Here is a 57,671-nt window from a genome sequence, read left to right as displayed (position 1 = left end):
GTTTTTTCTTCTTTTTGCGCTTCATCGCCCGGATGAAAGCCTCTTCCTCGGCATCTACCGCCGGACCTTCGGGAGTGAGCAAGCCCATACCGCCCGATATATCTTCACTGTCGTAGGCGGTCTGCCCGTGTGCCTTGTCCGCAGCATCCACAGGGATGGATAGCGGTATCGGCGGTTGTCCGGCGTATGGCAGGGTGAAGTGTTCCTGCAAGGCATTCGCCGAAAGCTCCTTACCCATGCGCGAACCGTTCAGCACGCATCCCGTGCGGTGGTCGATGAAGGTAGCCCCATAGATGCGCCCTTCCTCTGTGTAGCGCAGTACGGTGTCGATGCCCTTCTCTTTGAGTTGGGATACAAATTTGTCCTTGTCATAAGTGCCTTGCAGCACGGAAAGGACGGTGCGTTTCGTCATGTCTGCCAGTTTCCTATCCTTGATTTCCGATTTGGAACGGACAAACTTCTTCTGTACGGCTTCATAGCCTGCGGACTTCCCGAAAAGCGAGGATTTGAACGGGTTGCCCACCTTGTTACCCTTGTCGTCCGTGACGGAATAGACCAGCCCGTGATACTCCCGTCCGCGCACGTTGCCCCTCGCTTCCTCCACCGTCATATTATATAAGGAAAGGAGCGCACGGTATTCGCCCATCGTCTGGAAACGGTACTGCCCATTCAGAGCCTTCACGGTGTTGCCTACCTGCTTCTTCACATCACCTGCCGATGCGGCCACCTTGCGCAACGGATTATCCAATCTCTGATTTTTACGTTCTGCCGGATGCAATCCGTACTTCTGTTCCAGTTCCCTGCGGATACGGTCGCTGCGGCGGTAGAGAAAATCCCGGTTGAGCCTTTTCCCGTTCTCGTCCACGTTGACCGTCACGATGTGCAGGTGGTGGCGGTCGATGTCCTCGTGCTTGAATACAAGATAAGGCTGGTTTCCGAAACCGAGTTTTTCCAGATACTCGCGGGCGATATTCTGCAACTCAATATCGGTCAGCACATCCTCCGGGTGCGGGTTGAGAGAGATATGCACCACCGGCTTCTCGATCTTCATCTGCGGTGGCAGGAAGGTGAGAAAACCCTCCATCGCCTTGCCTATGTCCACCGTTCCCGAACCGTCATTGTAGATGCGGTTGGTGGTGAGAAGCCGCCCCTGCGCCTCGTTAATCTTCTCCCCGTTGTAGGCAATCGCGCCGTACAACGAACTTCCTACACTGATTTTTGCGACCATTTTGCCTCCATTTCCCTTGAAAGTTCCACAATCCGGCGGCTCAGTTTCACGAGTTCGACGGTGTGTTGCTCTAATTTGTAGAGCAACGCCATCGCCTTTTTCTCTGAAAAATGCAGCCTCAGTTCCTTCACGACTTGGTTGTAATTCGTACCCACGGCACGGAATTGTGCATGAAAATCCGACAGTTTGGTGTAATAGTCCACCAACGTCTTGTCCACCTTCAGCACCTTGAACGGTTGCCCGAAGAAGTGCGCTTTGAGGAAAACAGACCGTGCATAGACACCCGATTTTCCGAACATGGCGAGGAAACGGTTGTGTTCCTCCTCGTTGAAACGGACGGTGTACCGGTACACCGCCGGATCAAGTTTGGGATTTCTCCCTGATTTGCTTTTCCTTTTCTCTTTCATATTACTTTGGATTTAGCGGATTGACGGCATAAGCCGCCGCTTCGGATTACAGCACCGCAGTTCTGAAAGGCTTCCCGACTTCGGAGGGAAAGCCCGCCCCCTGCAAGGGCAAGTGCTTTTCGTGGCTGCTCAAAATATTTTGAGCGGCTGAAAAGACATCTTGCTATGTTCAGGTGAACATAAAAATCCGTCAGGGGACGGATTGGGAAAATACCTTTCAGGACTCCGGGCCGCGCGTCATCGGCGAACCCTGCTGTCCGGGTGCAAAGTTACGCCCTTAAAGCGGTATCGGACAGATGCTTGACCCGGTCAATGACTGCCAACCGGCGCAACGTGCCGCCACTTGCCGGAGAAGTGATACAGGTTCCAAAATATACTTGTTTATTTGCAGCATGATTCAAGAAACGAACGATTTGAAGATATGATAAACGGAACATTCAAATACCCGGAAATCCGCTTCTTCGGATACTTGCCGAAACGGATACCCGAACCGTCGGAAACCCGGTTCTCCGACAATTCGGTGACGTATGGATTCAATGACTTCATGACGCAATGTCGTCAATCACCATTTGTCCGACGCACCGCTTCACCACAGAACCGGATACGCGACGACCCGCCTGCGTGTGTAGTCACGGAAGCGGATGGTGCGACAGCCAAATCCGTATGGAAACAGAAAAACAAATCATCAACAATTAAAATAAATGGAACTATGAGTAAGGAAATCTTCGTTGCATTCGCAACACAGAAAGGTGGCATCGGCAAATCCACTGTCACGGCACTTGCCGCCAGCTACCTGCACAACGTGAAAGGCTACAATGTCGCCGTCGTGGACTGCGACGACCCGCAGCACAGCATCCACGGGCTGCGCGAACACGAAATGGGGCTTATCGACAGCAGCACCTACTTCAAGGCTCTCGCTTGCGACCATTTCCGCCGGATCAAAAAGAACGCCTACACCATCGTCAAAAGCAATGCGGTGAACGCCCTCGACGATGCCGAGAGGATGATTGCCACTGAGGACGTGAAACCCGACGTGGTGTTCTTCGACATGCCCGGCACACTCCGAAGCAACGGCGTGATAAAGACGCTCTCGCAGATGGACTACATTTTCACTCCGCTGAGTGCCGACCGCTTTGTCGTGGAGAGTACCCTGAAATTCGTCACGATGTTCCGCGACAGGCTGATGACTACCGGACAGGCGAAAACAAAGGGGCTGCATCTGTTCTGGACGATGGTGGACGGCAGGGAGAGGAACGACTTGTACGGCATCTACGAGGAAGTGATAGCCGAAATGGGCTTTCCGGTACTTTCCACCCGCTTGCCCGACAGCAAGAAGTTCCGCCGTGACCTTTCGGAAGAGCGCAAGAGCGTTTTCCGCTCCACCATCTTCCCGATGGACACGGCACTGCTGAAAGGGAGTGGCATCCGGGAGTTTTCCGAAGAGATAAGCGACATCATCAGACCGCAGTGAGCATGGGCAGCAGGAAAGTGAACACGGAAGGCATCGACGAGGAACTGCTGTTAGCCTCCATCGGGCGGCGCACACAGGACGGGACACTGCGCCCCGCACAGGAAGTACCCGCAGCTGCACCGACCGAAGAGGACACCGCCGCACCGGAACCATCTCCTGTGCAACCCGTAACACGGGAAAAAGCGCAGAGGGAAAGTGGACGCCGGAAAAGGCAGGACGAGGACTACAACGAGCTATTCCTGCGCCGCAACGAGATAAAGACCCGCCAATGTGTCTATATCAGCCGTGACGTCCACGGCAGATCCTCAGAATCGTGAACGACATCGCCGGAGGGGAAATCTCAGTAGGCGGATATGTGGATACCGTGCTGCGCCAGCATCTGGAACAGCACAAGGAGAGAATCAACGAACTGTACAAGAAACAACGTGAAGATCTGATTTGAAAATGGAAAAAGAAATGACACCGAATGAAAAAAGACCACAGCAAGACTGCGGAGGTATGTTTACCCAAGTGCAGGCGAGTGTGGAAATACTGTCGCCTGTCCCGGTAAGCGGCAAATGCAGTGAGAAGGACTATGAACGCCTGTTCATCCGCGACCCGGAAGTAAAGGCACGTGAGGGGAAGATGGCGTATGTGCGCCCGGAGTACCACGAGCGTATCATGCGTATCACCCGTGTAATCGGGCATGACCGGCTTACGCTGTCCGCTTACATCGACCATGTGCTGACGCACCACTTCAACCAGTGCGAAGATGCGATAAAGAGCCTTTATGCCCGAAATTACAATTCAGTATTCTAACCAAAAACGGAAGGATATGAATTACACAATCAGCATGACAGACATTCTGCTGGCGGTATCGGTCGGCTGCAACCTCTGGTTCCTGTTCCTGCTCCTTTACGAGCGCATCATGGACACGCGGATTGTCCGCTTCTTCAAGGGCATTGTCGGATTATGGCGGTCACTGGACGGGAATGAGGCTAAACGCATAGCGGCACACGAGGAAGTCCCTGCGGAAAAGGCGGACATCATCGGCAAGAGCCGTTTCAGGATGGCATCCACCCGGACAACCGCTGCCATACCGACGCAAGAAGCCGCCACTATTGAAAAAGGCATTGAGCTGTCGGAGGAAGAGGCTACTTTTGACGACGGAAAAACGGGAAACGCATCCCGCCCGGCACAAGTCCCGGAGGAAAAACTCGATGAGACCTTCACGAGCATACCGCCGGAGGAACTGGGATACGGGGACGACGAACCGGAAGAGGACGCCTCGGACACGCCACGGGCTTCGGGCAGCAGCTTTGACGAGATTGACGACGCCTGCAAGACCGCCAAAAACCCGGACGCGACACAGGCGGAACGTGAAAAGGCGGCTAAGGTGTTCACCGACATGGAGGGCACGGAGTTGTACGAGAAAATGATGGAAGGCTCTTCGGAGATAGGCATCCGCATCAAGGGGCTTATCGAGATTCGGCTGAAGAAATCTGAAAAGGAGTTCGTCGTGCCGGACAACATCGAGGAGTTCGACATTCGCAACTATGTATGACAACAATAAAAGAAATGAACATGAAAGAATGACATCAACCCACGCGGCGAGGAAACGCAAGGCGCATCCCCATCCGCAACGGACACGCCCACGTCCGTGGAAACAAACGGGCATCCACTAAAACCAAAGTAAAGAAACAAAGTATCAACCGCCCGACAAAGGACCATCCACCCTTTTGACGGCAAAAAACAAGAACAGTTTATGAACAAGAACATCTTGAAAAACAGAAAAGCAATCCTCTCCGCGGCACTTGTCATCGCCGCAACCGCCTCCGCTTTCGCGCAGGGAAACGGCATCGCGGGCATCAACGAAGCCACCTCTATGGTGAGTTCTTATTTCGACCCCGGAACTAAACTGATATACGCCATCGGTGCAGTCGTCGGGCTTATCGGGGGCGTAAAAGTGTACGGCAAGTTTTCATCGGGCGACCCCGACACCAGCAAGACAGCCGCCTCGTGGTTCGGCGCGTGCATCTTCCTGATTGTTGCCGCCACCATCCTGCGCTCATTCTTCCTTTAATAAATAATGTATGGCTGAATACCCAATCAACAAGGGTATCGGCCGTCCGGTAGAGTTCAAGGGCTTGAAGGCACAGTACCTCTTCATCTTCTGCGGAGGTCTGCTGGCTCTCTTCGTCCTGTTCGTCATCCTCTACATGGTCGGTATCGACCAGTGGATATGTATCGGCTTCGGCGCGGCATCGTCCTCCCTCCTTGTATGGCAGACCTTCGCGCTGAACGCCCGGTACGGTGAACACGGGCTGATGAAATTAGGAGCGGCACGGAGCCATCCCCGATACCTTATCAACCGGCGGCGGATAACCCGTCTGTTCAAACGACAACGAAAGGAAGAAAGACAATGAGGAATACATCGAAAATGACAACACTGGAAAACAGGTTCCCACTTTTAGCGGTGGAGCATGGCTGCATCATCTCAAAGGACGCCGACATCACGGTGGCTTTCGAGGTGGAACTACCGGAACTTTACACCGTGACGGGTGCGGAGTACGAGGCGATACACAGTTGCTGGTGCAAGGCTATCAAGGTGCTGCCGGACTACTCCGTCGTCCACAAACAGGACTGGTTCATCAAGGAACGCTACAAACCGGAGCTTCAGAAGGACGACATGAGCTTTTTAAGCCGCTCTTTCGAGCGTCACTTCAACGAGCGTCCGTACCTGAAACACACCTGCTACCTCTACCTGACCAAGACAACAAAGGAGCGTAACCGGATGCAGAGCAATTTCAGCACGCTGTGCCGGGGACATATCATCCCGAAGGAGCTGGACAGGGAAACCACGACCAAGTTCTTGGAAGCCTGCGAACAGTTCGAGCGCATCATGAACGACAGCGGGCTTGTCAGGCTGCGCCGCCTCTCCACCGATGAGATTGTGGGTACTGAGGGAAAGACGGGACTTATTGAACGCTACTTCTCGCTCATGCCGGAAGGTGACACCACCTTGCAGGACATCGAGCTTTCGGCAAGGGAGATGCGCATCGGCGACAACCGCCTGTGTCTGCACACCCTCTCCGACGCGGAAGACCTGCCGGGCAAGGTGGCTACCGACACCCGTTACGAGAAGCTCTCCACCGACCGGAGTGACTGCCGACTGTCATTCGCCTCCCCGGTGGGGCTTCTGCTCTCCTGCAACCATATCTACAACCAGTATGTGCTGATAGACAACAGTGAGGAAACCTTGCAGAAGTTCGAGAAGTCCGCCCGTAACATGCAGTCGCTATCTCGCTATTCAAGGAGCAACAGCATCAACCGCGAGTGGATAGACCAATACCTGAACGAAGCCCATTCCTACGGACTGACCTCGGTACGGGCACACTTCAACGTCATGGCGTGGAGCGACGATGCGGAGGAACTGAAGCATATCAAGAACGACGTGGGCAGCCAGTTGGCAAGCATGGAATGCGTGCCGCGCCACAACACCATCGACTGCCCGACACTCTACTGGGCGGCGATACCCGGCAATGCGGCGGACTTCCCGGCGGAAGAGAGTTTCCACACCTTCATCGAACAGGCGGTGTGCCTGTTCACAGAGGAAACCAACTACCGCAGCTCGCTCTCGCCCTTCGGCATCAAGATGGTGGACAGGCTCACGGGAAAACCGCTGCACCTTGACATCTCCGACCTGCCCATGAAGCGAGGTATCACGACCAACCGCAACAAGTTCGTGCTGGGTCCTTCGGGCAGCGGCAAGTCTTTCTTCATGAACCACCTCGTGCGCCAATATTATGAGCAAGGCGCACATGTGGTATTGGTGGACACGGGAAACTCCTATCAGGGCTTGTGCGGCATGATCCGACGCAAGACAGGCGGAGCGGACGGTGTGTATTTCACCTACACGGAAGATAAGCCCATCAGCTTCAACCCGTTCTACACCGACGATTACATCTTCGACGTGGAGAAGAAGGACAGCATCAAGACCCTGTTGCTGACGCTCTGGAAGTCGGAGGACGACAAGGTGACAAAGACGGAGAGCGGCGAGCTGGGCAGTGCCGTGAGTGCCTATATTGAGCGCATCCAATCCGACCGTAGCATCGTGCCGTCGTTCAACACCTTCTACGAGTATATGCGTGACGACTACCGCAAGGAACTGGCACAGCGTGACATCAAGGTGGAGAAGTCCGACTTCAACATCGACAACATGCTCACCACCATGCGGCAGTATTACCGGGGCGGGCGTTACGATTTCCTGCTCAACTCCACGGAGAACATCGACCTGCTCGGCAAGCGGTTCATCGTCTTCGAGATAGATTCGATTAAAGAAAACCGCGAACTGTTCCCCGTCGTGACCATCATCATCATGGAAGCCTTCATCAACAAGATGCGGCGGCTGAAAGGCGTGCGGAAACAGCTTATCGTGGAAGAGGCTTGGAAGGCCCTCTCATCGGCGAACATGGCTGAATATCTGCGCTATATGTATAAGACGGTCAGAAAATATTACGGCGAGGCAATCGTGGTGACGCAGGAGGTGGACGACATTATCAGTTCTCCGGTGGTCAAAGAGAGCATTATCAACAACTCGGATTGTAAAATCCTGCTTGACCAAAGGAAATATATGAACAAGTTCGACCAGATACAGGCGTTGCTCGGACTGACGGAAAAGGAGAAGTCGCAGATACTCTCCATCAACATGGCGAACAACCCTTCACGGCTCTACAAGGAGGTGTGGATAGGCTTGGGCGGCACGCAGTCGGCGGTCTATGCCACGGAGGTCAGCGCGGAAGAGTATCTGGCGTACACCACCGAGGAAACGGAAAAAGTGGAGGTTTACCGTCTGGCGGAGAAGCTGGGCGACGACATCGAAGCCGCCATCCGGCAGCTTGCCGAAAGGCGGAGAAACAAGGAATAACTAAAAAACAGAATGTATCAACCAAAAAAGAAAAACGCGTATGAATTTACCAAAAGTGAAAATGCTGCAAGTCAGCAAGTGCCTTATCGGATTGGCGGTCATGATGCTGCAATCCTGCGACGTGGCCGACAACCGCCGCGACATGCTGTGCGGGAACTGGGAGAGCGTGGAGGGAAAACCTGACGTGCTTATCTACAAGGAGGGCGAAGCCTACAAAGTGACGGTGTTCCGTCGTAGCGGTCTGCGCCGCAAGCTCAAGCCGGAAACCTATCTCTTGCAGGAGGAGAACGGCAACCTGTTCATGAACACCGGCTTCCGCATCGACGTGTCCTACAACGAGGCCACGGATGTGCTGACTTTCTCGCCAAACGGGGACTATGTGCGGGTGAAGCCGCAGCCGGGACATCCGACCGAAGAATAACAACCACTAAAATCCAAAGTAACATGAGAACAAGAATAACAATGATTATCTGCCTGTGCCTGCTTTTCGCGGGCAGGGCAAGCGCACAGTGGGTCGTAAGCGATCCGGGCAATCTAGCGCAGGGCATCATCAATGCCTCCAAAAACATCATCCATACCTCCAAGACCGCCACGAACATGGTGAGCAACTTTCAGGAGACGGTGAAAATCTATCAGCAGGGCAAGAAGTATTACGATGCCCTCAAATCGGTGAACAATCTGGTCAAGGACGCCCGCAAGGTGCAGCAGACCATCCTGATGGTGGGCGACATCACAGACATCTATGTGAACAGTTTCCAACGGATGCTCCGTGACGGGAATTTCAGACCCGAAGAGCTTTCCGCAATCGCTTTCGGCTACACGAAACTGCTGGAGGAAAGCAACGAAGTGTTGACGGAACTCAGGAACGTGGTGAACATCACCACGCTCTCCATGACCGACAAGGAGCGCATGGACGTGGTGGAACGCTGCCACTCGAAGATGAAGCGTTACCGCAACCTCGTGAGCTACTACACGAACAAGAACATCTCCGTGAGTTACCTGCGTGCGAAAAAGAAGAACGACCTCGACCGCATCATGGGGCTGTACGGGAACATGAACGAAAGATACTGGTAGCCTATGAAGTTCGACAACCTTCATCAGATTTTACGTTCACTTTATGAGCAGATGATGCCGCTGTGTGGGGACATGGCTGGTGTGGCGAAAGGCATCGCCGGGCTGGGTGCGCTGTTCTACGTCGCCTACCGGGTATGGCAGTCGCTGGCGAGAGCTGAACCGATAGACGTATTCCCGATGCTCCGTCCTTTTGCCATCGGTCTGTGCATCATGTTCTTCCCGACTGTGGTGCTGGGCACGATAAACAGCATCCTCTCACCCGTCGTACAGGGCACGGCAAAGATGCTGGAGGCGGAAACGCTGGACATGAACCGATACCGGGAGCAGAAGGACAAACTGGAATACGAGGCGATGGTACGCAACCCCGAAACCGCCTACCTCGTGTCCAACGAGGAATTTGACAAGCAACTGGAGGAACTCGGCTGGTCGCCCTCCGACATGGTGACGATGGCGGGAATGTATATCGACCGGGGAATGTACAACATGAAGAAGAGCATCCGCGACTTCTTCCGCGAGATACTCGAACTGCTGTTCCAAGCCGCCGCCCTCGTGATAGACACCGTCCGCACCTTCTTTCTCGTGGTGCTGGCGATTCTCGGTCCGATAGCCTTCGCCCTGTCGGTATGGGACGGTTTCCAAAACACGCTCACGCAGTGGATATGCCGCTATATACAGGTCTATCTGTGGCTACCGGTATCGGACATGTTCAGCACCATACTGGCGAAGATACAGGTTCTGATGCTGCAAAACGACATCGAGCGGATGCAGGCAGACCCGAACTTCTCGCTGGATTCGAGCGACGGGGTGTATATCGTATTCCTCTGCATCGGCATCATCGGCTACTTTACCATTCCCACCGTTGCGGGCTGGATTATCCAAGCCGGAGGCATGGGCGGTTACGGTCGCAACGTGAACCAGATGGCGGGACGAGCCGGAAGCATGGCGGGCAGCGTGGCGGGTGCAGCCGCAGGAAACGCAGTCGGACGTGTCGGCAAATTGCTGAAATAATCAATGTGCAATCATAAATTGGAAAATATAAATGGAATTCAAATCACTTAGAAACATCGAATCGTCGTTCAGGCAGATACGCCTGTTCGGTATCGTCTTCCTCTCGCTGTGCGCCGTGGTGACGGTGTGGAGCGTGTGGAACTCCTACCGTTTCGCAGAGAAGCAACGGGAGAAAATCTATGTGCTGGACAACGGCAAGAGCCTGATGCTCGCCTTGTCTCAGGATTTGTCGCAGAACCGCCCGGCGGAGGCACGGGAACATGTGCGCCGTTTCCACGAGATGTTCTTCACGCTATCACCTGAAAAAAGCGCGATTGAACACAACGTGAAACGTGCCTTGCTGCTGGCGGACAAGAGCGTGTACCACTATTATTCGGACTTCGCGGAGAAGGGGTACTACAACCGCATCATCGCCGGGAACATCAACCAAGTGCTGAAGGTGGACAGCGTGGTGTGCGACTTCAACGCCTATCCCTACCGTGCCGTGACCTACGCCACACAGAAAATCATCCGGCAGAGCAACGTCACCGAGCGCAGCCTCGTGACCACCTGCCGCCTGCTGAACGCATCGCGGTCGGATGACAACCCGAACGGTTTTACCATCGAGGGTTTCACCATCATTGAGAACAAGGATTTACAGACTATCAAACGGTAACAGGACATGAAAAGTATCAGAAAATCAATGTGGGGCATGTATTGGAAACTCCACGACAAACGGAAACGCTTGGCGGCAAGTCTCAAAGGGTATCTGGACGGCTTGCCGCCGGAAACACGCCGCCGCATCGTGCTGGGGATGTTCGCCGCCTTCGCGGTGCTTGCCCTTTACACCTTCGGCAGAGCCGTCTATGACATCGGCAGGAACGACGGCTCACATATGGAAACGGGACACGCCGGACGGGTGGAACTGCCGACCCCGGCGGAAACAGGCAATCACTTAACACCTTATTTATATGGAACAGACAAAGAATGAACCGACGAAAGAGAACAAAGCTGCTCCCGAAACGGGGAAACCGAAAAAGGAGCGCGAACCGCTGACAGAGGCGCAACGGCTGAAACGGCAGAAGATGATCGTGCTGCCCGCTATGGTGTTGGTGTTCATCGGGGCGATGTGGCTGATATTCGCCCCGTCCTCCGGCAAGGAGCAACCGCCGGGAACGGACGGATACAACACCGAGATGCCCGACGCTGACAAGGCGAACCGGCAGATTATCGGCGACAAGCTGAAAGCCTACGAGCATGGGGAGATGGAAGAGCGTCAGGAGAGCCGCAACCGTGCCATCGGGCAGCTGGGCGACATGTTCGACCGCGAGATAGCGGGAACGGAGAACGGAGTGGACTTCGACCTCGCCAATCCGGGCGGCAAGGAAGAAAGGGCAAAGCCAGCCACGCCGCAGACCATCCAGTCCTCCGCAGCCGCCTACCGTGACCTGAACGCCACGCTCGGAAACTTCTACGACCAGCCGAAAAACGACAATGCGGAGATGGACGAATTGTTGGAGCGCATCGCATCGCTGGAGTCGGAACTGGAAAGCGAGAGGGGCAAGGCTTCCTCTATGGACGAGCAGGTGGCTCTTATGGAGAAGTCCTACGAGCTGGCGGCAAAGTACATGGGCGGTCAGAACGGAGGACAGCCATCGGCGGAACAGAGGGCAGAGCCAACTACCGTGCAGAAAGGGAAGAAGAACAAGGCAATGCCTATCAGACAGGTGGAGCATCAAGTAGTTTCTTCACTCTCACAGCCTATGAGTAACGCGGAGTTTGTCGCCGCCTTATCGCAGGAACGCAACCGGGGTTTCAACACGGCTGTCGGCACGGCGGAGGTATTGGACAGGAACACCATACCGGCGTGCGTGCATGGGGCGCAGAGCGTGACGGACGGGCAGACGGTAAGGCTGCGCCTGCTGGAGCCTATGGCGGTGGCAGGCAGGACAATACCCCGGGGTGCGGTGGTGGTCGGCACGGGCAAGATACAGGGTGAGCGGCTCGACATCGAGATTACCTCGCTGGAATACGACGGCACGATTATCCCCGTGGAGCTTGCGGTCTATGACACGGACGGACAGCCCGGCATCTTCATCCCGAACTCGATGGAGATGAACGCCGTCCGGGAGGTCGCCGCCAACATGGGCGGCTCGCTGGGAAGCAGCATCAACATCTCCACCAATGCCGGGGCGCAGCTCGCCTCCGACTTGGGCAAGGGGCTGATACAAGGCACGAGCCAGTACATCGCCAAAAAGATGCGAACCGTCAAGGTGCATCTGAAAGCCGGGTACAGGGTCATGCTTTACCAAGAAAAATATTGAAAACAATAAAAATTACCACTAAAATCCAAAAGTAATGAGAAAAGTAATCATCATGTTTGCCCTCGCTATGGGCATCATAACTGCCAACGCGCAGGAGAATGTAACCGTTGAAACGACCAACGGAAGTGAACAACCGACCTTGACGAAGGAGGTCTATCCGCAGAAGGAGGCGGACGGCGACCTATATCACGGGCTGTCACGCAAGCTGACCTTCGACCGCATGATACCGCCGCACGGTCTGGAAGTGACCTACGACAAGACCGTCCACGTCATTTTTCCGGCGGAGGTGCGCTATGTCGATTTAGGCTCGCCCGACCTGATTGCCGGGAAAGCCGACGGAGCGGAGAACATCATCCGTGTGAAGGCTACCGTAAGGAATTTTCCCAACGAAACGAATATGTCCGTCATCACGGAGGACGGCAGTTTCTACACCTTCAACGTGAAGTACGCCGCCGAACCGCTGTTGCTCAACGTGGAGATGTGCGACTTCATCCATGACGGCAGCACGGTGAACCGCCCGAACAACGCGCAGGAAATCTATCTGAAAGAGCTGGGCAGCGAAAGCCCGATGCTGGTGCGCCTTATCATGAAGTCCATCCACAAACAGAACAAGCGCGAGGTGAAGCATATCGGCTGCAAGCGTTTCGGCATCCAATACCTGTTGAAAGGCATCTACACGCACAACGGCTTGCTTTATTTCCACACGGAGATAAAGAACCAGAGCAACGTGCCTTTCGATGTGGACTACATCACTTGGAAAATCGTGGACAAGAAGGTTGCGAAGCGTACTGCCGTGCAGGAGCAGATTATTCTGCCGCTCCGCGCGCAGAACTACGCCACCCTCGTGCCGGGCAAAAAGAGCGAGCGCACGGTCTTCACGATGGCGAAGTTCACCATCCCCGATGACAAGTGCCTCGTGGTGGAATTGAACGAGAAGAACGGCGGCCGTCACCAGTCCTTCGTGATTGAGAACGAGGATTTGGTACGCGCGGGTACCATCAACGAACTTCAAGTACGCTGACCATGAGAAAGTACATCGCAATAATCATCGCGTCGCTTGCCCTTTTTACAGGGCAGGCGCACGCCCAGCGGTGTCTGCCGAAGATGCAGGGCATCGAGGTGAGGGCGGACATGGCGGACGGCTTCAATCTCGGCGGCAAGGACGGCGGGTACAGCTTCGGGGCGGCTCTCTCCACCTACACGAAGAAGGGGAACAAGTGGGTGTTCGGTGGCGAATACCTGTTGAAGAACAATCCCTACAAGGACACCAAGATACCCGTGGCGCAGTTCACGGCGGAGGGCGGCTATTACTTCAAGATACTGTCGGACGCCCGAAAGATTGTTTTCGTCTATGCCGGGGCTTCGGCTCTCGCCGGATATGAGGCGGTAAATTGGGGGAAGAAGGTGCTGCATGACGGCTCCACGCTGCACGACCGGGACGCCTTCATCTACGGCGGTGCGCTGACGCTCGATGTGGAGTGTTACGTGGCAGACCGTATCGCCCTGCTTGCCAACCTGCGGGAGCGTTGCCTTTGGGGTGGCGACACACGGAAGTTCCACACGCAGTTCGGGGTCGGTATCAAGTTCATCATCAACTGACACGGGCATGGAAAGGACGGAAATAGATGCTGTCAGAAGGATGCCGCTTGCGGATTTTCTCGCACGGCTGGGGCATGAGCCTGTCAGAAGGAGCGGTAACGAGCTGTGGTATCTTGCCCCGTACAGGGGCGAGCGCACATCCTCTTTCCGTGTGAACGTGGCGAAACAGCTCTGGTACGACTTCGGTTTGGGCAAGGGCGGCGACATCTTCACGCTTGCCGGGGAGTTTCTGCAAAGCGATGACTTCATGAAGCAAGCGAAGTTCATAGCGGAAGCCGCCAATATGACGGTTGCCGGATGGGAAAAGCCCGTCTATCTCTCGAAGCCGACCGAATCCGTTTTTGAGGATGTGGAGGTCGCTCCGCTGCTCCGCTCACTGCTGACGGAGTATTTAGAGGAACGGGGCATCCCTTACGCCATCGCATCCCGTCACTGCTGCCGCTTGAACTACGGTGTGCGTGGGAAACGGTATTTTGCCGTTGGCTTTCCGAACATGGCAGGTGGCTATGAAGTCAGAAGCCGATATTTCAAGGGTTGCATACCTCCGAAGTCTGTATCACTGGTAAAGGCGAATGACATCCCGGCTGACGAGTGCCTCGTGTTCGAGGGCTTCATGGACTTTCTCTCTGCCGTGACGCTTGGTGTAACCGGTAACGCTGACTGTCTTGTGCTGAACTCAGTCGCCAACGTGGAGAAGGCGGCGGGATTGCTGGACGGATACGGGCGCATCGGCTGCTTCCTCGACCGTGACGAAGCCGGACGGCGGACGCTTGCCGCACTTACCATGCGATACGGGGAACGTGTCACCGACCGTTCCTCCCTCTATGACGGTTGCAAGGACTTGAACGAGTACCTGCAACTGACAACGAAAAAACAGAAAAACAACCATCTAAAAATCGAAGAACAATGAACATACTGAACAACAGAAACAAGAGAACATCAATATTCAAGGCAGTGGCGTTATGCCTGATAGCCGCCATGTCATTCACCCTCGTGTCATGTGACGATGACATGGACATCCAGCAGTCCTATCCCTTCACGGTGGAGGTCATGCCCGTGCCGAACAAGGTAGTAAAGGGGCAGACAGTGGAAATCCGCTGTGAACTGAAAAAGGAGGGCGACTTTTCGGGTACGCTCTATACCATCCGCTATTTCCAGTTCGAGGGGGAAGGCTCGCTCAAAATGGATAACGGCATCACCTTCCTGCCTAACGACCGCTACCTGCTGGAGAACGAAAAATTCCGCCTGTACTACACGGCGGCGGGTGATGAGGCGCATAATTTCATCGTGGTGGTGGAGGATAACTTTAGCAACTCCTACGAACTGGAATTTGACTTCAACAACAGGAATGTAAAGGACGACGATCTTACCATCGTTCCCATCGGCAACTTCAGCCCCTTGTTGAAATGATGCGTGTATTCATGACAATGCTCTGTTCACTTCTGACGGTCTGTTCTGTGTCCGCGCAGATCAGCCGCCAAGAGGGAACGGACGGGCAGGCGGCAATCTACCGACTGCCGCTTATGGAACGTGCTTTTTTATGCTGCCGCTACTTTGAAGGCTGGCACTCAGAAAAACACTACCCATACGTCGGTTGGGGTCACAAACTTTTGCCAAACGAGAAGTATTCGGCACGAACCATGACAAAACGGGATGCGGATGAACTTTTGCGGAAAGACCTGCGCAAATTTGTCGCCATGTTCCGTAAATTCGGGGTTGATTCGATTTTGCTTGGCACGTTAGCTTACAATGTGGGACCGGCGAAGCTGTTAGGCAGCAAAACAATCCCCAAAAGCACCTTAATCAAGAAGCTGGAAGCTGGTGACAGGAACATCTACCGTGAGTATATAGCCTTCTGCAACTACAAAGGAAAACGCCACGCCATGCTGCTCAAACGGAGAAAGGCGGAGTTTGCGCTGTTGTATATCCCATAAAAGGACTGACAAAACTGGCAAAAGACGTGCCATATTTAACTTGGCACGTCTTTTGCTCTATCACTTGATAGATTATCGTAGGATTTTCTCGTTAATTGACATCGTTGAGCCATTTTTGCCTATCGGTTTCCAAATAACACTTCAAGTTGTAAGTGTTGTGAGAGCAATACAAAACATAGTTATTAACCATAAAAAGTATAGCGAAATTATGAAGAAAGTATTTAGGAAAATTCAGAAAGGAACAACAAAAATGATTGAACGTATCAAATCGTTGGGGGAAATGGAGACGAAGCAGAAATGTGTAGTTCAACGGTTCGAGATTATCATTCCCCTCCACCAAAAAATAACGACCCAATATATAGCCTCCGCAAGTTTTACTTGCGGATTTTTTAGTTATCGCAGATTGGACAAAGGTTTCTTTGCTACTTTCTTTGTCCGCCATCATGCTCACTGAAAGAAAGTAGGGCGGCTCTCGCCGCCCCGCCACTCAAAAGCGTGTGTAAAGTCCCGTCACCATCGTGAACATTTCCTCCAGCATATCAAAATAGATACCCTCGTGTACGGCAATGTCCTTTGTCTTGCACTCAAAGGTCTTTTTGCTGAACGTCCTGCGGTAGAAGCGCATATTGTAGAGGTCTGCCCCTTCGTCATAGATGATGTCAAGGCGGTTGGCACTTGTTTTGTTCCTTGCAAGGCTCATCCGTAAGCCGTTGCCCATATCTATGAAATCACGGCTACCTGTCATGGCGGTGAAGCGTTTTCCGCCTATCTGCTGTAATATCGTCTTGGCTATCATATCTTTTGTTTTTAGGGTTTTAAGTATTGGCGGTGCGGACACCGCCATCCCGTTCAAAATTCTCGCATTTCGGAAATGGGGGTCTGCCGTTGTAGCCACTCTTTCACACATTCCATATTGTACTCGCTCGTGATGACTGCCGTATGGCTGTCGGTGGCGGTGAAACGTGTGCTTTCGTAATCATCTATCCACCCCTTGAGGGTGTCCGTTCCCCACGCTCCGGTATCGTCAAAGATACCGTCCAATGCCGTGATAGGTTCGCTGAACTTGACTATCAGCGTTTGATAGGTCGTGTTCATAGTCTGTCCTCCTTTCCCTTCTTTGCGTTCAGCCACTTGTCCCGTGCGGCTCGGCACTCGTCCAACGTGGGTTTGACACAAGAGAACAATTCTCTGTCTATGGGGTGGCGGTAGTCGTACTGCACAAGTGTCCGCCTGCGTCTTCCGATACCCGATTGGAAACGCTCGTATTTCTCCGTACCTGCTTCCGCGCAGGTGCTTACTCCGTTGATGGTCATTCGTGTTGTCATAATGTTGCTTTTTAGATGGTTAAAAATGTACTGACAGAACTCTGTTCTTCATCACCATTTCGGGGTTGCTTGTGTAGCGTTGGTGCAGGTAGAAATGGTGTGAGCCGAAGCCGTAAAGGAAAAACTTGTCAAGTTCGTGCTTCTCGGCAAACTCCTTTACGCTCTTTCTCAATTCCCCCTCACTCGTTGTGAGAGTGAGGAGGTTCACAAATTCAAGGAACATCGTGGGGATTGCATCATCCCACACACAAATCATACTTTCAATTCTTACTTCCATATCAATGTTGTTTTAGGGGTTATGCTATGCCGCTTTCATCCGCTCACGGATAAGGTTGGCGTTCTTGTTCACAAGGTCTATGATGCGCTCGTGATATTCGGTGTCCTGGTTGTGCTTGCCGTGGCACTGCACCACTTCGAGGGTTCGCAAGTCCACCTCTACGGTTTCAATAATCTCATCGCCAATCCTTGCCGATAGTATGAGGGTGTCGGCTTTCTTGTAGTATCCACTGCCAAACACGCAGATGCCCTGCGTCTTGCCCTCGTTGTAATACTCGTCTATGCTTTCAAGCACCTTGACGATTATTTCCTCGTCCGTGATTACCAAGCCGAAGAATTTGGATTTGTTGGCGATGAAATCCTCCGCATCTTTCTTTCGTTGGAGTTGTCGCTGTTGCTCACGCTCACGCCTTTCAATCTCCCAACGGCGTTGCTCTGCGGCTCTTTCCTTCTCGTGTATGGCTTCAATTTTTCGGGTTGCGTTGTCGTGTGCCGCCATGAAATCTTCGGGACAGATGTTCTTCGGGTTACGGAGGTCTTGACCGAGTTTTTTGAGCATACGCAGATAGTCGCACCACATTGAGAGATTGTCTATCTGATACTTGTGACGCTTGGCAATCAGATATGATGCCCAACATTCATCGGCAGTACGGGTATTGAAAAGAAAGTGTTTCATGACCTCAATCTCACCGCCTTTCATAAGGGTTTCAATTCTTGGGTCTGAAAGCAAGGCTTTGAAAAGACGCACGGGGGAGATGCCGTGGAAATCGCCCTTGAAGCCGTTACGTCTGAGTTGGGGCAATATCCTCATCTTTGGATATGCACAGCTTCTTGCCACCACATCATCGTATAGGCTGTTGTGCGGTCTTACCTCCATATCGCTGCCTAATGCCCACACATCGCAATAGCAGAAAAGGAAGCCACGGAGCAACGCCATGTCCGTAACCTTGCCGTCGGGTGAAATCCAACGCTGCACGACCTCGTGGCAGTAGAAACGCATCGGTTCGCCTTTCCTGCTCTCGCATCTGACCTGCGCCACGCGGATTACCTGATACCCTTTGCAGGTGGTTATCACGCTGAAATTCTGCGTTTCCTTGTAGATGCGTCTGCGTGTGTCCTGCACTTTGAGTTCGGCATGGCATTTGGGGCAGGTGCAGCCTTCAAGGGTGTCGCATAGTCCGCTGTCGCTGTGCCACTCGTGACCGCAGTCGGAACAGGTGATGTTCCCTTTCTTGGTGCGGTAGCCGATATGCTCAACGCAGTGGCGGTATGCCCAATCTATTTGTGTCGCTGATATGGGGCGAAGGTTGGCGGAAAGTCTTGCCACCTCTTTCTGTATCTTGGTCTTCGGTTTCATAAGCCTAAATCAAATAATGAGGGTTGGGGTTGGTTTTCTTTTCTCGCTGACGGTCTGTGGCGGTTCTGCAACTTGCGGAGTTCCTCCTCTTGGTATTTGCGGACAGCGTTCTGACGTGCCTCCGCCTTTTCCTCTGCCGTGAGTTTCACAACGTGGTTCACAACCACTTGGCAGTCCATCGGTTTGCCCACCTCTATCTCGTTTTCCTCATAGTAGTGGATGGCTTGCCCGAATATCTCTCCGTCCGTGAAACCGTTGCAACCGCTTTTCTGCACATAGTTCAGAATGTGGGTCACGCACTCGTCCATGTTCTTGGCAGGGTTGCGGTACTTCTTTGCAAATAGCGCATCTTCCTCCGCACGCTGTTCCAAGTACATATATATCGTTCTCTTGAAATGGTCTGTTCCTTTCATATCGCTGTCATTTTTAGATTATCTGTTTCAGTATCTCTCTCCAATAGGTCGGCTCTACCTCGCTGAGAAGGAAGTCCATGAAATCCCTCCGTGCGTCCTTGTTCAGTTCGTGGTACAATCTTCGGAAAGTTTCAAAATTGCCGTTGATGTACGTTTCCACCATATACACGAAGATGTTGTCCACCTCGTAATATCTGCACTGCTGCGCTGCCGTCTTGCTGTTTCTTTTTGCCATGTCGGTAAGGGTTAAAGGGTGAATAACCAAAGGATGAAGCCAAAGAAGGCAATGGTGGAAAGGATAGCCACGATTACACCTATCGCCACTCGGAACACTCCGTTTACAATCTCTCTGATGATGCCCCAAAGGATGCCGAACACCCCGAAGGCGGTGCGCATCATCAAGCCGCATATCGCCAACCCGATGTGTTGCGCCATTTGTCTGAAATTTGCCGTTGCCGTCATATCTTCGCTGTTTTTGATTTTTTTGTTTTTAATGCGGATTCAAGAGCTGAGGGAGTTGAGTTTCAAACTATCTTATCTGCCTCTCGTTTATCCGACATTTTTTTTATGCGTCTTTCTGTCGCATCGGTCGTTTTCGTTTCGGGTGCTTGAAAAGGTAGGGATTAGGGAATGCAAGGTTTTTCGGTCAAAATACTACCCGCAGGGCTGGAGATTTTTACCGAAAACAGGAGGCTTGACCTTGCTTTCCCGTCCAATCCCGGAATTACCTTTGCGCCCAGAACGAAAATGACTGACTGATGCGGCTTACTGAAAGGCGCAAAATGGAGGTAAACGAAAACAGAGGCAGATTGTGTAGAAAAAAACTTCAGGGGAAAATCCGTAAAAAAAAGAATCACCAAAAGGAAAAAGACATCACCGGAAGCGTGAAAAGGGCAAACCACAACAAAGGAAGTATGATTGTTTCCGATCCGACGGAACTTGTTCAGCCGGGTGGCAACAATCATTCTTCCCGGTTTGTCCGGCTGTGTGTGGGCGCCTGTTTCATTCATGGGGCAGGCTGACACACTCTGCATTCACTTTCCGCTTCCGGCAAAAGAGACAGCGAAAAAAGAAAAATCATTTGAAAACCCGTAAAAGCACCTCTTGGCATAGGCGCAAAAGAAAGGGGCATTGCTTCATCTGTCTAAACATCGTTTAGGCGTGAGGCAATGCCCTTTTCTCCAGCTATGCGGTAGTCGGCACACGTTTGTTCCAAACTCGTTTTGGGCAATGGTGTGCCGACGGACAATACCGCTTTTACGGAAAATTCTTATGAATGAGGGGATAAAAAACGGGAGTTTATATCAAAATCTCGAATTAAATAGCTACTTTTGCATACGAAGAGTTCTTTGAAGGTTACGCAACGCGCAGAAGGATAATGCAGTAGATAACTAACTAAATCGTAACCTATTACTATCAAGAGCAATTAACCTACGCTCATTTCCAATAAATTACACTCTTTTCGTAACTTCGGGGTGCAAATATACGATAAAGAATATAGAATCGCACAACTTCTTGCAAAAGAGATAACTGGCACTCTATCTCTTGAAGAACGAGAAGAGTTAGAGATATGGCGAAATGAAAATCACTCGACACAAGAACTTTACAAACAAATCCTTGACCCTCAAAACAGAAGTCAAAGAGATCAATTCGTCAAAGAATTAAACTTAGAAAAATCATGGAAACATGTGCAACAACAAATAATTCCCAAATACAGTCACATAAAGCATTCTCTAACATGGATATCCGGAATTGTTGCAAGTATTTTAATTATCATCGGAGTCTCTCTTGTTTTATTCAATGCCCCAAAATCAGACCAAGTGTCGAAAATTATTGCAGGTATTCACTCCGGTAGTCCGAAAGCAATATTTATTACCCCTGAAGGAAAACAAATCCATCTAACTCCACAAGACACCATACAAACACTAAAATTAGAAAATGGCCTAATAGCGATCAATCAAGGCAATACATTCGAATATTCGGGAAGTGATAATCAGCCTCTAAACATAAACAAATTCAATACGATTCAAGTCCCTCGCGGAGGAGAATACGAACTAATTTTACCCGATAGTACTCATGTTTGGATAAATTCAGATTCAGAGCTCTCATTCCCCGTGCATTTTAACAAAGAGAACCGAGAAGTTATACTTTCAGGAGAAGCATATTTTGCAGTTGCAAAAAAAATGAAACAACCATTTATCGTCAAGACCAAGGATGAAATAGAAATAAAAGTTCTCGGTACACAATTTAACGTACGAGCTTACCCAGAAGCAAGGACGATAGAAACAACGCTAAATCAAGGTGCCGTAAAAATATCAAGCAAACAGCAAAGTGTGGAATTAAAACCCAATCAGCAGGCCGTATACACGAAAACAAACAAACAAATAAATACCCGAAACGTGGATGCTTCTCTTTACTCTGCATGGAAAGATGGCTTATTTGTTTTCGAAAACCAGCCACTTGAAGACATCATGACAACACTGGCTCGTTGGTACAACATTAATGTATTTTATTCAAATCCTGCAGTTAAAGATTTCCATTTTACAGGAGATCTCGAACGCTATAGTGATTTCAAACAAACTCTCCAAATGCTTGAAAAAGCAACATCTATACACTTTATTATTAACGAGAATAATGTAACAGTTGAAGAAATTTATCAAATTAAAAATTAAAATTGGGGGAATTGGGGAATTCCCCCAGCATAATCAATTTATAAACAGTCCTATTAAAATCGATTATTAAAATTATCAAGAATCAAAGTTATGGAAAAAAAACGAAAACTCACCTTTGAATCACATCAAAGGCTAAGAAAAATGTTTTATCTCTTTACATTAAGTTTCTTTTTCATGGTCACATTTACCATGGTATCTCAAACAAAGGCATTCGCACAAAATGCAAGAATTACCGTAAAAATGCAAGAAGCTACAATTGACGAATTAATAAAAAAGGTTCGTACAGAAACCAACTATCGATTTCTCTACCGTGTAGAGGAAGTAAATAAATTTGGGAAACGTAATATCAATGTCAAAGATGTAACCATCGAAGAATTTTTACAATCGATTCTCTCAAATACCCAATTAACGTATGAAATAGAAAATGACGTTATTATCATTCGTCCCGTCAAAGCTAAAGAATCTACCTTACAAAAAAAACGAACCATAAAAGGTGCTGTAAGTGATTCCAAAGGAGAAACCTTACCTGGAGCCACCATCCTGCTAAAAGGCACCAGTCTAGGTGTTGTTACTGACATGGATGGGAAATTCAAGATTGAAATAGCCGATCAAGATTCTATCATTCTAGTCGTATCATTTGTCGGAATGCAAACTCAAGAGATCCATGTGAAACAAGCTCCCAAAGATGACGATAAAGAAATTGTTATTCGTTTAAAACCAGACGTGACCGAAATGGACGAAGTTGTCATTACGGGTTACGCCAATGTAAATAAAGAGAGCTTTACCGGAAACACAATAGCAGTAAAACGAGATGAATTATTGAAAGTGTCTAAAACTAACGTAATAAAAGCTTTACAAGCATTTGATCCGTCATTTCGTATCCAAGAAAACAATGAATGGGGATCCGATCCGAACACCCTTCCTGAAATGTCTATCCGAGGAGCTTCAGGAACAGGTATCAAACAACTGGATCCCAACTATACAACCCGTGGTAATTTGGAGAACAATCCGAATCTTCCAACCTTTATCATGGACGGTTTTGAAATCAATGTACAAAAGTTATACGATTTTGACCCGAATCGAATTGAAAGTATTACCATCTTAAAAGATGCTGCCGCAACAGCACTCTACGGTTCTCGTGCCGCCAATGGAGTTGTTGTCATTACAACCGTCACACCCAAACCCGGAAAAATAAATGTTTCATACAATATGACCGGCTCCGTCGTTTTCCCTGATTTATCAGATTACAATCTATTAAATGCACAAGAAAAACTTGATTTGGAAGAACTTGCCGGATGCTATAAAGACAAAAATGGGGATACAACTTTTGAAGGAGAAGAAGAATATTATGACAAACTGGCTAATATCAAATCCGGAGTTGATACCTATTGGTTATCCAAACCTCTGGAAACAGTGTTTAATCACAAACACAGCTTGTTTGTTGAAGGTGGTTCTGAAAACATTCGCTTTGGAATAGACTTATCATACAACACGAATAAAGGAGTTATGAAAGGTTCTTTCCGAGATAATACCGGAGCAGCACTTTATCTAGATTATCGTATTGGCTCTCTACAAATTCGGAATCAAGTAAGTTACACCATTACCAAATCCGAAGAATCACCTTATGGAGATTTTTCTAAATATTCTCGGGCCCAACCCTATGACTCCTACAAAGATGAAAATGGAGAATATACACCAACTTTAAAAAACTACAAAAATACGGCTGATAGGGACCGGGAAAATCCTTTATACGAATCTACCCTTTTTAATTTCGATAAAAGTAAAACGGAAGAAATTATTAACAACCTAAACGCCAATTGGTACATTACTCCCCATCTACAAGCGAAAGCAACTATTGGTATTACCCGAACCTTTACAAAAGGAGAAAAATTTCTCGATCCTCTTTCAAAAAGAAATTCAAAGCCACTTAGTTTAACACAACTAACTTCTGGAGAGTTAACACAACGTAGTAGCGATTATTTTAGTTGGGATATGAACGCTTTCATTTCTTACAACCGTAGTATTTCCAAACATAATATTAATGTTACGATGGGTACAAATATCAAAGAAACCTCATCTAATAATTCATCTACTCAATACAGAGGATTTCCTTCTGGTGCCTTACACTCACCTAATTATGCCCAAGAAATTTATCAAAAACCTTCTACAAACGAAGGTAGTTCCCGATTATTTTCAGCTTTCGGAACAATCAACTATAGCTATCAGAATATCTACCTATTTGACCTAACAGGACGTATTGATGGTTCATCCAAATTTGGTGCTGATAAAAAATATGCCCCATTCTGGTCAACAGGAATAGGTATTAACATTCACAATTACCCCTTCATGGAAAATTATGCTTACATCTCAGAATTAAAAATCAGAGGTAGCTACGGACAAACTGGTAACGTAAATTTCTCAGATTACGAAGCAAAAACGATGTACACCTTGGATGACGAAAGTTGGTATCAAACGGGAGCAGGAGCTGCCCTAAGTGCTTTTGGTAATAAAGACTTGAAATGGGAAACAACGAATGTATTGGATGTCGGTATTGAAGTTAGCATTTTAGACCGCCTGTTATATGCCAAAGTCAGTTACTATAACAAAAAAACCGTAGATTGTATCAACAGTGTCACCATTCCCAGTTCTACGGGTTTTACCACCTATAAAGACAACATCGGAGAGGTTCGTAACCGAGGATTCGAGATCGAAGCTAGAGGTGAAATCATCCGTCAAAAAGATGTACACATGGCAATCTATGCAAACTTATCACACAACAAAAATACCTTATTGAAAATAGCCGAAAGTCTGAAAGCATACAACAAAAAAGTTGATGAACATTTTTCTGATATTAGTAATCGATATAATGGAACAACGAATAAACCATTCACAAAATATGTGGAAGGTGTATCCATGCGATCAATATGGGGAGTTCGTTCATTAGGAATAAATCCTGCAACCGGAGAAGAAGTTTTCCTCAACCCGGATGGTTCTAGCTCAGATACATGGCAATCTTCTAATCAAGTTGTTTTAGGTACTACAGAACCCGATGCACAAGGATCATTTGGGTTAAATTTAAGTTATAAGAATTTTTCTCTTTTTGCCAACTTCATGTACGAATTTGGAGGCCAGCGTTATAATAGTACACTGGTCGACCGAGTAGAAAACGCTGATATTTATTCGGAAAACGTGGATAAACGAGTATATACTTCCAGATGGCAAAAGCCAGGAGACATTGCTAAATATAAAAAATTGGAAAGCGGAAGAGACGGACGTCCCGCATCTACAAGACCGACATCCCGTTTCGTACAAGATTACAATATGGTATCTTTAAACTCAATCAGTCTCGGTTATGACTTTTCCAAAGAATGGCTTAAACGTACCGGATTAAGTGTAGTGCGATTCGAAATTGGAGCTGAAGACATCGCTCGCTGGTCAAGTGTAAAAGAAGAACGAGGATTAAGTTATCCCTTTGCCCGAACGATCAATTTCTCATTAAGAGCAAGTTTTTAAATTATTATCTATCATGAATATTACGAAATTAATTATAGGAATCTCTATCTTGTTCTCCCTAACCGGGTGTAACGATTGGTTAACTGTCACCCCAAAAGACAGTTTGGATGAAGATCAATTATTCGCAACAGGCGCAGGCTACCGGAATGCCTTGCATGGAATATATAAAAATATGGCATCAAACGCCATGTACGGAAAAGAAATGACTTGGGGAACTCTTGATGTCTTGGGCCAAGTTTACTATGCTTATTATCTACCGGATTCATACGAGAGTATGAGTAATTACAAATATGAGGATGAAAATGCTAAAACTCTCATTGACGGGATGTGGTCCAAAACATATAATGCCATTGCTAACAGTAACAACTTATTAAGTAGAATCGGCAGTGAAGATCCCTCAAAATTTTCAGGAGGAGAAATGGAGAAAAACACAATTGAAGGCGAAGCCTTAGCATTAAGGGCTCTTCTTCATTTTGATATGTTGCGATTATTTGCTCCAGCAAAAGAAGAGTCCAACACAACTTACATCCCCTATTTCGAGAAATACCCATCCACGTACGAACCAAATCTATCTATTAGTGAATTCATGGAAAAGGTAATTCGAGATTTAGAAAAAGCGAAAACATTAGTCGCTCCCACTGACACAGTTAGTGAACGTAGAGATCGCCTAAATAGTAAAAATAGATTTACCATGGGAACGATAGACGGGAATATCGAACATAACGTAACGGATTTATTCGAAGCATATCGAGGTTTTCGTATAAATTATTATGCAATAAACGGGGTGTTAGCTAGAGCCTATGCATTCATCGGGAAATATGAAGAAGCATTCAACATTACCGAAGAGATCATAACAGCAGTAGACAACACCAAACAACGATTATTTTCATTCACGCCAAATGCCGATGTTGAAGAAAATCCCAAAACATTCCTTGATCTGTTATTCGGACTTTCCAATGAAAAGCTAGCAGATAATTACACGGCAGAATACAATGCCACCGGGAAGCTATATGTCGATCATTATACAATAACGTTTGACGACAATGCTGATTATCGAAATACTAAACTATTAACCAAAAGTGGGACCAAATATTTTTCTACAAAATATTTGCCTTCATCTATTAACAGTATCACTAGTCACATTTGCGCAAAACTCATACCCATGGTTCGCCTAAGTGAAATGTACTATATTCGGGCCGAATATTATGCCAGCATAAATGATTTCTCTAATGCTATTAAAGAAATGGATATTGTCCGGGATGGACGCGAATGCACTAAAGGCCGTCTAGATGATATTATTAAAGACGAAAAATCTTTCCGTAAGGAGTTGATAAAAGAAGCCCAACGTGAATTTATTGGAGAAGGACAGGTATTTTTCTATTTTAAGAAATTTAATCAACCAATTTACTCTTCAATGAAAGAAAGTGATTTTACACTTCCCTTACCAGATAGTGAAACTATTCTTTAAAAATCCAAGAACATGAAAAAATATATCATTATATTATGCCTCATTATTGCAACGATCTCTTGTTCAAAAGAAGATGTCGAAAGATTTTCTTCTCAAAGGCAACTATTTTTCCCAAATGAAAACGGACAGGATACGGTGAATATTTCCTTTAGCCACTATCCGGGACAAAATACAGTAAAAGTTCCTTTTGTTCTCTCTCTTATTGGTCCGACTCCTTCGGAAGACCTTGAATATAAGGTCTCCGTAGTTGATTCGTTGACAACCGCTATTACTGGGGATTACGAACTTCCCACCTCCCCAATTTTTCGTAAAGAAAGAACAAGTGACACTTTATGGATTACCCTACATAAAGAAAAATTAGAAGAAAAATCTTATCTCCTAAAAATTCAAATTGAAGGGAACTCGAACTTTATCGCAGGTTATCACGACAAACAACAAGCTCAACTAAGATATAACAACATTATCAGTTGTCCTTTATGGTGGGATGAAGTCATTGAAACAGAATATCTAGGCATATATTCTAAAGAAAAATACGATGCCTTTATACTCGTTACCGGTGAAGTTTCCTTAGAAAATAAAGAACCTTGGGAAAAAAGAGAGCTTTGCTTACAATTAAAAAAGGCTATTGAAGCATCACTTGCTGACGACGACCCGAATAATGACATAAAAGAAGCAAATGGTTCACCCATGATTATACCTTGTTATTAATTCAAAATCGAATTATCATGAAAATTTTAAATATAACATTTTTATTATTTTTTATTGGAGCATTTATAACAGGCTGTTATGATGATAAAGGAAGTTATGCCTACTCGGATATAAATCAAATCGAAATTGAAAAATTTTTATATAGTGGACAAGCATTTACAGTAGGAGATACCATTCGTGTAAATCCTAATCTAACCTTCTCCAAAGATCCAAGTGACACGCTTACTTTAAATTATGAATGGCGATTTGCAGGAAAAACTAGAAAAGATTGGAACCAAAAAAACTTTTTTTGGATCGTAGATACTATTGCTAGAGGGAATTTGGAGATGCGTATTACGGATACAAAAAATGGGATGGTTTATCTGAGAAACATCGCTATCAGTTTAAGTAGCGAATTTGATGCATTCGGCTGGGCTGTACTTGCAGATAAAGACAATCATTCATCTTTAAGTTTCATCAAAGAACGTGAAGTAAAAGATGAACAAAAGAACACGATATTTGATAATGTAGTATATCAAAATATTTATGAAACTCGGAATAATGGCGAATTGTTAGGACAATCTCCGCTAAAACTACACATGCATTTCTGTCAAGACAAATCATCAACGATTGGTCAGGTCATGGTTATCGAAGGAAGTTCGCCTTATATGGTTGACCTAAACGGTAAAACATTGAAAAAAGAGATTACAATTAATCAAGCCTTTGCCAACCAGACTCTTCCCGCTGATTTCAAACCGGTAAACGCCATGTTTATGAGATGGTGTGATCTTATTGAAAATTATGACGGAAAAATCTATTCCAGAATCAAAGGAACCGATCAATTATTTCATTCTAGCGCATTCTTACAAACACCACTTCAGTTTGAAGGTAAAGTGCTTGAACAATGTCACTTGATCTTAGCAAAATACATGAAAAGTGCTTGTGCAATAGCTCATGACAAAAAAAATAACCGATTATTATTAATCATGGACGCATCCTATGGTTCTGCCGCCGGCGCAGGAGAAGTAAAAATTTGTCCGGGGAAACCGAACACGGGTAGCGTTGAAGGATGGGTTCCCTTGGACAATATGGGTGACAACAAGGTTATTCATATTGGTTACTTCACCCCCAAAGGTTCAGGGCAAAAAGTTGGAATTTTTATGATATTACAAGATAAAAATGGGAAATACTGGACTCAAGAATTCGTGTTAAAACGCCAATACGACACGTCATCCTATTACCTCGAAGAGTGTGAACGGAATCCAATAGACTTGACTTCCATCTTAAAAGAAAATAGTATCATTTACGCACTTCCGTATCAAGTCGCATCAGAATTTGTTTTAATATCCAGTGGTGCAGATATTTACTTATATGACCGTAACTCCCCCAATGATAAAATTAAACTTTTCTATACTTGTGAGGGAACCGTGACTTGTATTGAAGCAGAAAGATTCTATCATCGTCACGCTGGAGTTGGTACGGATAACGGCAAAGTTGTGATTTTGAATATGGAAAAAGCAAAAAATTTAGAAACCAAAAAAGAAAAAGTAATTTGGGATACTCCTACAAATATAAATTTCGGAAAAATTATAGATATCCGATTCAAGACCCAATACGGTAACGATTGGAATTAGTCTCTTTATATATCACACGAAAGGACTGTGGAATTTAGAAGTACCACAGTCCTTATTTTATAGTTTTATCCCTAAAGATTGCACTAGAAAATTATAAAAGCAATATAGCCATCTAAATCTTCTCATAAATTTGTCTATCAAAATGAAAAACTACTTCTGAGCATTAACACGTTCTTTGATAACCTTTGAATTCAAGTACAAAAAGGCTAGACGAGGATTCGCCTCTTGCACAACCAAACATAAAGAATCGGTGGTCAATTGACCTATTTTCTCTTTTGTTGCATACTCGGCCTTGCTTCCATCCTCTGTAACCTCAAATCCTTTCACGATAAGGTAGCCATCTTTTATTTCCCAAGATTTCAATTCTAAAGAAGGAATATTTATTGACTCACAAACACCACCTTTTTTGAAATTAAAACCTTTCAATTCGCCTGTTGATTGATATGTATAGGGATTACACCATTCACCGACAATTGCTTTTTCCATTTCTTTTTGAGGGTCACTTGTACAAGCAAAAGCAAACAAGATCAAACTAATACATAATAACTTTTTCATCTTTTCCATTTTAAATTAAAATTATATTTATCTAAACACATGATTTATTTCACAAAGTCATACTTTTGGTCGACCCCACGCTCATTCACATTAATTCCTTCTTTCATCCAACGAGGCATCGGAGTATCTTTCAAATAATAGTCAAAAAATTGTTGCAGACGAATTGTCCAGTCAATCTCTGCCGCCTTATTATAAAGGAAATGTCTGTCTCCCTTGTAATTCAACAACCACGCAGGTTTATGCAACCGTCTCATTGCCAAGAAAAGATTTAACCCTTCGGAATACGGCACCGCCTCATCCCCATCACAATGAAATATTAGTAACGGAGTCTGAATCTTATCCGCATAAAAGATAGGTGAATTCTTGATATACGCCTCCGGGTCATCCCAAAGTGTCTTCCCCATCCGGCTTTGTGTTTCCTCGTACATAAACATTCGAGGCATACCGCTTCCCGTTCGGATACCAGTGTAAGCTGAGACCATATTAGACACGGCAGCTCCCGGACTAGCACATTTAAACATATTGGTTCGTGTCACCAGATAAGCGACCTGATAACCAGACCAGCTATGCCCTTGTACTCCAATGCGATCTTTATCTGCAATACCACGATCAATCAACATTTGAGTCCCACTAACCACCGCATTATAACAACTTTCACCTGGGGCACCTACAGTAAAATGTACATCCGGCATAAACACCACATATCCATTACTCACATAAGTTACCGTATTAATCATCGCACTACTCAACGAGGGAAGTTGGTAAGTATGAAGATCTCCTGTGTGAGTCTCGTAGAAATTTACAATGACAGGATAACGTTTCGTTAAATCATAATTCTCTGGCAAATACAACAAACCCCGATTCGGTTTTCCCTCAAAATTCGTCCACTCTACCAATTGCACACTTCCCCACAAATAATTCTCTTGTTGAGGATTCGTGTTTGTTATTCGTACGGGACGTGTGAAATCATTCTTACTCCACCAAAGCTCCCGGAATTCTGTATAGCTTTGTCGGGTAAACAGATAAAATTTACCATTCTCGGACTGCTGATTAAAATACAAATCATAAGCCCCAGACATCAATTTTTTTACTTTCCGGTTAGGAGTCAACACGTAAACTCCTTGATCCAATGTTTCACGATCTAAACCATGCACTAAAATATTCTGCTTGGGGTTAATCCAACGCATCTCTCGATTCGCTTTCAACAAACGCAAAGAAATACCATGTTCACGTCCCCATCCATTCGTTAATGAATACGTGGGTTGCTTACCAGTAAGATCCACCACCCACATATCATATTTATCATACAGGACAACTTGATCTCCACCTGCCAACCAACCTGCAATACCATAAGGAACCGCAGGTTTGGGTAGATCATGCTCCTCGTTATACACGGCAAATCCTATCGGTGTCGAAACATCTGTCAATTCTCCCGTTTCCGGGTTCAACTTATACCATACCTTCTTTTCGGCATGATACAGCATGGCATATTTTCCATTCGGACTCCACACGGGCCGTTGCCGAAAATCTTTAAATAATAATGTCCGTTCACCCGTTTCCAAACTCACTAAATACAAGTCTGCCGTTACTTCATCTCGCCAATCCGCAAGTCCCCGATAAGGAGTTTCATCTGCAATAATAACATAACGATACTCGTCACAACTCGGCTGATACATCTGATCTATATGAGAGGGAGCCACCAATACACATTTTTTCGAATCCACGTGGTACACGTATTTAGGCATTTTTCGTCTATCTCCCCCTAATCCATACGACTGCCTACTCTGTGAAACTTCATCATCCCATTTCCACAACTCCAACTCAAAACTCTTATCCGGTTTCGCTTTCGGCTTCCGTTCTTCCTGTTGCTGTAATCCCACGTCCACAAATATATATTTTCCATTGTTGAAAACAGAATAAATCCCCCCTCGAACTTTATATTCGTCCGATACAACCACCTCTTTAGTGTCCATCACCAACCGATACTTCCCATCAACAACTGAAAACGTGTATAATAAATCCGGCTCTCTCAAATATGAAGAATCTGAAGCTACCGAGAACACTCCCTTCAGCCCCCCTCGGTTCAGAGAGAAATTAGTAACAATAGCTTTTTCATCATCATAAATAACCTGATGTTTCCCTTTTACCAGACCAACTCGTAAAGATTTCTTTCCGTTATGATTCCGAATATAAACCACTGATTTATAATCGTCTGTTGAAAAATAATTTTCCACGCTATCTATTCGTACAGAATCCCCAGTTTCAAAATTCCAAACAATCAACCGACGAAGAGCCCGATTCTTTCCATCTCGATCAATCGGATAAGAATAAGAAATCAGAGGAGAATGAGGAGACTCTCGAAAACCATAAGGCTTATCCCAATAAGTTTTTTTCATATCCTTCAAGGATAACAAAAAAAGAGAATCTTTTCTCTCTTTCAACGTATCAAGCGGAGAGGGCTGCACCACGTATCTCAATCCCTTTCCTTGATTAAAAAAACTCATCTCTCGAACATTGGGGAACTCATACACCTTACCAGATGTCATGTCACGTAAATAAGTAACAGGCACATCTTTATCATGTCCTTCTTGATCTATATAAACAAAGCGATAAGTCACCCATTTGCCATCTTCTGACATCTGTTGCCCCTCAACTCTTCGCCATAATTTATAAGCCTCCATATCCAGAGGCTTTTTTTGAGATATACAATCTGCTATTCCAAGAAATAACAGACTGTATAATAATACAATATATTTTCTCATTTAGATCAACGCTTTTTCATGAAATAATCGATATCTCCCTGATAATCGGCTGAATCATCGCCCAACAAATATTTGGCAAAATGGAACCACATTTTCCGTTCGAAGAAATCTCCATTCTCTCCAAAGAAGCCATGCGTACTACCGGGCAAAACAATCATATCAAAATTTTTTCTTGCCTGAATCAAAGCCTCTACCACCCGGAATGTATGCGAAGGATGCACAGTTTTATCCATATCCCCCGTCACGATCAGTAATCCTCCTTTATAATTTTTTGCCAGCTCTTGGTTCGTTTTGCTTTTGGTCTCGAAAGTAATCTCTTCCCGATCTCCGTTCACACTATCCTTGATCACTCGTTTATTCTCTTTCACCCCGTAATGGATCTCCACGAACCCTTTATTGTATATATTATTGTCATGATTTCCCGCACATGCAACAGCCGCACTATAAAAATCAGGATAGGTACAAATTGCCGCAGCAGTCATAAATCCACCTCCTGAATGCCCGTACATCCCCACTTTTTTACCATTAATAAAAGGATAACGATCAGCCAACTGCTCTATTGCATACTTATCATCAGCCAACGGGTAATCCCGTTGATTTCCATATCCGTAAGTATGGTAAGCCTTCCCCCTCATGGGTGTTCCTCCACGATGCCCCATAGCCACCACGATAAAACCGACTTGTGCCAAACGAGTATTCAAATCGTCATCCAACGTGAAACGGGTTTGCACGTATTCATAGAATGGCCCCGGATACACCGTAGATATAATCGGATAACATTTTGTTGAATCAAAATCTGCCGGTTTCCACATGATACCATATATATCCGTCACGCCATCTGCCGCTTTCACTTTAAAACGTTCCGGAGCACGCCACCCCATCTCATATACCCGGCGAAGATCAGGTTTTCCCAACTCCATAATGACCTTTCCCTGCCGATCTCGCAATACATTTACTGGCTCCAAATCTACTCTAGAATAACTATCTACAAAATAACGACTTGACGGAGAGATCGCCACGTCATGCGAAGCATCCTCCGGGGTCAACAATGTAACAGCATCCTTCTTATCCAAGTCGGCTCGATATAACACGTAATAATAAGGATCTATATTTTTCTCTTTACCCAATCCAACAAAATAAATCTGTCGTTTAGCCGTATCAATCTTCTGAATTGGTCCAGCCACCCAAGGCCCAGAAGTCACTTGATTCTTCAAATTCCCATCCTTGTCATACAAATAATAATGTCCCCAACCGGTACGTTCCGAACGAAACAGAATCTCGTTTCCATCATTCAAAAAATGGATTGCACGCATTTGATAATCCAAATAAGGCTTATCCTCCTCATGAATTAGAACTTTCACGTCACCCGTTTCAGTATTTACCATACAAATCTCCGTCTCATCCCATGTACGTTTGTACCGTTGGAAATAAAGACGCAAACCATCATTACTAGTATACAGGAAATCAATATATTGATCTTTCCAACGACTAATATCTATTTTCCGGACTTCTTTTGTATCCAAATCACCAATAATCAATTCATACTGAATTACGTTTTTATCGCCGGCTAATTCAGCTTTATAAGTTTTTAATTTCGGACGAGGGTTTGCCAACGCATCAATTAACCACAATTCCTCTACTTTACGAGCATCTTCCCGAATTGCATAAAACCGGTGTCCCTTTTTAAGCCAATACGCCTCACAACCAAAACGTCCCTCCATTTCTCCTTCGTCTTCCCGATTAAAAGAATAATATTTTTCACCATCATTCGTTAACTGAATCTCTGTTGTATCCTTCCCTTTGGCAGGATTTCCCACTGCATACAAATTATGATGTCTTGCATATAACATATAAGCACTATCCGCCGAATAATACATCCAATAAGGAGGGTAACTTTTCCCCTTTTGACTCCCCACAACCTCCAATTCCTTTGTATATATGTTATAAGTAAAATTACGACCATCCATGTAAAAACGAATAGTTTCCCCATCCAAGTCAAACTCAAACTGTAAGTCTAATAACTTCGGATCACGAGCCCGGCGAGTAATTTCACTAACTTTAGCCAATAACTCAGCATTATCAAAAAGTAACCTTTTCGTACGTTTGTCCGGATCTACCAGATAATATTTATTCCCTTCTTCCGTCCAGAAAGAATACCAAAAACGATCTGTATTATTAATATAACGAGAATGTACATCTAATGAATACTTTACTATTGGCATTGTTGTCAATTCCCGAAACCTCTCTGCCAAAGCATAATTTGCCTTTTGCTGGGCATTTATCGATCCTACAAACACCAAAAATAATAGGACTAAAAACTTTTTCATACACGATTATTTACATACAAACATCCAACCTTTTACATCAAAAAATTCGGGGGGCCCAAGCCCCCCCTTGCACACAACAATATCACATTTTAAAAGTATCCGTACTTAACGTCACCCCAACTGCTATACTTAAAAATAACATCTACAATCTTACCAAGATCATGTGCTTCAAACAATGGAGTAGTCTTTGTCATATCATTATCATCAATCTCAAATATGTACAAATCACCATTTTCCAAACCTACCGCAACATGGGCATTAGCTTCATGCCGATAGGGATTGAAATCTTTAAAAGCAATAGAAGTAATCTTATGATCAAAAGTCTTAACAACCCCCTCTTTAAAGTTATCACGGTAATACTCATGAAAATAAAGCGTATTACCAGAAGCGATCAGCATATAGTCTCGGTAAGGAAGCACGGCCATATCTACAAAATCAGTAAACATACTAGCCGACATCTCGTGAATTTTACTTTCCAATACCTCGACTGAACGGCTCCCTCTTCTTCCAGAAGGATACGTCTGATAATTATTCATCAAATATTTCCCATGTTGCTTAATAATCGTCACATATGAATCTGAATGGTGAAAACCTGAACCAACCACTTCACCTTCTATATTTTGAAATAATGACATATCCACATCATTCTCTGCCGTAAAGAAAGGAGCTAACTCTGCATTATAATAAAAATCACCCGTGGGACGTGATTCCTTTTCCCAAATCCCGTACAATGTATTGTCCTCATCCAAAGCCAATAAATAAGGAGTCTGCGGGTAAATTGAGGGTGTTATAGATTTAAACTTCTTCCCATCAAAAAGAGGAAGATCCGAATAAGTCCCAACATGATAGGCCTCTAAATCATAATTCTTTTTGTACAAAATCGTACCATCCGCATTCAATAAATATCCTCCAGAGGCAGATTGTGTTGCATCTACAACATTAAAATTAGCCGGGATCCCAACCAAAAATTCATCGGCAACAAAAACCTCTTTTTCCATTGAAAATCCATGTAATTCCAACGGCTGATCTTGTTGTAATACCATAACTTCCCCAGGGATTGTAGCATAATCATCCTGCACGTAGTGCTCCACAAGCTTCCGAGGCCCTGAACCCAAGGCCTGTCCATTATTGTGCAATGGATAAATATCCTTTCTCACCCCAATATAAGTCAAATACTCTACATCATCTTCTGTCTCTTCCTTTTTACCCATCACGATTGACAATACTGATTTGTTCCCCTCGTCAGACAACACCATCCACCCTGTTTCATATTGGGATTGTACGGTAATCCTGATCAATTTATTAAAATGCATACCCGACTTTTTATCTATCGGACAAAACGTTACATTATGAGTCGCTATATGATTAGACATAAATGTGTATGTAGGCTCCGTTGACACAAGCTCTGTTCCCACATACCATTCAAACTCCATCTCCGGATTAATACTATCAACGGTAAATACAACTTTGGGAGCCAGTACAATTTCTTCCCCGGCGTAAACGGTATATTTCTCTTCTATATTCTCCCATCTTTTAACTTCATTTATCTCCTTGAAATCCTCATCCAATTTGTTATCCAAACAACTTGTAAGAGCAAGCAAGGCAGCTATTATTAATAAATACTTTTTCATAAATTCCATATATTATTTTATCCAATAACAGGTACAGTCACCTCATCTCCATTTTCATCTATAAAAGGACCGTATTTCTCCAAATATCTTTTCAGGGTTAAAGCACACCGACGAATCACATCTGAGTCGTCAAGCGTAATCTCCGGAATTCCCCCGTTAGCCTCAATCAGCAACTCAAACTTTTTAATGGTAAATTCTCCTAAATTTGCCCAAATCACCCATTCATCTTCATTCCACCATTCCGGTCTAGAAGCAATATCTGAAATTGATATAACTGCCGTACGGAAAGGCGTATCTCCTTGACTATATTTTTCACTATCAGCAATTCTAAACACGACACGTCGAATCTCCGAAGATAAAATCTCACTATTCTTGAACGTAATATAAATCGTATCCGCTACTCGATCTTTATGAAACACGAAATCTTCCGATATATCATAATTTGCGGCATCCAATGTCGTTTCCTCTTTTACTACTTCCAACTTAAAAGAACAATCTTCATCAAACATTCTACCGGAAAGATTCATGGCAACAGGTACTGAAATATCACCTTCCGGATAGAAAAAGAAAGAGGTAGAAGTACTGTCATTGGTAGCGTTCTTTGTAAAATAGATATAAGAAACGTCATTCGAATTTTCTAAAATTCCCCTTTCGTCACAAGCATAAAGTAACACCAAGGATACAAAGACTAATATATACTTTTTCATAATCTCAACAATTAAATGTTCTCACTATCCGGCACATCCAAAATGAAATACTCCGGTTTCCAATTATTAACGGTCGGTACAGACTGATTCAGACGCTTAAACATAAAGAATATCTGACCTTCGCCCAAAAATTCCCGACGTGCATCTGAAATTAATCTATCCATAAAATCAGACTTTAATGTGATTCCTGATAAATCAACATTTCTCAGATTACGTCCCTTTTTCACTTGCATCAAATAATCGATTGCCTCTGACGGATCTTTATCAAAACAAGCCTCTGCTGCTATATAATAGATCTCACTCATACGAATAATCGGGATCAAATTCGAACTCAATATTCCTTCTGATGTTGCATTGTTTTGATAAGCATACTTCATCAAACGATTCACCGCACTCAATTGGTATCTTTTACGATAGTCATCCGTTTCTCCGTTAAACAAATTATCCACCTCTTTTACTACCATAAACAATTGATTCCCATTAGCATCGAGAACGTCATTCAGCGCCTTGTCCCAATCGGTCAATTTTGTTGAATAAAAACCGCACAAAATATCATCATAAAATTTCAAATTCCCGTTTGCCATCTTACTTGCCGAAGTAAAATTATAATATTTCGTATTATTTTGGAAATCAATAATTTCCTTTGCGACATTATATGCTTCATTAGGCTGATTATTATATAAATATGCCCGAGCCAAAATACCGGAAACAGCATAATAATTCATTCGGAATCCCCGATATTCGAAAAAGCGTCCACCAGTAGGACCACTAAAACGCTCTGCAATCCTTAATTTACTTACATTAATTGAATCATATTTATAAACTAACTTTCTTGCATCCTCCAAGTCCTGTATAACATTCTCCATGCACTCCTCTACAGACAACTTCACAGACAGAACCTCCGGATAACTTTTAATATACGGAATATAGGTTCCTTTAGGAGAAGTCACCGGTGCCGGAGCAAAAATTCGTAACATATCAAACTGAATAAAAGCACGTAACGCCAACGCTTCGCCTTCCAATAATGCTCTTTCAGATTCTTTAAGTTCAAATAAATCCGGGTCAGCATGACGAGCATGAGCGATCAAGTTATTACAGTTAGCTACAGCATTATATCCTTCTTCCCAGATTGCTTGAGGCAATTTATGAAAATCAGTGTATTCATAATCGTAAAAAGCAGCCCCTTCCTTATACTGCCTTCCCGGATACTCAGATGGCATATTTTGAACATTATAGCATTGAGCCAACACATCCATCACCCCCCAAGTCATCTCCCGGCCATACATATTCACTCCGGACAATGATTTATACACCCCATTCAACACATTCCGATAACCATTGCCAGTAGAGAAAACCTCGTCCTCACTGATTTGTTCTTCCGGTTGTACATCCAGCCAGCTATTACATGCCGAAAACAATACCGGTAATATACATATAAGTAGTAATCTATTCATTTTCATAACTCATCTTTTTTATTAAAAGCTTGCTCTCAACGTAAAATTCACAGTCTTGGCATACGGATAACTTGTACCTCTCTCCTGCTTGATAGAAGAGAACCGCAATAAATCATTCGTACTCACCTCTAATCTCAATACATTCAACCCCATCTTTTTGATTAATTGAGTATCAAAATCATAACTTAAAGTCAATGCATTCAATGAAAGTACGTTATTATCCTGCACGAAACGAGAAGAAGGTTTCGTTGTTGTTGAACGATCTTTAATATCTTTCAATGGAGTAACATCTCCCGGTTTTTGCCAGCGATCCGTCAACACACGCTTATCTACATTGTTATATTGAATATCTGCATTCTCGACCTTGCTTACTAAGGTGGAGTTATACTCCTGCCCACCAAACTCGTACATGAAAGAAGCAAATAGCGAGAAGTTTTTATAGGAAGCATTTAACCCGAATGATCCTTGTCCTTTGGGTTCCGTATTACCAACAATTACCTGATCGGCCCCACTCCACTCGTGAGTAATAACTCCATTCCGGGTGATAAACAATTCCTGACCATTTGCCGGATCAATACCTAAAGAACGCATAGCAAAAATAGAAGTTGTAGATCCTCCTTCTTCATATTTGGTCTTCACTTCTGCCACATTGTTATTACTCGGATCATTATAGAATGCATCAACCTGTTCGTTATAAGCCTTCAAGGCATCCGAAATTTTTATAATCTTATTCTTATTATGGGCGAAATTTCCCCATAAAGCAAATAACAAATCATTTCTCTGGATGATATTGGCACGAATATTAAACTCGTATCCTCTATTTCGAATTTCACCCATATTATCTTTATAAGAAACGAATCCGGAAGAAGTCGGCACGGTTACATCCGTAATCAAATCAATGGTTTTCTTATTATACCATTCCGCACTAAAAGTCACACGTTCATTCCATACTTGCATATCCAATCCGAGATTGAACGTATTCGTCTTTTCCCAAGATAAATCTTCATTTCCAAGAGCTTTTAGCTTAACACCATAACCTGTAACATACCATTCATCAAATTGAGCCTCGTAAGTCGTGATTGCTGAATAAGAAGGGAAATTTACCTTACCGGTCTGTCCATAAGAAGCTCGTATTTTTAATTGATTAAAGATACCATTATTCTGCATAAATCCGTAATTATGAATATTGATACCCAAACCTCCCGACCAGAAAGGAGCCCATTTTTGATTAGAACCAAATTCAGAAGAACCGTCAAAACGGGCAGAAGCATCCAACAAGTAAATATCATTATACGTATAGTTCAAGCTAGCAATCACCCCAAACAAACGAGTCTGGCTCTGTGATTTTGTCGGTTTATCCACTACTTCTGCCGCATAGTTAGAAGAATGAAATTCTCCTGAAGGGAAACCACGATAATGAGTAGACGTGCTTTCCGTAAAATCAGAAGTAGCATTAAATCCCACAGATAAATTTATATTATTCTTGGCTATCGACTGTTGATAATATAGAAATGCTTGAGCATCCCACATAGTTCTTTCACCTTTATCCACGTACAAATCACCTGTCAGCAACTCATTGGAACTGGCTTGGGTTGATGATTTATTGGACTCAGGATCAATAAAACGTTCCCCTTTTGTAAATTGTTTGGTAATACTGAATTGTCCTTTCATCGACAGGTAGTCATTGATAAACCAGTTCACGCTGACATTATCAATAATCTCATCATACTTGTCATAATCATAACTATGCAGACTAGCCTCATACAAAGGATTCAAGGCGCTCTGATACCTAATTTCAGTAAATTGTAACTTTTTTCTCATAGAACCGTCTTCATTAAAGCAACGGTCATAAGGTAACAACGTGGTATAATCACTAAAAGAACCATACGGAGATTCCTGTGCTTTCACATAACCATAAGAAATATAATTTTTTACTTGGAAGTTTTTCAATCGATAATCCACGGAGAAACCGACTCCGGTTCTATTTCGATATGACTTCTTCATCACACCATTGTCCCCGTTAAACGAAGCATCCAAAGCATAACGCAAATCCGAATTTCCACCTTCAATATACAGACTGTGTTTATGAGTAACTGCGTTTCTCAACGGTTTTGAAATCCAATCCGTATCCGCTCCTTCTGCTATATTCTTATATCTTCTCCAATAAGCATCCTGTTTACTGATACTCGTGGCTCCTTCTTCCGGGTCATACAGTCCCGCAAGACGTTCAATTTCCAACTTTTCCTCTGCATTAGCCAAATTATAATCCGACAAATCCGGGAAAGTCACTCCACCTGTCAAAGAATAAGTAACTGTCACCTCTCCCGGTTTCGGGGCTACTGTCGTGATGACCACCACGCCGTTAGCTGCACGAGAACCGTACATAGCTGTTGCAGCAGCATCTTTCAAAATCGTGATACTCTCAATCCGGTTCGGGTCCATATCGTACACTTTTTGTACATCCACCTCAAACCCGTCCATGATAAACGTCGGCAAGTTCGGGTTATTTTCCAAATTACCTTTTGTCGTGTAATTCGGATCCAACTCTTTAACCCCGATACCGGAACGGCCACGGATATACATTTCAGGCATCGCATTCGGATCCGATCCCCATTGATTATTCGTCTGAATACGAAAAGAAGGATCAAACGTCTGCAAAGCAGCAATCACATTGGTTTGTGAAACTTTTAATAAATCCTCTTTTTTCACTGTCACGGAGCTACCTGTAAAACTTTGTTTCTTAATTTGTCCATACCCGGTTACCACAACTTCCTCCATCTCCGTCACGTCCGCTTTCATGTGAACCACCACTTCCTTGCTCAAATCTTTAATCTTATTCACATCCAACTCTCGCACCTCCATTCCCACGAAAGAGAAAAGCAAAATCAATGAATCCTGCTTAGGCAATTCGATTTTAAACTTACCATCAACATCTGTTACCACCCCTATCGTGGTTCCCTTCAATAAAATCGTCACTCCCGGTAATGTTTGTCCGCCATCATCCAGCACCTTACCTGATACCACGATTTTCTGCACCTCATCCTTCTTTTTATCATCCGGAGTAATCACGATCAAATTATCCACGATCTTAAAATTATACTTCGTTCCGGCAAGGCAAGATTTCAAAATCTCTTGAACAGAAGCATTCGTGAAAGAACAGGTGATATTCGTCACCCCCTTAATTTCCTCGTCATTGTACAGGAATTCAAAACCAGTCTTTTGTTTTAAAACTTGTAAAACCTCACTTAATGACTGTTTTTCAAATTGCACAGTAATAGTCTGTTGTCCAAACGCATTTTCGCTTGAAAACGCAAAATGTGTAAATAGTAACAACACCACCATTAGTTTGCAGCCTAATGATAGTTTGCCACATCTGATCACCCAGTTTCTAATTTTACTTTTCATTGATAATTTATTTAGGTCATTTTTGCACACATACACCCGGACGTTTCGGCAAATTCAAAGAATTTGCCTCTGGCCCAAGCAATTGATGTTTATTAAAACTTAAAAATTCAAACATAACACGCACCTTCAATGAAATTATTTTCCATTGTTTGAGACACATCATTTTGTTTTGGAGAAAAATCAAGTATATTTGTGAAATCCCCTTTGGGTTTATTTTAGTACACATTTTTGTAAAGTCGAAGTTGCAGCTTCGGCTTTACTATTTCACTACTTCTCCATTACTGTCACTGTTCTACCCTTTACATCAAATTTTATATTTGTTGTTAAACTCAATAATTCCAACACATCAGCAATCTTGGCATAACGAGGCAAGTAACCGGTAAAGTGATAATTTTTGACAGCCTCGTTCATATAGAACACATCTATCGTGTACCAGCGAGAAAGTTTCGTCATAATCTCCTGAATACTTTCACTTTTAAACCGGAAATTCTCATACATCCAAGTCGTGTACACCTCAACATCCACTTCCCTCACGTTCACTTCTCCATCTTTTATAATCGCCTGTTGACCAGGATTCAAAATCGTCTGTTTCCCATCCATATCAATTTCGACCTTACCGGTAGCCAACGTTGTTTTAGAAGTTTCGTCTCCCTCGTAACTATTCACGTTAAACGAAGTTCCCAAAACCTTCACCGCATAATCCTTACATTGTACGATAAAAGGCTTGGACGGATTTTTAGCCACCTCGAAATAAGCCTCCCCGGTCAAATATACCAAACGCTGCTCGCTATTAGCAAAACTTTCCGGGAAACGAAGTTCCGTCTGTGCATTCAAATACACCCGGGTTCCATCTCCCAACACAATCTGATACTCTCCCCCTCTTGGAATCTCGACTTTATTATACCTTATTTCTCTCACACTTTCCTCCAATTGTCGATCTGTAAAAACAACCTCTTTTCCGTTATTTTCTGCCAAAGAAGTAACGAGATCGACCTGATTCAATGAATCCAAATGATAGACGTCCCCTGATGCGACAGTCAGTTTAGCAATGGAACGCCCCGGAGTAATCTCTTCCACCTTGGCAACCGGAACAACAGTAGCCTCTTCCTTCAACAAGAAAGCGATTGCCACTCCCAAAACAACCACAACAGAAACCGCAACTTGATATACCCTCATCAAACGTTTTCTCCTTCTCCGGGCTGCTTTTTGTTTCACGATCTGCCATGCTCCGCCAGCATCATAAGACAATATTTTCTGAATGTCTTCATATTGCATCGCTTCATCCTGAATCCGGGCAAAAAGAGCTTTATGAGAATCGGCCTCCTCCAACCATGCATCTAGTTTTTGTTGTCCTTTCTCATCTATTTCACTCCGCAAATAAGCTAATATTATCGCGGCAATGTCATACGGATATGTGTTAATACTATTTTTCATACATTATTATTACACAACCCTACCTCGAAAGGATTAAACGGGATCGCATTTTTTTCAAAAAAAATACAATTCACACCTACGCCTAATTTTCACACACCACGTTTATCCCTTAGAACAAGGGATTTAGTAACATTAATAATGGGAAAATATCTTTCAAATTTTCTCTTAAAATCTTTTTTCCGCGAGCCTTTTGTGCTTTTACAGTATTAACACTCAATCCAAGTTCTTGTGCGGCACTTTCATTATCCAACCCTTGAAAATAACAAAGCTGAAAGACCTTCCGGCACTCCTCCGGCAATTTTTCAACAGCAGCGGCCAATTCTCTATGAATTTCAGCTAAAATAATGCTTTCCTCGAAATCTTCAGTCTGTTCTTCATGAGCCAATGAAGCAATATACCGATCTTTCGAACGGGTATTGCGGATATAATTTAAACAAGAATTCCGAATGGATAAATACAAGAAATTTTTCAAATGTACTTCGGATTGAAAAAGCATCTTTTTCTCCAACAGAGCGATAAAAACATCTTGTACAAGATCCTCTATCACCTCCTCGTTTTTCAAGAACTGGGAAGCGAAATAACAAAGAGAGCCATAATACTCTTTGAATATTACCTCAATATTGTTAACTTGACCTTGTACTCCAGTAATCTCTCGCTTTTCCATTCTATCAATTTTATTGACGAAATAAAAACTGATAAAGGAATTAAATTCAACGACACCACGCCACCCAATAACATCTAATAAAAAATAAACATTGTTAATTAAATACTACTCATATTTTGCCAAAGCCTCAATTATTCTAGGAATATCCGTGTTATCCAAGCGTCCATTAAACCATTCCGCACCAACCCCGATTGCATATACCGGAACAACTCCCGCCGAATGCCCCCCGCTGGCCCAGCTAATTTTGGCAAGACGATTCAGTATATTGATGGACAATTGAGCGATCGGCTCATTCTCCGAATACAAATTTTTAACCATTTCAACGGTCTTGCCCGAGAATGTTTCCCGATAACAATTCTTCAAGGCCTGTTCGTCTTCCGTTGATAAATTTACGGTATTCCAGAAACCTAAATTCTTCGCCAGAAGCTCCTGCACATCCTCCCACGCCACCTGATTACTCTTCATATCTCGTAATTCCCGAATCTCACGAGTCAATTTCTCCAGAGACACCCTCTGATTCTCCAATACCCGAAGATTCAATTGATACGAGCCAGTCCCGAGAACGATGCCTCCCGTCTCGTGATCGGCAGTAACCACGATCAACGTCTCATCCGGATGTTTCAAATAAAACTCGTATGCTTTTTGTACCGCATCAGCAAAATCTTCCACTTCTCGAAAAGCCGTGGCAGCATCATTCACATGACAAGCATAATCAATCAAACCACCCTCCACCATTAGGAAAAAACCCTGTTTTCCCCGGCTCAAAAAATCTATCGCCCCTTCCGTCATCTGACTTAACGTGAAATCATCCTCTTCCCGATCTATCGCGTAAGGTAACGTTGTCTGTAATCCGCCTTGAATGACCACCAGTTTAGACAACTCAACCATCTTTTCCCGAAACATCTCGTTTCCCCGAACAACCAAATATCCCGACTCATGCAACAAATCAAAAAGATTCGTGGAATCTTTCGGGGATACGGATTGAATAATACCTCCACCGCCATATAAATCAAACCCGGCCTTGATGGCATCTTTCCCCAACTCGAAATACATCGTCCGCCGGGGCTGATGCCCGTAAAACGCCGCCGGAGTGGCATGATTCATCCCGACACTAGTAATGATTCCCACTTTACGTCCGGCTTCTTTTGCCCGTACGGCAACACTATATAAAGGCTCTTTCTGTTCCTTATCCATCCCGATCGTGCCATTCTTCGTCTTCTCCCCGGTAGCCAAGGCTGTTCCGGCGGCAGCGGAGCAAGTAACACCATTATAAGAAGAATAAGTCGTTGCGTAATTACGAACCGGGAAACTGGCAAAATTCAGCCCTTTCACCCCGATAACACTATCCAACTCGGCCAGAAACATTTCTGTCCCGTTCACCTGATTGACCCCCATACCATCACCGATAAAATAGAACACGTACTTTACCTGCCGGGGCTCGCTACAACTTTCGAAAAGGAAAACCAATACTCCAACAAGCCAAATAAATAACAACTTTCTCATCCTCTTACATTTTATTCCTCAAAACTAGGCATAAAGAAACAAAAAGCCAAACACAACAATCATTATTTCCTTTCCATTGAAACTCCACCAATAATACACTATATTACAATATTTTATCATGCAAACGTATGCACGATTTTATGTTTTATAAGATGTTTTTTATCCAAAACAAATGTGTTAATTTTGCCCGACTTTAAAACAAAGACAAGGTATTTAACAATATATCAACAAAAAAACAAAAACAATGATTTACTCACATGAAGTACAACACATGTGTGTTGTGAAAAAAGGACCGAATCACGGTCCGGCACCTATCCCGGAAGAAGGGAAATGGGTTCGTTCCAAAGAGATCAAGGACATTTCAGGATTGACTCACGGTATCGGCTGGTGTGCCCCACAACAGGGAGCTTGTAAATTGACCTTGAACATCAAGGACGGGATTATCGAAGAAGCATTGATCGAGACGATCGGTTGCTCCGGAATGACCCACTCCGCGGCTATGGCCTCCGAGATTTTACCGGGCAAAACTTTACTGGAAGCCTTGAACACGGACCTCGTTTGTGATGCCATCAACACAGCTATGCGCGAACTCTTCCTGCAAATCGTTTACGGCCGTAGCCAAAGTGCTTTCTCGGAAGGCGGACTTCCCATCGGGGCCAGCCTCGAAGACTTGGGTAAAGGCATGAGAAGTCAAGTAGGAACCATGTTCGGAACCAAAGCCAAAGGTACCCGTTACCTTGAAATGGCCGAAGGTTATGTAACCCGTATGGGGCTTGATGAAGACGGAGAAGTCATCGGTTACGAATTCATCCACTTGGGTAAATTTACCGATATGTTGAAAAAAGGTATTGATCCCAAAGAAGCTGTCGAAAAAGCAACAGGATCATACGGTCGTTTTGCGGATGCAGTAAAATACATCGATCCGCGTCAAGAATAAAACAATTTAGTGATTTACGATTTATGATTAAGTGATTATCACCTAATCAAAAAATCTGAAATCACAAAAGTCGCCCGCGACTTTGTAATCATTAAATCTAAAATTAATTATGGCTTTATTTGAAAGTTACGACCGTCGGATTAATCAAATTAACACGGTTCTAAATAATTACGGAATAAAAGACATCGAAGAGGCAAAAGCCATCTGTGATGCCAAAGGGATCGACCCCTACAAAATGTGTAAAGATATTCAACCCATCGCATTCGAAAATGCAGCTTGGGCTTATGTAGTCGGTGCAGCTATCGCAATCAAAAAAGGATGCAAAAAAGCTGCTGAAGCCGCAGAAGCAATCGGAGAAGGTTTACAGTCATTCTGTATTCCCGGATCTGTTGCTGCCGATCGTAAAGTGGGTTTAGGCCATGGAAACTTGGCTGCCATGTTACTCCGTGAAGAAACCAAATGCTTTGCATTCCTTGCTGGACACGAATCTTTCGCCGCGGCAGAAGGTGCCATCGGTATCGCAAAATCAGCAAACAAAGTACGTCAACAACCGTTGAAAGTAATCTTGAACGGTTTGGGTAAAGACGCTGCCATGATTATCTCCCGCATCAACGGCTTCACTTACGTGCAAACCGAATTCGACTACTACACCGGAGAACTGAAAATCGTGAAAGAAAAAGCATATTCTAAAGGCGAACGTGCCCAAGTAAGATGTTACGGGGCTGACGATGTTCGGGAAGGCGTAGCTATCATGCGTCACGAGGGTGTAGACGTTTCCATCACCGGAAACTCAACCAACCCGACTCGTTTCCAACACCCGGTTGCCGGAACCTACAAAAAAGAGTGTATGGAAACCGGAAGAAAATACTTCTCTGTTGCCTCTGGTGGTGGTACCGGACGTACCCTTCACCCAGACAACATGGCTGCCGGACCGGCTAGCTATGGTTTCACCGACACGCTTGGCCGGATGCACGGAGACGCCCAATTTGCGGGTTCATCCTCCGTTCCCGCCCACGTGGAAATGATGGGATTCCTTGGAATGGGTAACAATCCGATGGTTGGAGCCACCGTTGCTGTTGCTGTTTCTATCGAGGAAGCAATGAAATAGTGTTAAAACATCACTGCATAAAAAGAGAGTGTGTCAAAAGTCATTTTATCGGAAAAAAACTCCTCCGTCACTTCGTGCCACCTCCTCTATAAACAGAGGAGGAGCTGGTGACTCTTCCCGAAGACAGGAAGTATTTCAACTCTCCCTCTGTTTATAGAGGGAGTACCCCGAAGGGGGGAGGGAGTTTGAAAAATGACTTTTGACACACCCTCTTTTTTACGCTACAACCGCCCTTTTATGTTTCCACCTCCGATGTGACCATAACCAATACGCCGGTTCCTCCCGGATAAAACGTTCCAGCATCTGGATGTGCATACGAGTCAACTCCCCCGGTTCCAGACTTTGCGGGTCGGAACAAAGATCGTAAAACTCGGCATGATAATAGCCCCGTTTCACCTTACGCATATTCACGAAAACCACCGGCTGGTTTAACTTCCGGGCGATCCTTTCCGTTCCCTCCAGTACGGCCGTGTCTTGATTCAAGAAACGAGTCCAGAAATGAAGAGAGCGTTTATTAGGTGTCTGGTCACCAATAAACCCGGTCATCGTAATCTTTCCCTCCTGTTGATTCCTCAACATCACCCGTAGCGTATCCGCTTTTGCCAAAGGCGTGGCCCCGAAGCGGCTCCTGATCTTACAAGTCATCCGATCAAACACCTTATTATGTATCGGCTTATAAATCGGGATCAATTCGACATCCTTCTCCCACAACTTATAAGAATACATCATCTCCCAATTCCCGTAATGCCCGGAAAAAGCAATCACGCTACGTCCTTGTTCGAAATAACGGTGCGGTACATCCATATTCACCATCACACAACGCCTCTTGATTTCGTCCTCCGAGATATGCCACAATTTATAAAACTCGGCAAAAGTATCACACAAATGGCGATAGTACTTCCGGGCGATTCGCTTTCGCTCTTCCTCGCTCTTCTCCGGGAAAGAATTCCGCAAATTCATATCGACCACTTTCCGACGATAATGAACACCATAAAACAAAATAACGAACAACACATCTGTCACCAGATACATCACGGGTAAAGGTAAAAAACTAACTCCCCACAACATTCCATATCCCAAATACGAACATAGATTAACTAATAATTTCATCTAAAAAGTATAAATTTCACACGCATTTTAAACTTGATTCCTACAGCAAGTCAATCAAAGATAACACAATTATCAACCATCTGACAAAAATGATCCAATATTTATACTTTTTCTACACAAATTGCATTCTAAAGCCCCCGCTCACTCTTTCAGCACATCGTCATTCACAATTCCTCTTTTTACCTTCTTCACCGCGGCCCGTAAGTTCCCGATCCGGTAAGACAACCAAAACTGCACACTCGAATATTCCATGACATTCCCAAAATGCTGGACATACCCCGCTCCTATTTTCTTCCCTTTCGACTTCCGTTCATTATCAAAAATATTACTAGCCACCAAAGACAAGGTAAAACGATCTTTCAAGAAACTCTTATTTACCTGCAACACGTAATAATAACTCCCCGGATAATCCGTTTGCAGGCTGACCCGGGAACCGATATAACCACCCTGCACCATCGTCCGGATACCCCATCCCAACGTCTGTTGTACCATCCCTGTCACCGAATATTGCCATCCACACGCGCTTGACGGTACTTCCTTACTCTCCAAATCAATATATGCCACGTTTCCGTTCAAACGCACGCTGGTCTTACTCTTCAAATTACAATTCACGAACAGATTCAACGCCACGCTATTCTCCTTCCCGATATTTCCGTAGGTATTCTCCACCCGTCCCTCCTCGCTCACAAAGCCATACCCTTGAATCGCGTTCCCGGCATAACGATAATCGAGACTGGCGTTCACCATCCATTTCGAGGCGAAGGAACTAAACCCGAAACTGACATGATGAAAGCGTTCCGCCTTCAAACGGCTATTCCCGTAAGACACCACGCTGGCATTCGTTTCCGACTGGTACGGGTTCAGCAAACCAACTCCCGGTCGCATAATCCGCATATTATACCCCAACTTCCACACCCGTGTCCGGGCCGCCTGAAACGATAACGCCACGGAGGGTACCAAATTAGAAAAACGGGCATCAAAATCCGGTTGCGTATCCGGGTACAAAGAAACATCCAAAGTTGCCTGTTCAAAACGAGCCCCCAACTTCATCCCGAACTTCTTATAGTTGAACGAATAAGCGGCATAGGCAGCATAAATATCCTGCACGTGCAAAAGTTTCTCCATCCGTTCAGCCTGCATTCCCCAATCCGCTCCCGCATCCGTTCGCTCCCGATAAAAACTCTTGCTCGACGTGTTCCTCCGAATATACTTTACCCCGCTCTCCAAAGCGTGTACCGCACTAAACCGATTCACGTAATCTGCCTGCACCGTGTGTTCTCCCGTGTAAGCCTTATTCCGGTTCCGAGTTTCATAAGGAGAAAACTTCACCCCCTCATCCATCTTTTGGAAATCAAACACGTCTCGGTTTGTATATCCTTCCGAGGGTGTTCGATTATACATATAAGAAAGCGTAAACACGTGATCCGGATTCTCGAACGTTCGTTGATAATTAAATGCAACCTCCCGAGTCCCATCGTCCATCCCGATTCTCTCTGACACCCCGTATTCATACAAAGAAGCATGATCCTCTCGTCGCGCCTCATTCCATCCCGTCTGTTTCCACCTCGAATCCGTCTGCCGGGAAGAAAAAGAAAACGTCAACAAATTCAACGAATCCACCTCGTAACTCACCTCGACATTTCCCCAAGTCATCGGCTGGATCACCTCGCTATTCATATCCCACACGAGATAACGTTGCTCCTGATCGTTCAGGTTCTCCAACACGTTATGATACTCCGACCTCCTCGCCCCCACGTCATAATAAGACAAGAAAGACGACAACGACAATTTACCATACTTCAACATCCCGTTCGCGGCCACATTCCAAGTCCCGTAATCATCCCCGCCTCCCACGACATACAAGGAATATCCCTCCAGCCCCATCCTCGCCATTTCAATATTTATAATACCACCCACCTCCGATGCATCATATTTCGCACCCGGGTCCGTGATCACCTCGATCTTTTTCACCGCTACGGCGGGAATCCCTTTCAATCCCTTTCCCGGTTGCTGTTTCACCAGCCCCGACGGGCGTCCGTTTATATAAATACTGCATTTTCTCCCGTTCAGTTCAATGCCATCCATCCCGTCAACGGTCACCAATGGAACCTTACGTAACACCTCCAGCACGCTTTCATTCTTCGCGTCAGGATCATCCCCCATGTCATAAGTAATTTTATCCACCTCAAACCGGATCGGCAACTTCCTAGCAACCACATCCACCTCCTGCAATCTCTCCGCGGACGCCACCATGTACAATGTTCCCACACTCATCTCGTCCCGTCCTGCCTCAACCCGGAATTCCCACACTACCCCCCGATAACCCACGTGAGAAAAAGTAAGTACATACTTCCCTACCGCCAAAGGTCCCACCTTAAAAAAGCCATTCGTATCGGTCACCGTCAGCTTCACGGGAATTGTTCGATGTTCCGCCTCCGCCACCTGCACCGTGGCATATGCGATCGCTTTCAACGACACCGTGTCCTTCACCCATCCTTTCACGATACATCCTTTCTCATCTTGCCGCGCATACGCCACCGACGTCACGCAAAACAATAAAATCAAGCCTAAATATTTATTGATCTCCATTCGTTCGATTTTTTAACAAATATACTCCCGAATCCTTGCGAGTAGCTTACGCCTTCCTTACATTTACCTTACATTTCATCCCACCCGCTAGATTTCACGTTTTTTTTCCCTAGATTTGTATAGAGAATCATGGAAAACGGCGTCACTATGGATAAAGAATTCAATTTCATCAAAAGAAAACACATCCTGATTGTCGATGACGAACGACAATTACTGGACCTCATCGAAAGTATTCTTCGAGAAGACGGTTTTTCTTCCATCACCACCGCCGGTTCCGCGCAAGAAGCCATTGTCGCCTGCCACACCTCCTTCCCCGATCTCGCCATCTTGGACGTGAATCTCCCGGACAGGGATGGATTTTCCCTGATGAAAGACATTCGGCAGATCAAGGACATTCCTATCCTGTTTCTAACCGCCCGGGACAAGCCGGAAGACATGTTCACGGGACTAGATGCCGGGGGCGACGATTACATGACCAAACCGTTTCTTCCCAAAGAACTCCTTCTCCGGCTGAGCGCCATTCTTCGCCGATCATACAAAAATGAGAAAACAGTGATCGAGCTGGCCCATTGCACCATCGATTTCGACAAGGCAGAAATAAACCGCCAAGGCGAGACCTTCCCGCTCACCGCCAGAGAACACGCCATTTTGAACGTACTCTACAAATCGGCCAACCGCATCGTTACCATGGATGCCCTTTGCGCGGAAGCGTGGGGCGATAATCTCTACGGGTATGAAAATTCCCTTATGGCCCACATCCGGCGTATCCGGGAAAAGATAGAAATGACCCCTTCCTCCCCGGAATCTCTCATCACGATCAAGGGGCTTGGTTACAAACTTATCCTATAAAGCCATGAAAGACCTGCAACATTCCATAAAGCGTATCGGGAAACGAGTTCTCATCGGGGCCATCTTGCTAATCTCCGTGAACATTCTCATCTACTCGCTCGTCGTCCACTATTACCTGAAAGCCGGGGTTTCCCAGCCGCCAGCACAATTTATCCGCAAGCTGGCTGATCGCTTGCACATCGAGAATAATAATTTCAAGGTCGACTCCCTGTTACTCGTGCAGGTCAAGGAACAGCAAATGTGGGTCATGCTACTCGATGACAAACAAAGAAATATCCGTTGGGCCGTCAATCTCCCCGGATTGTTACCGGACACCACCACGCTGGGAGACATCTCCACACTCGCGAAATCCCATTTGAAAGACGATTCGCCGACAGGCTACAAAAGGGATGAAGAGATGTTCGCTGCCAGCGACCTAAATGATAGCTCTCCAAATTTCGACAATATGCAACAAATCACGGAAATGAAGTTTTTCCCGGTTCTCAACCTCCTCTTGATCTTGGGTAACATTTCCGTGTTGATTTTAGGCTATTTGTTCATTGATCGCCGTATGCTGCATTCCCTGAAAAGTATTCTTGGCGGGATACAAAGACTATCCCGCGGGGAAACCGTCCGGGTGAATGAAAAAGGTGTCTTTTCGGATGTCGCCTCTTGTCTGAACCAAACATCAGACCTTTTGCATAAACAAACCGCTTATCGGGAAAACTGGATCGCAGGCGTGTCACATGACGTACGCACCCCTTTGTCCGTCATTCTCGGACGTGCCGGACAACTGGAAGACGGAGACTATTCCTCGGAAGAGACTCGTAAACAGGCTCTTTATATCAAGAATCAAGCGCTTAAATTACGGGAACTCATCAACGACCTGAACCTCTTTTCTCAACTCGAAAAAGGGACTCAACCCTTACGGGAAGAAACCTTTCACCCCTCCGTTTTCTTCCGACAAACCATCGCCGCTTTTCTAAACAGCGACCCTCGCACCCAATATTATCAAATTGAAACCCGTATAGACCCGAACATCGAAAAAAGCACCCTGCATGGAGACCCCGGCCTACTCTCCCGGACCATCAACAATTTGCTTTACAACAGTATCCAGCACACCCCGGCAGGAACGACATTAACGTTGAGCCTGACCTATCAATCGGGTTTCTACCGCTTTTCCGTTTCCGATAACGGCAAAGGAGTTTCTCCTGCCTTCCTGCAAAAATTACAAACTTTGGCTCAAGGGGAAATCCCGGACCTCCTTCCCGGGCAGGAACACGGCTTGGGATTAAGCATTGTTTGCCAGATCGTGAAACTACATAAAGGGAAAATCTGTTTTCACAATTTACAGCCACACGGTTTTTCAACTGAAATATTGCTACCGGAATAACACATTTTCCGGAACAACTAAAAAGAGGGCTGTCCCAAAAAGTTCTACTTGTATTTGCCAACTACCCCCTCCAGCTCCCCCTTACACAGGGAGAGAGTTGATTACCAAGCGGTTTCTTCCCCCGTGTAAGGAGGAGTTAGTGGGGGTAGTTGTTTAAAAATGACTTTTGGAGACACCCACTTTTTAATCCCAATTAATACCTAAATCCTTTATTACAAGTTGATCACTACCTGACGAATACCATCATAAACCTTATAGATACCTTATAGAAACATTATATGAACCTTATATATAATAAGGTTCATAAAGTATTCTTATAATCTAAGAAAAATATATCTTACGTATTTCATCCAGTAGTCATCACCTATTTATCATGAAATAACTATTGTACTCGTCAGCACCTGTTTCCGATCTCTTCGCATTTTTCCACGGAACCATTGCATAAAAGCCTATTAATAGTTAATTTTGTACATAATAAACCTCTTATAATCATGGAATCACGCGAAATCTTTGAACAAAAATACCAAGCTTTACCACCCGAGATCAAATATATCGTGGAATTACTAGCCTATTCCTGTTGTCCTATTTCCAAAAGTACACTGGAACGACTCGAATTACCTTTCGAAAAATCCAAATCAAAACGCCAAGCAATCATCCTCTCGTTAAAAGATTACCCCGACATCATCTGGCCTAGCAAAAATATACTAGACTCCTATTACGTGCTGGAACCTCACCTTTCCCTTCACCTCTTGCTTCAGCTAGAAAAGCAAAAGCGAGATTTTAAAAAGGAAATTCGTAATACCAATTTTTGGAACGCGGCGAATTACCTTGGTAAGCGGGTTCGAGACACGTTAATAAAATACTATTATAACCAAACGCCCTTCAGCTATCTTTCCGTCGCGAACCAAAATATTCACGCCAAATTCTTGCTGGATGCGGCATTGGATATGCCGGAATTTAGCGGAATTGAACATTTTTTCCCGATAACAAAGTTCCTGGAAACCTTCGAAGCAGAAGTCGACATGATAGATGAAACGTTAGAGCTTCCTCCAAATTTCGAACACACGTATCAACGCACGATTTCATTCATCGGGCTCAACCCGCCATATCTAGAAAAACTGGAAAAACATTTGCCAGAATCAACACCCTGTTACCCGGTGACTTAAGTCGCATCCCGGGAGAAAACGCGGTAAATGCCGAGGGATATTATTTACAAGGGATGTACCACCTGTATAAAGGAGACTACCCGCTAGCGATCAAACACTTTGAGGCCGGTATGAAACTCGCGAAGACGGATATACCACAGTGGCCTTTCTACAACTACGGGTACGCCATAGCACTCATGCTGGATAAATCGGAGCAAAGCAACAAACGTATAGCCGTGTTGAGTAAGAAAAAATCCATGCAGGAGGAAGAAGCTTTCCCGGCCGCATTATTATTCATGATCCATAAAAACACTCCGGCAGAGGAACTGCACGACACGATTCGGTTACGAGACATCATGTTCTCGACATCCCTTGTCCGGTTGTTAGTACATACGATTCTCCAACATCACAATCTAGCACTCTCGTTCTTTGGCACAAACAAACATTTATTTGTCCCCGAATTGCAGAAAAACGGGTGGGACTTGCTCCTACTGGAAACTTCCGCACCTTATCCCGAATTGCAAGAAACTCGGGTAGAATTAGAAAAAAAGTTGGGCATTACCCCTTTAATCAGCAGGATCAAAGTCATTCCGGAATGGGAAAAAACGCTGGAATTATTGCTTCCCACGAAAAGGGAAAAAACGGCCGGCACGAAAAGCACTTCGCGAATCGTCTATCTTATCGATCCCAAATATCACCACGTACAACCGACGTTACAACAATCCAAAGATGGAATCACATGGAGCGCGGGAAGGAATATCGCTTTAAAACGATATAGTGATAGGAGTCTCCAAGACATGAGCGAAGTGGATGAAAAAATCGCCCGTCTCGTAAAACAAAGCTACTCCTACAATGGTAGCAGCTACTACATGAATGCCACGGAAGCCATTGCCTGTCTCGCGGGTTACCCGCTGGTGTTCCTCGCTTCCAACCCTCGAATCCCCGTGGAGATCGTGGAAGAAAAGCCGGAACTCGTCATTCGCCAGCAAGCCGACGGGTTCACGATCACGAGCAACGCGGGAGCCCCCGACTCGACCATACTGATCACGTGGGAAACCCAGACACGGGCGAAAGTAATTCACATGACCACGCAACAATACACGATCATCAGCACGCTCCAACGCGTGAAAACTTTCCCGCCGGAGGCCAAAGAACGTCTTTTGGAATTGATCAAGCATCTGAACGGAAATATTGTCGTACATTCCGATCTGATCGGCGATCAAGAACAACTCCCGACGATCAAGGGAGACAGCCGTATCGTCGTGCAACTCCTCCCGATTGGCGATTCCCTGCGGGCTGAACTTTTCTGTAAACCTTTCGGGGAAGTTCCTCCATATTGTAAACCGGGGAAAGGGGCTAAAAGTGTCACGGGAATCGTGAACGAGGAAAAAAGCCTCGCCACCCGGGATCTTGATGAAGAAAAGAGATTCAAGGATGCCGTTTTAGCGGACGTGGAAAGATTATCGGATGACTACGACGGGGACGCTTACGTGTTCCACTCACCGGAAAGTTGTCTGAACCTACTGGAAACGCTAAAACACCGCGACGAGATAGCTTCCATCGAATGGCCGGAAGGCGTTCGCTACCGGATAAAGCATTACATCACGGGAGATAATTTGCATCTCTCGCTCACCGGGCGCAACCAATGGTTTGACCTTGAAGGTGAACTGCGTGTCGGGGAAAAGACAATCATGACGATCAGCGAGTTGCTGCAAGCCTGCCGCCATAGCAAGGGACGTTTCATTCCCATCGGGGACAAGGAGTATCTCTCGCTCACGCAAACCTTGAAGAGACGTTTGGAAGAACTGGAATCCATGTCTGTCGAGGAAAACAACCGTTTCCGGATACAACAATTCGCCTCTCCTGTTTTTGACAACTGGGAAGAAGAAGGAATTCAATTAACCACGGATAAACGGTTCAAGGATTTACAGAAAAAGATCGAGAAGGCCTCCCGCTTAAAACCAGAAATTCCCGTTACGCTGAAAGCCGACCTGCGGGAATACCAGAAAGACGGGTTCGAATGGATGGCCCGCCTCGAAGCCTGGGGAGCCGGAGGATGCCTCGCGGACGATATGGGACTGGGGAAAACGGTTCAAGCCATCACCATGTTGCTACACGTTGCCCGTAAAGGCCCTTCACTCGTCATCTGTCCCGCCTCCGTGTTACCCAACTGGGAACATGAATTACGACGATTCGCCCCCACGTTGAATGTCTACCGACTAAACTCGGCCACCGAAAGGCAACAAACCATTACCGCCATGCAACCGGGCGACGTGTTGCTGGCTACATACGGAATGCTTGTCTCGGAAGAAAAGGGGTTGACAGGGAGACCGTGGCAGATGATCGTCTTGGATGAAGCCCACGCAATCAAGAACCGAACAACCAAAATGTCAAAGGCGGCCATGAAGTTACAAGCTGATTTCCGTTTGATTCTTACCGGAACGCCCATTCAGAACCATCTCGGGGAGCTATGGAACCTGTTTCAATTTATCAACCCGGGACTACTCGGCAGTCTCGAACATTTCACGGAACGCTACGTGCAGCCCATCACTCAACTAAAAGATAAATCCTGCCAGAATCAACTGAAACGTTTGTTGTCCCCCTTCCTATTACGACGCACGAAGAATGCCGTTCTAGACGAATTACCCCCGAAAACGGAGATCATCCGGGACGTGGAACTCAGCGAAGCGGAAATGGCCCAGTACGAGTTGTTACGCCGAGAGGCGGAAATGACACTGGCAGACGCGACAAACGGGGACCAATTAAAGATTATCGCGGAAATCACTCGCCTACGGTTAGCCGCCTGTAACATAAATTTAGTCAACAAAGCCTTCACCACGCAGG

Annotated in this window: 53 protein-coding genes and 1 pseudogene (2 of these 54 running past the window's edge); 30 read left to right on the top strand and 24 right to left on the bottom strand. The window is 45.3% G+C overall.

Annotated features, from left to right (window positions below; all coding sequences use genetic code 11):
* From mobB to R8806_RS17775, 3 genes are all read right to left on the bottom strand, one after another.
* On the bottom strand, positions 1–1,228 hold the 5' portion of the coding sequence (gene mobB / locus R8806_RS17785; RefSeq protein ID WP_004291483.1) for a conjugal transfer protein MobB. Its footprint begins 20 nt before the window's first position; only the first 1,228 of its 1,248 coding nucleotides appear in the window; the start codon lies at positions 1,226–1,228; its stop codon lies beyond the left edge, outside the window.
* Complete coding sequence (gene mobA / locus R8806_RS17780) at positions 1,207–1,635, bottom strand: conjugal transfer protein MobA (protein WP_004291488.1); 429 nt, start codon at positions 1,633–1,635, stop codon at positions 1,207–1,209. Before mobA ends, mobB begins: the two co-directional genes overlap by 22 nt.
* Before the next feature lie 381 nt (positions 1,636–2,016).
* Positions 2,017–2,181 carry a hypothetical protein gene (locus R8806_RS17775; RefSeq protein WP_196029218.1) on the bottom strand — a complete coding sequence of 55 codons (165 nt, stop codon included), beginning with the start codon at positions 2,179–2,181 and terminating at the stop codon, positions 2,017–2,019.
* On the opposite strand from R8806_RS17775, the gene R8806_RS17770 reads away from it, so the two are divergent.
* The 19 genes and pseudogenes from R8806_RS17770 to R8806_RS17680 all read left to right on the top strand — a co-directional run bounded on the left by R8806_RS17770 (position 2,180) and on the right by R8806_RS17680 (position 16,384).
* Positions 2,180–3,106 (top strand): ParA family protein, encoded by a 927-nt coding sequence (locus R8806_RS17770; protein ID WP_005783105.1) that lies wholly within the window; start codon positions 2,180–2,182, stop codon positions 3,104–3,106. The genes R8806_RS17775 and R8806_RS17770 overlap by 2 nt on opposite strands.
* Positions 3,107–3,108: 2 nt before the next feature.
* Positions 3,109–3,548 (top strand): annotated as a pseudogene (locus tag R8806_RS17765) (DUF3408 domain-containing protein).
* A gap of 2 nt (positions 3,549–3,550) precedes the next feature.
* Entirely contained in the window at positions 3,551–3,904 is a 354-nt protein-coding gene (locus R8806_RS17760) for a DUF3408 domain-containing protein (protein WP_004291505.1), read from the top strand.
* Between the two features lie 16 nt (positions 3,905–3,920).
* Positions 3,921–4,649, top strand: coding sequence for a hypothetical protein (locus R8806_RS17755; RefSeq protein ID WP_004304280.1), 729 nt, complete (start codon positions 3,921–3,923; stop codon positions 4,647–4,649).
* A 201-nt stretch (positions 4,650–4,850) separates the two neighbouring features.
* Entirely contained in the window at positions 4,851–5,168 is a 318-nt protein-coding gene (locus R8806_RS17750) for a DUF4134 domain-containing protein (protein WP_002560983.1), read from the top strand.
* Between the two features lie 10 nt (positions 5,169–5,178).
* The gene (locus R8806_RS17745; protein ID WP_004291514.1) at positions 5,179–5,511 is read left to right on the top strand and encodes a DUF4133 domain-containing protein; all 333 of its coding nucleotides are present in this window, start codon (positions 5,179–5,181) and stop codon (positions 5,509–5,511) included.
* The gene (locus tag R8806_RS17740; RefSeq protein WP_004291515.1) at positions 5,508–8,012 is read left to right on the top strand and encodes a TraG family conjugative transposon ATPase; all 2,505 of its coding nucleotides are present in this window, start codon (positions 5,508–5,510) and stop codon (positions 8,010–8,012) included. Before R8806_RS17745 ends, R8806_RS17740 begins: the two co-directional genes overlap by 4 nt.
* Positions 8,013–8,052: 40 nt before the next feature.
* Positions 8,053–8,433, top strand: a complete 381-nt coding sequence (locus tag R8806_RS17735; RefSeq protein ID WP_004291516.1) for a DUF3876 domain-containing protein — start codon at positions 8,053–8,055, stop codon at positions 8,431–8,433.
* A gap of 23 nt (positions 8,434–8,456) precedes the next feature.
* A complete protein-coding gene (locus R8806_RS17730) occupies positions 8,457–9,086 on the top strand; it encodes a DUF4141 domain-containing protein (protein ID WP_004304283.1) in 630 nt (209 codons plus the stop codon).
* Positions 9,087–9,089: 3 nt separating this feature from the next.
* Positions 9,090–10,094, top strand: a complete 1,005-nt coding sequence (gene traJ, locus R8806_RS17725; RefSeq protein ID WP_004291518.1) for a conjugative transposon protein TraJ — start codon at positions 9,090–9,092, stop codon at positions 10,092–10,094.
* Between the two features lie 31 nt (positions 10,095–10,125).
* Positions 10,126–10,749, top strand: coding sequence for a conjugative transposon protein TraK (gene traK / locus R8806_RS17720; RefSeq protein WP_004291519.1), 624 nt, complete (start codon positions 10,126–10,128; stop codon positions 10,747–10,749).
* 27 nt (positions 10,750–10,776) lie between these two features.
* Positions 10,777–11,064: a TraL conjugative transposon family protein gene (locus R8806_RS17715; protein WP_018697145.1), complete on the top strand. Its 288-nt coding sequence runs from the start codon at positions 10,777–10,779 to the stop codon at positions 11,062–11,064.
* Positions 11,045–12,397, top strand: a complete 1,353-nt coding sequence (traM, locus tag R8806_RS17710; RefSeq protein WP_004291521.1) for a conjugative transposon protein TraM — start codon at positions 11,045–11,047, stop codon at positions 12,395–12,397. Before R8806_RS17715 ends, traM begins: the two co-directional genes overlap by 20 nt.
* A gap of 34 nt (positions 12,398–12,431) precedes the next feature.
* Positions 12,432–13,418 carry a conjugative transposon protein TraN gene (gene traN, locus R8806_RS17705; RefSeq protein WP_004291522.1) on the top strand — a complete coding sequence of 329 codons (987 nt, stop codon included), beginning with the start codon at positions 12,432–12,434 and terminating at the stop codon, positions 13,416–13,418.
* Positions 13,419–13,420: 2 nt separating this feature from the next.
* On the top strand, positions 13,421–13,996 hold the full coding sequence (locus tag R8806_RS17700) for a conjugal transfer protein TraO (protein WP_004291523.1): 576 nt from the start codon (positions 13,421–13,423) through the stop codon (positions 13,994–13,996).
* Positions 13,997–14,003: 7 nt separating this feature from the next.
* Positions 14,004–14,906: a toprim domain-containing protein gene (locus R8806_RS17695; protein ID WP_004291524.1), complete on the top strand. Its 903-nt coding sequence runs from the start codon at positions 14,004–14,006 to the stop codon at positions 14,904–14,906.
* Positions 14,903–15,406 (top strand): DUF3872 domain-containing protein, encoded by a 504-nt coding sequence (locus tag R8806_RS17690; RefSeq protein ID WP_004291525.1) that lies wholly within the window; start codon positions 14,903–14,905, stop codon positions 15,404–15,406. Before R8806_RS17695 ends, R8806_RS17690 begins: the two co-directional genes overlap by 4 nt.
* The gene (locus R8806_RS17685; protein WP_004291526.1) at positions 15,403–15,930 is read left to right on the top strand and encodes a glycoside hydrolase family protein; all 528 of its coding nucleotides are present in this window, start codon (positions 15,403–15,405) and stop codon (positions 15,928–15,930) included. Before R8806_RS17690 ends, R8806_RS17685 begins: the two co-directional genes overlap by 4 nt.
* 64 nt (positions 15,931–15,994) lie before the next feature.
* On the top strand, positions 15,995–16,384 hold the full coding sequence (locus R8806_RS17680; RefSeq protein WP_004291527.1) for a hypothetical protein: 390 nt from the start codon (positions 15,995–15,997) through the stop codon (positions 16,382–16,384).
* Between the two features lie 33 nt (positions 16,385–16,417).
* Here R8806_RS17680 and R8806_RS17675 read toward each other — a convergent pair whose 3' ends face one another.
* The 9 genes from R8806_RS17675 to R8806_RS17635 all read right to left on the bottom strand — a co-directional run bounded on the left by R8806_RS17675 (position 16,418) and on the right by R8806_RS17635 (position 20,311).
* Complete coding sequence (locus tag R8806_RS17675) at positions 16,418–16,726, bottom strand: hypothetical protein (RefSeq protein WP_004304290.1); 309 nt, start codon at positions 16,724–16,726, stop codon at positions 16,418–16,420.
* A 53-nt stretch (positions 16,727–16,779) separates the two neighbouring features.
* Positions 16,780–17,025 carry a DUF6956 domain-containing protein gene (locus R8806_RS17670; protein ID WP_004291529.1) on the bottom strand — a complete coding sequence of 82 codons (246 nt, stop codon included), beginning with the start codon at positions 17,023–17,025 and terminating at the stop codon, positions 16,780–16,782.
* Positions 17,022–17,255 (bottom strand): DUF3873 domain-containing protein, encoded by a 234-nt coding sequence (locus R8806_RS17665; RefSeq protein ID WP_004304291.1) that lies wholly within the window; start codon positions 17,253–17,255, stop codon positions 17,022–17,024. The genes R8806_RS17670 and R8806_RS17665 overlap by 4 nt, the downstream gene beginning before the upstream one ends.
* 19 nt (positions 17,256–17,274) lie before the next feature.
* The gene (locus R8806_RS17660) at positions 17,275–17,532 is read right to left on the bottom strand and encodes a hypothetical protein (RefSeq protein WP_004291531.1); all 258 of its coding nucleotides are present in this window, start codon (positions 17,530–17,532) and stop codon (positions 17,275–17,277) included.
* 24 nt (positions 17,533–17,556) lie between these two features.
* Positions 17,557–18,888, bottom strand: coding sequence for a PcfJ domain-containing protein (locus tag R8806_RS17655; protein ID WP_004291532.1), 1,332 nt, complete (start codon positions 18,886–18,888; stop codon positions 17,557–17,559).
* A complete protein-coding gene (locus R8806_RS17650; protein WP_004291533.1) occupies positions 18,885–19,301 on the bottom strand; it encodes a PcfK-like family protein in 417 nt (138 codons plus the stop codon). Before R8806_RS17650 ends, R8806_RS17655 begins: the two co-directional genes overlap by 4 nt.
* A gap of 13 nt (positions 19,302–19,314) precedes the next feature.
* On the bottom strand, positions 19,315–19,536 hold the full coding sequence (locus R8806_RS17645; protein WP_004291534.1) for a hypothetical protein: 222 nt from the start codon (positions 19,534–19,536) through the stop codon (positions 19,315–19,317).
* A gap of 11 nt (positions 19,537–19,547) precedes the next feature.
* Positions 19,548–19,763, bottom strand: a complete 216-nt coding sequence (locus tag R8806_RS17640; protein WP_004291535.1) for a hypothetical protein — start codon at positions 19,761–19,763, stop codon at positions 19,548–19,550.
* 161 nt (positions 19,764–19,924) lie between these two features.
* The gene (locus R8806_RS17635) at positions 19,925–20,311 is read right to left on the bottom strand and encodes a hypothetical protein (RefSeq protein ID WP_009126113.1); all 387 of its coding nucleotides are present in this window, start codon (positions 20,309–20,311) and stop codon (positions 19,925–19,927) included.
* Between the two features lie 465 nt (positions 20,312–20,776).
* Between R8806_RS17635 and R8806_RS17625 the strand changes: the two genes are divergently transcribed.
* The 5 genes from R8806_RS17625 to R8806_RS17605 all read left to right on the top strand — a co-directional run bounded on the left by R8806_RS17625 (position 20,777) and on the right by R8806_RS17605 (position 29,275).
* The gene (locus R8806_RS17625; protein ID WP_151411537.1) at positions 20,777–21,973 is read left to right on the top strand and encodes a FecR family protein; all 1,197 of its coding nucleotides are present in this window, start codon (positions 20,777–20,779) and stop codon (positions 21,971–21,973) included.
* A gap of 90 nt (positions 21,974–22,063) precedes the next feature.
* A complete protein-coding gene (locus R8806_RS17620; RefSeq protein ID WP_124316673.1) occupies positions 22,064–25,486 on the top strand; it encodes a SusC/RagA family TonB-linked outer membrane protein in 3,423 nt (1,140 codons plus the stop codon).
* Between the two features lie 13 nt (positions 25,487–25,499).
* On the top strand, positions 25,500–26,954 hold the full coding sequence (locus R8806_RS17615) for a RagB/SusD family nutrient uptake outer membrane protein (RefSeq protein ID WP_124316672.1): 1,455 nt from the start codon (positions 25,500–25,502) through the stop codon (positions 26,952–26,954).
* 12 nt (positions 26,955–26,966) lie between these two features.
* Complete coding sequence (locus R8806_RS17610) at positions 26,967–27,662, top strand: DUF4843 domain-containing protein (protein WP_124316671.1); 696 nt, start codon at positions 26,967–26,969, stop codon at positions 27,660–27,662.
* A gap of 17 nt (positions 27,663–27,679) precedes the next feature.
* Complete coding sequence (locus R8806_RS17605; protein WP_124316670.1) at positions 27,680–29,275, top strand: PKD-like family lipoprotein; 1,596 nt, start codon at positions 27,680–27,682, stop codon at positions 29,273–29,275.
* 150 nt (positions 29,276–29,425) lie between these two features.
* On the opposite strand, the gene R8806_RS17600 is transcribed toward R8806_RS17605, so the two are convergent.
* The 10 genes from R8806_RS17600 to R8806_RS17555 all read right to left on the bottom strand — a co-directional run bounded on the left by R8806_RS17600 (position 29,426) and on the right by R8806_RS17555 (position 45,717).
* Positions 29,426–29,830, bottom strand: a complete 405-nt coding sequence (locus tag R8806_RS17600; RefSeq protein ID WP_124316674.1) for a lipocalin family protein — start codon at positions 29,828–29,830, stop codon at positions 29,426–29,428.
* A gap of 44 nt (positions 29,831–29,874) precedes the next feature.
* Complete coding sequence (locus R8806_RS17595; protein WP_124316669.1) at positions 29,875–32,592, bottom strand: S9 family peptidase; 2,718 nt, start codon at positions 32,590–32,592, stop codon at positions 29,875–29,877.
* 5 nt (positions 32,593–32,597) lie between these two features.
* Positions 32,598–34,919: a S9 family peptidase gene (locus tag R8806_RS17590; RefSeq protein WP_124316668.1), complete on the bottom strand. Its 2,322-nt coding sequence runs from the start codon at positions 34,917–34,919 to the stop codon at positions 32,598–32,600.
* A gap of 89 nt (positions 34,920–35,008) precedes the next feature.
* Positions 35,009–36,550: a PKD-like family lipoprotein gene (locus tag R8806_RS17585; RefSeq protein ID WP_164719622.1), complete on the bottom strand. Its 1,542-nt coding sequence runs from the start codon at positions 36,548–36,550 to the stop codon at positions 35,009–35,011.
* 17 nt (positions 36,551–36,567) lie between these two features.
* Complete coding sequence (locus R8806_RS17580; protein ID WP_124317671.1) at positions 36,568–37,257, bottom strand: DUF4843 domain-containing protein; 690 nt, start codon at positions 37,255–37,257, stop codon at positions 36,568–36,570.
* Positions 37,258–37,268: 11 nt separating this feature from the next.
* The gene (locus tag R8806_RS17575) at positions 37,269–38,717 is read right to left on the bottom strand and encodes a RagB/SusD family nutrient uptake outer membrane protein (RefSeq protein ID WP_124317670.1); all 1,449 of its coding nucleotides are present in this window, start codon (positions 38,715–38,717) and stop codon (positions 37,269–37,271) included.
* A 15-nt stretch (positions 38,718–38,732) separates the two neighbouring features.
* On the bottom strand, positions 38,733–42,116 hold the full coding sequence (locus R8806_RS17570; protein ID WP_124317669.1) for a SusC/RagA family TonB-linked outer membrane protein: 3,384 nt from the start codon (positions 42,114–42,116) through the stop codon (positions 38,733–38,735).
* A 267-nt stretch (positions 42,117–42,383) separates the two neighbouring features.
* The gene (locus R8806_RS17565) at positions 42,384–43,550 is read right to left on the bottom strand and encodes a FecR family protein (protein ID WP_124317668.1); all 1,167 of its coding nucleotides are present in this window, start codon (positions 43,548–43,550) and stop codon (positions 42,384–42,386) included.
* A 109-nt stretch (positions 43,551–43,659) separates the two neighbouring features.
* Entirely contained in the window at positions 43,660–44,214 is a 555-nt protein-coding gene (locus tag R8806_RS17560) for an RNA polymerase sigma-70 factor (protein WP_151411538.1), read from the bottom strand.
* A 105-nt stretch (positions 44,215–44,319) separates the two neighbouring features.
* On the bottom strand, positions 44,320–45,717 hold the full coding sequence (locus R8806_RS17555) for an alkaline phosphatase (RefSeq protein ID WP_124318341.1): 1,398 nt from the start codon (positions 45,715–45,717) through the stop codon (positions 44,320–44,322).
* A gap of 244 nt (positions 45,718–45,961) precedes the next feature.
* On the opposite strand from R8806_RS17555, the gene R8806_RS17550 reads away from it, so the two are divergent.
* Entirely contained in the window at positions 45,962–46,654 is a 693-nt protein-coding gene (locus R8806_RS17550) for an iron-sulfur cluster assembly scaffold protein (protein ID WP_027201981.1), read from the top strand.
* 109 nt (positions 46,655–46,763) lie between these two features.
* Positions 46,764–47,762, top strand: a complete 999-nt coding sequence (locus R8806_RS17545) for a GGGtGRT protein (RefSeq protein WP_087422584.1) — start codon at positions 46,764–46,766, stop codon at positions 47,760–47,762.
* A gap of 216 nt (positions 47,763–47,978) precedes the next feature.
* Here R8806_RS17545 and R8806_RS17540 read toward each other — a convergent pair whose 3' ends face one another.
* Together R8806_RS17540 and R8806_RS17535 are read right to left on the bottom strand one after the other, a co-directional pair.
* The gene (locus tag R8806_RS17540; RefSeq protein WP_151411539.1) at positions 47,979–48,872 is read right to left on the bottom strand and encodes a lysophospholipid acyltransferase family protein; all 894 of its coding nucleotides are present in this window, start codon (positions 48,870–48,872) and stop codon (positions 47,979–47,981) included.
* 141 nt (positions 48,873–49,013) lie between these two features.
* A complete protein-coding gene (locus tag R8806_RS17535) occupies positions 49,014–51,461 on the bottom strand; it encodes an outer membrane beta-barrel family protein (RefSeq protein ID WP_124316409.1) in 2,448 nt (815 codons plus the stop codon).
* A gap of 147 nt (positions 51,462–51,608) precedes the next feature.
* Between R8806_RS17535 and R8806_RS17530 the strand changes: the two genes are divergently transcribed.
* The 4 genes from R8806_RS17530 to R8806_RS17515 all read left to right on the top strand — a co-directional run.
* Positions 51,609–52,310 (top strand): response regulator transcription factor, encoded by a 702-nt coding sequence (locus R8806_RS17530; protein WP_124316410.1) that lies wholly within the window; start codon positions 51,609–51,611, stop codon positions 52,308–52,310.
* Between the two features lie 4 nt (positions 52,311–52,314).
* The gene (locus tag R8806_RS17525) at positions 52,315–53,682 is read left to right on the top strand and encodes a sensor histidine kinase (RefSeq protein ID WP_124316411.1); all 1,368 of its coding nucleotides are present in this window, start codon (positions 52,315–52,317) and stop codon (positions 53,680–53,682) included.
* Between the two features lie 491 nt (positions 53,683–54,173).
* Complete coding sequence (locus tag R8806_RS17520; protein WP_124316412.1) at positions 54,174–54,848, top strand: hypothetical protein; 675 nt, start codon at positions 54,174–54,176, stop codon at positions 54,846–54,848.
* Positions 54,849–54,958: 110 nt separating this feature from the next.
* On the top strand, positions 54,959–57,671 hold the 5' portion of the coding sequence (locus tag R8806_RS17515) for a DEAD/DEAH box helicase (protein ID WP_164719602.1). It continues 512 nt past the right edge of the window; 2,713 of the gene's 3,225 nt are visible here — the first part of the coding sequence; the start codon lies at positions 54,959–54,961; its stop codon lies beyond the right edge, outside the window.

Origin of the sequence: Butyricimonas faecihominis (genome assembly GCF_033096445.1) — a bacterium.
GTDB classification, from domain to species: domain Bacteria; phylum Bacteroidota; class Bacteroidia; order Bacteroidales; family Marinifilaceae; genus Butyricimonas; species Butyricimonas faecihominis.
Note: the sequence above shows the minus strand (reverse complement) of the source record. Positions and strands in the feature narration are given on the sequence as shown.

What these genes read in the sequence shown, in the direction of transcription:
- mobA (WP_004291488.1), bottom strand. Translation starts at nt 1,635, where the DNA reads ATGAAAGAGAAAAGGAAAAGCAAATCAGGGAGAAATCCCAAACTTGAT.
- R8806_RS17770 (WP_005783105.1), top strand. Translation starts at nt 2,180, where the DNA reads ATGACGCAATGTCGTCAATCACCATTTGTCCGACGCACCGCTTCACCA.
- R8806_RS17775 (WP_196029218.1), bottom strand. Translation starts at nt 2,181, where the DNA reads ATGAAGTCATTGAATCCATACGTCACCGAATTGTCGGAGAACCGGGTT.
- R8806_RS17760 (WP_004291505.1), top strand. Translation starts at nt 3,551, where the DNA reads ATGGAAAAAGAAATGACACCGAATGAAAAAAGACCACAGCAAGACTGC.
- R8806_RS17755 (WP_004304280.1), top strand. Translation starts at nt 3,921, where the DNA reads ATGAATTACACAATCAGCATGACAGACATTCTGCTGGCGGTATCGGTC.
- R8806_RS17750 (WP_002560983.1), top strand. Translation starts at nt 4,851, where the DNA reads ATGAACAAGAACATCTTGAAAAACAGAAAAGCAATCCTCTCCGCGGCA.
- R8806_RS17745 (WP_004291514.1), top strand. Translation starts at nt 5,179, where the DNA reads ATGGCTGAATACCCAATCAACAAGGGTATCGGCCGTCCGGTAGAGTTC.
- R8806_RS17740 (WP_004291515.1), top strand. Translation starts at nt 5,508, where the DNA reads ATGAGGAATACATCGAAAATGACAACACTGGAAAACAGGTTCCCACTT.
- R8806_RS17735 (WP_004291516.1), top strand. Translation starts at nt 8,053, where the DNA reads ATGAATTTACCAAAAGTGAAAATGCTGCAAGTCAGCAAGTGCCTTATC.
- R8806_RS17730 (WP_004304283.1), top strand. Translation starts at nt 8,457, where the DNA reads ATGAGAACAAGAATAACAATGATTATCTGCCTGTGCCTGCTTTTCGCG.
- traJ (WP_004291518.1), top strand. Translation starts at nt 9,090, where the DNA reads ATGAAGTTCGACAACCTTCATCAGATTTTACGTTCACTTTATGAGCAG.
- traK (WP_004291519.1), top strand. Translation starts at nt 10,126, where the DNA reads ATGGAATTCAAATCACTTAGAAACATCGAATCGTCGTTCAGGCAGATA.
- R8806_RS17715 (WP_018697145.1), top strand. Translation starts at nt 10,777, where the DNA reads ATGTGGGGCATGTATTGGAAACTCCACGACAAACGGAAACGCTTGGCG.
- traM (WP_004291521.1), top strand. Translation starts at nt 11,045, where the DNA reads ATGGAACAGACAAAGAATGAACCGACGAAAGAGAACAAAGCTGCTCCC.
- traN (WP_004291522.1), top strand. Translation starts at nt 12,432, where the DNA reads ATGAGAAAAGTAATCATCATGTTTGCCCTCGCTATGGGCATCATAACT.
- R8806_RS17700 (WP_004291523.1), top strand. Translation starts at nt 13,421, where the DNA reads ATGAGAAAGTACATCGCAATAATCATCGCGTCGCTTGCCCTTTTTACA.
- R8806_RS17695 (WP_004291524.1), top strand. Translation starts at nt 14,004, where the DNA reads ATGGAAAGGACGGAAATAGATGCTGTCAGAAGGATGCCGCTTGCGGAT.
- R8806_RS17690 (WP_004291525.1), top strand. Translation starts at nt 14,903, where the DNA reads ATGAACATACTGAACAACAGAAACAAGAGAACATCAATATTCAAGGCA.
- R8806_RS17685 (WP_004291526.1), top strand. Translation starts at nt 15,403, where the DNA reads ATGATGCGTGTATTCATGACAATGCTCTGTTCACTTCTGACGGTCTGT.
- R8806_RS17675 (WP_004304290.1), bottom strand. Translation starts at nt 16,726, where the DNA reads ATGATAGCCAAGACGATATTACAGCAGATAGGCGGAAAACGCTTCACC.
- R8806_RS17670 (WP_004291529.1), bottom strand. Translation starts at nt 17,025, where the DNA reads ATGAACACGACCTATCAAACGCTGATAGTCAAGTTCAGCGAACCTATC.
- R8806_RS17665 (WP_004304291.1), bottom strand. Translation starts at nt 17,255, where the DNA reads ATGACAACACGAATGACCATCAACGGAGTAAGCACCTGCGCGGAAGCA.
- R8806_RS17660 (WP_004291531.1), bottom strand. Translation starts at nt 17,532, where the DNA reads ATGGAAGTAAGAATTGAAAGTATGATTTGTGTGTGGGATGATGCAATC.
- R8806_RS17655 (WP_004291532.1), bottom strand. Translation starts at nt 18,888, where the DNA reads ATGAAACCGAAGACCAAGATACAGAAAGAGGTGGCAAGACTTTCCGCC.
- R8806_RS17650 (WP_004291533.1), bottom strand. Translation starts at nt 19,301, where the DNA reads ATGAAAGGAACAGACCATTTCAAGAGAACGATATATATGTACTTGGAA.
- R8806_RS17645 (WP_004291534.1), bottom strand. Translation starts at nt 19,536, where the DNA reads ATGGCAAAAAGAAACAGCAAGACGGCAGCGCAGCAGTGCAGATATTAC.
- R8806_RS17640 (WP_004291535.1), bottom strand. Translation starts at nt 19,763, where the DNA reads ATGACGGCAACGGCAAATTTCAGACAAATGGCGCAACACATCGGGTTG.
- R8806_RS17635 (WP_009126113.1), bottom strand. Translation starts at nt 20,311, where the DNA reads ATGAATGAAACAGGCGCCCACACACAGCCGGACAAACCGGGAAGAATG.
- R8806_RS17620 (WP_124316673.1), top strand. Translation starts at nt 22,064, where the DNA reads ATGGAAAAAAAACGAAAACTCACCTTTGAATCACATCAAAGGCTAAGA.
- R8806_RS17615 (WP_124316672.1), top strand. Translation starts at nt 25,500, where the DNA reads ATGAATATTACGAAATTAATTATAGGAATCTCTATCTTGTTCTCCCTA.
- R8806_RS17610 (WP_124316671.1), top strand. Translation starts at nt 26,967, where the DNA reads ATGAAAAAATATATCATTATATTATGCCTCATTATTGCAACGATCTCT.
- R8806_RS17605 (WP_124316670.1), top strand. Translation starts at nt 27,680, where the DNA reads ATGAAAATTTTAAATATAACATTTTTATTATTTTTTATTGGAGCATTT.
- R8806_RS17600 (WP_124316674.1), bottom strand. Translation starts at nt 29,830, where the DNA reads ATGAAAAAGTTATTATGTATTAGTTTGATCTTGTTTGCTTTTGCTTGT.
- R8806_RS17595 (WP_124316669.1), bottom strand. Translation starts at nt 32,592, where the DNA reads ATGAGAAAATATATTGTATTATTATACAGTCTGTTATTTCTTGGAATA.
- R8806_RS17590 (WP_124316668.1), bottom strand. Translation starts at nt 34,919, where the DNA reads ATGAAAAAGTTTTTAGTCCTATTATTTTTGGTGTTTGTAGGATCGATA.
- R8806_RS17585 (WP_164719622.1), bottom strand. Translation starts at nt 36,550, where the DNA reads ATGAAAAAGTATTTATTAATAATAGCTGCCTTGCTTGCTCTTACAAGT.
- R8806_RS17580 (WP_124317671.1), bottom strand. Translation starts at nt 37,257, where the DNA reads ATGAAAAAGTATATATTAGTCTTTGTATCCTTGGTGTTACTTTATGCT.
- R8806_RS17575 (WP_124317670.1), bottom strand. Translation starts at nt 38,717, where the DNA reads ATGAAAATGAATAGATTACTACTTATATGTATATTACCGGTATTGTTT.
- R8806_RS17570 (WP_124317669.1), bottom strand. Translation starts at nt 42,116, where the DNA reads ATGAAAAGTAAAATTAGAAACTGGGTGATCAGATGTGGCAAACTATCA.
- R8806_RS17565 (WP_124317668.1), bottom strand. Translation starts at nt 43,550, where the DNA reads ATGAAAAATAGTATTAACACATATCCGTATGACATTGCCGCGATAATA.
- R8806_RS17560 (WP_151411538.1), bottom strand. Translation starts at nt 44,214, where the DNA reads ATGGAAAAGCGAGAGATTACTGGAGTACAAGGTCAAGTTAACAATATT.
- R8806_RS17555 (WP_124318341.1), bottom strand. Translation starts at nt 45,717, where the DNA reads ATGAGAAAGTTGTTATTTATTTGGCTTGTTGGAGTATTGGTTTTCCTT.
- R8806_RS17550 (WP_027201981.1), top strand. Translation starts at nt 45,962, where the DNA reads ATGATTTACTCACATGAAGTACAACACATGTGTGTTGTGAAAAAAGGA.
- R8806_RS17545 (WP_087422584.1), top strand. Translation starts at nt 46,764, where the DNA reads ATGGCTTTATTTGAAAGTTACGACCGTCGGATTAATCAAATTAACACG.
- R8806_RS17540 (WP_151411539.1), bottom strand. Translation starts at nt 48,872, where the DNA reads ATGAAATTATTAGTTAATCTATGTTCGTATTTGGGATATGGAATGTTG.
- R8806_RS17535 (WP_124316409.1), bottom strand. Translation starts at nt 51,461, where the DNA reads ATGGAGATCAATAAATATTTAGGCTTGATTTTATTGTTTTGCGTGACG.
- R8806_RS17530 (WP_124316410.1), top strand. Translation starts at nt 51,609, where the DNA reads ATGGATAAAGAATTCAATTTCATCAAAAGAAAACACATCCTGATTGTC.
- R8806_RS17525 (WP_124316411.1), top strand. Translation starts at nt 52,315, where the DNA reads ATGAAAGACCTGCAACATTCCATAAAGCGTATCGGGAAACGAGTTCTC.
- R8806_RS17520 (WP_124316412.1), top strand. Translation starts at nt 54,174, where the DNA reads ATGGAATCACGCGAAATCTTTGAACAAAAATACCAAGCTTTACCACCC.